The following is a 43,849-nucleotide window of genomic DNA, read 5'->3' on the forward strand; positions in this document are numbered from 1 at the left end:
TCGTCCTGAGCCAAGATCAAACTCTCCATAAAAGTTAGTTTGAATATGATTGACACCAATCAATCATATAATTGTCTTAGCTTTAATAATTGAAACAGGGTTTAAAAGTTTAACTTTTAACCTGTTTTCTTGACATACTGGTTGTTTTGTTCAGTTTTCAAGGAGCAAAATGGGCCTGAGTGGACTCGAACCACCGACCTCACGCTTATCAGGCGTGCGCTCTAACCAACTGAGCTACAGGCCCATAAGAAAAAATGGAGCGGGTGATGGGAATCGAACCCACGATATCAGCTTGGAAGGCTGAAGTTTTACCACTAAACTACACCCGCATATAAAATCTGTTTAAAATTCTTGTAATCTTTCGATGGTCGGGAAGACAGGATTCGAACCTGCGACCCCGTGGTCCCAAACCACGTGCTCTACCAAGCTGAGCTACTTCCCGTTAAAATGGTGCGCCCGAGAGGAGTCGAACCCCTAGCCTCTTGATCCGTAGTCAAACGCTCTATCCAATTGAGCTACGGGCGCTTCAAAGCGAGAAACTTAAATATACCATATACAGTATATAATATCAAGAAGTTTTTTTAATGCGGTCGAGAGGACTTGAACCTCCACGGGGTCGCCCCCACTAGGCCCTCAACCTAGCGCGTCTGCCATTCCGCCACGACCGCCTAATCATCATTAGTAAAAGTTGGCAAATGGGAAATAACTTATCTAAAGCACAATATAAAGTACCGGGATAATCACAGCAAAGTGAATCTTGAGTGCGGGTGGAGGGACTTGAACCCCCACGTCGTAAAACACTAGATCCTAAATCTAGCGCGTCTGCCAATTCCGCCACACCCGCAAAAAGTGGTGAGCCATGGAGGATTCGAACCTCCGACCCTCTGATTAAAAGTCAGATGCTCTGCCAGCTGAGCTAATGGCTCATAATATGAGTGTTTTTTAATTATAGTGAGCGTTCATTAAACTCCTCGTTTTGAAGGATTGTTCTGCGACGCTACACTTTCTTAATCCATAAAAAAATGGCTGGGCTACCAGGATTCGAACCTGGGAATCACGGGATCAAAACCCGATGCCTTACCGCTTGGCTATAGCCCAACAGTGGCGGTCCGGACGGGACTCGAACCCGCGACCTCCTGCGTGACAGGCAGGCATTCTAACCAACTGAACTACCGGACCCAACCGATTTATTTATTAAAGTATAAGATGACCCGTACGGGATTCGAACCCGTGTTACCGCCGTGAAAGGGCGGTGTCTTAACCACTTGACCAACGGGCCATAAAAAATGGCGGAGAAGGAGGGATTTGAACCCTCGCGCCGCTCACGCGACCTACACCCTTAGCAGGGGCGCCCCTTCAGCCACTTGGGTACTTCTCCTGATGGCTCCACAGGTAGGAATCGAACCTACGACCGATCGGTTAACAGCCGATTGCTCTACCGCTGAGCTACTGTGGAATAATTTAAAGTATTTATATTTGCTCGTCTTGTTGAAAGGTTATTCGATGAGCAAGCGCTCCTCGCAGACCTGCACATGATACCTTATTCAGTGATGCATGCGGTCAGCTACTGCGGAAAAATTTAAAGTATTTATCAATGTAATTCATAATTTGAAATGTAATTCCAAATAATTGCGACGAAAAATACTATACAATATCTTGCGTTTAATGTCAACAAGTTTCAATAGAATAAATAATCAAGTCGACACGTTTTTTTAAGCCTTATTTAATTTAACACGTAGGGCATTTTTCGTCAATCTATTCTATGAAAATTTTATCTGTACCTTATTATATCAAACAAGCTGAAGTTTTTTAATTTCAATCTGTTAAACCTTAACTGGTTCTTTTCATTACTAATTTACCTCTGCATTTTCCGCATCTGTATTTATTAACATCTATCCGTCGAGTGCGTTTGTATACGCGAGAACAGTTATTACATATATAGATATGTTTATTTTGTTTTAGAGTGGAAGGAAGTGGCTGACAATGCCGTGGTGAGCCTGTAACTTTCAATAAATTCTTGAAGTCTCTATCACCATGCTTATACCCCTTTCCTTCTATATGAAGATGGTAATGGCAGAGTTCGTGTTTTATGATACCTATTACTTCCTTTTCCCCCATTTCCATAGAGTACTTCGGATTTAACTCAATTACTCTTTTAGAAGGTACATACCTCCCGCCTGTAGTTCTAAGCCGGTTATTATATCTGATTCTATCTTTAAACGATTTATGAAAATGTTTTAATGATAATTCATTTACCAATTCGTATAGTCCTTTTTCACTTAATAACTTCATATAATCATCCCTAACGTATTAAAACAACACTATTTTATCATAGATTTAGAACTTTTAATATCCGAGGCTTAATTAAAATAATTGTAATTAAACATTGATTTTTGATAGTATTATATTATAATTGAATATGAGATTAATATTGTAAAAGGAGAGGTGTTCAGTAAGTGAGTAATGAAAAGAAAAGAATGACAACAGCTTCTGGTGCTCCAGTTGGGGATAACCAGAATTCAATTACTGCAGGTAATCGAGGTCCAACATTAATTCAGGATGTTCACCTTTTAGAAAAACTAGCACACTTTAATAGAGAACGTGTACCTGAGCGTGTAGTACATGCAAAAGGCGCTGGGGCACATGGTTATTTTGAAGTAACAAACGATCTTTCAAAATACACTAAAGCAGCATTCTTAAGTGAAGTCGGGAAACGTACACCAATGTTTATTCGTTTTTCAACAGTTGCAGGTGAACTTGGCTCAGCAGATACAGTACGTGATCCACGTGGCTTCGCAGTTAAGTTTTACACAGAAGAAGGTAACTATGATTTAGTTGGTAACAACACACCAATCTTCTTCATTCGGGATGCTATTAAGTTCCCTGACTTTATTCACACACAAAAACGTAACCCTAAGACACACTTGAAAGACAAAAATGCTGTTTGGGATTTCTGGTCATTATCACCAGAATCACTGCATCAAATCACATACTTACATGGTGATCGTGGTATTCCGGCAACATTCCGTCACATGAATGGATATGGAAGCCACACTTTCAAATGGGTAAATGACAAAGGTGAAGCATTCTGGGTAAAATACCACTTCATTAGTGAACAAGGTGTAAAAGGTTTAGATGAAGATGTAGCAGGCCAAATTGCTGGAGAAAACCCAGACTACCATGTGGAAGACCTATACAACTCCATTGATAAAGGTGACTTCCCAGCATGGAAACTATATGTACAAATTATGCCGTATGAAGACGCAAAAACATATAGATTTGACCCATTCGATGTTACCAAGGTATGGTCTCAAAAAGACTATCCACGCATCGAAGTAGGTCGTATGGTCCTTGACCGTAATCCTGAAAATTATTTTGCTGAAGTAGAGCAAGCTGCATTCTCACCAGGTAACTTTGTACCAGGAATTGAAGCTTCTCCGGACAAAATGCTGCAAGGAAGACTGTTTGGTTACTCTGATGCTCACCGTTACCGTATTGGTGCCAACCATCAGGAATTACCAATCAACCGTCCGGTTAACGAAGTAAATAACAACCAATACGATGGACAAATGCGCTATAGTAATGGCAGTGGTTCGGTTAATTATGAACCCAACAGTTATGATACTGAGCCAAAGGAAGACCCAGCTTCAAAAATTAGTCCGTTTGAAGTTTATGGAGAGGCTGACAGTGTGTCATATGACAGTGATGACCATTATACTCAAGCAGGAGATTTATATCGATTAATGAGTGCAGATGAAAAAGACCGTCTCATTGATGCTTTTGTAGGTCATATGAAGCCTGTAGACAAAGATGAAATCAAATTACGTCAAATTGAACACTTCTATAAAGCAGATCCTGAATGGGGCGAAAGAATCGCAAGTGGTTTAGGATTATCTGTTCCAGAAGGCGTTAAATAGGTACAGTTAACCAAAAAACAGCTGATTATCTTTTTTGATAATCAGCTGTTTTTATTTACCCTTTATTTTCAATCATTGATAGTGCGATACGACCTTTGTCAACATCAATCTGCTCAACCCATACCGTTACGACATCACCTACTGATGCGATATCCATCGGGTGTTTAACAAATTTGTTTGCCATTTTTGAGATATGAACAAGTCCATCCTGCTTTACTCCAATATCTACAAAAACTCCAAAGTCTACTACGTTTCTTACTGTGCCTTGCATTTCCATCCCGGGTTTTAGATCTTCCATACTCAATACATTCTGTTTCAGTAATGGTTTAGGCAGATCATCACGAGGGTCACGTTCCGGACGACCTAATGCATTCATAATATCCATTAATGTAGGTTCGCCAATCTCCAATTGTTCAGCTATCTCTTTTTTATCCAATTCATTAAATCTATCTCGCAGTGTATTTGAGCCGATATCTTCAAGCTCGCAACCAATTATTTTTAAAAGTTTCTTTGTGTGTGCATAACTTTCAGGGTGTATCGGAGTCCTGTCCAGTGGATTTTCACCATCCAGAATCCGTAAAAAGCCTATCCCCTGTTCATAGGTTTTAGCACCTAAGCGAGGAATCTTTTTTAATTGCTTACGATTAACGAATTTCCCTTCCTCATTACGTTGGTTCACAATATTATTTGCTACTGTCTTACTTAGACCTGCAACATATTGTAAGAGTGAAGTGGAAGCAGTATTAACATTAACACCTACTTGGTTAACCGCTGTTTCTACGACAAATGTCAGCGATTCATTAAGCGACTTTTGGCTCACATCATGTTGATATTGTCCAACTCCAATTGATTTTGGATCAATTTTCACAAGTTCAGCTAGTGGATCTTGGACCCGTCGCGCTATAGACGCTGCACTACGCTCTTCAACCTTCAAATCAGGAAATTCTTCACGTGCCAGTTTCGAAGCAGAATACACACTTGCTCCTGCTTCATTGACTATGATATAAGGTATATCCAAGGTGTGCTTTCCAATCACATCTGCAATAAATTGTTCCGTCTCCCTTGAAGCAGTACCATTTCCTATTGCAATCAGTTCGATACCAAACTTATTGATAAACTCCATCACAATCTTTTCAGCACCCGCTGTATCATGTTTAGGTGCAGTTGGATAGATTACACTTACTTCATGAACCTTTCCTGTTTCATCCACCACAGAAAGTTTACAGCCTGTTCGATAAGCTGGATCAACCCCAAGAACAGTCTTCCCCTTTAATGGTGGTTGCAGTAACAGGTTTTTTAGATTTTTGGCAAAAACAGATATTGCCTGTTCTTCAGCTTTTTCAGTTAAGCTATTACGAATTTCACGTTCTATCGATGGCTGGATCAATCGTTTATAACTATCCTCAATAGTATTTTGCAAAATCTGCGCAGATTCCGAGTTGCCTTTATCTGATATTACTTTTTTCTGGAGATACTCGAGCACCCGCTCAGTTGGGGGCTGAACTGCCACCTTTAGCACATCTTCTTTTTCCCCGCGATTTAATGCTAAAATACGATGTGACACCATTGAGCGAATGGCTTCATCATAATCATAGTACATTTCGTAGACGCCTTTTTCGTCCTTCTCCGTTTTTTTTGCTTCTGCATGTATGGTACCGCGTTTAAAGGTTTCCTCACGAATAAAATCACGGTACTCTGGATCATCTGATATCCACTCAGCAATTATATCGTTAACACCTGTTAATACATCTTCTACTGTATTTAGTTCATGCTCCTCTGAAAAATAGGACTTAGCTTCTGCAGAAATGTTGGTTAATTCTTGCTTCCAGACAATTTCAGCTATCGGTTCAAGTCCTTTTTCTTTAGCAATTGTTGCCTTTGTTCGGCGTTTTTGTTTATATGGTCGGTATAAATCCTCCACGCGTTGTAATTGTGTGGCTTGTGTAATATCACGTTCGAGTTCTTCTGTTAGTTTCCCCTGTTCATCAATTAGTCGAATTACTTCTTGTTTACGTTCAGCTAGATTAACAGCATATTGATATTTGTCATGAATCAATTTGATCTGGACTTCATCAAGACCACCTGTTACTTCTTTTCGATAACGTGCAATAAATGGTACGGTGTTACCTTCATCCATTAATGCGATTACTTTTTTTACGGTAGCATTATTTACTTCAGTTTCCTTTGCCACCCATTGTTCTAATTCAATTGACACAATCGGCTCCTCCTTTATGTACGAACTCATTTTATCAAAAAAAGACCTAAAAGTACAAAAGCGCAAGCGCCTGTTCAGCACCGCATGGACTGTGCTCAGCGCTGCGGGTAGGTCGACGTTGCCACAGGATGTGGTGGTTTTAGTCGAACATCCTTTATTTCTTATCGTAGACACGGGGAGGGAAGTCCACTAGGCGCTAGGCGCTGGCCGGTGAGAACGCCACGTCCTGTGGCGTCACCGGCACTAGTACGTCCTGTACGTCGGAGCTGGACGTCGCTGATTCGGAAGTCCAGTTATCCAGAGCACTTAAATTTTATAATTTCCTAAACAATGAAAAAGACCGGCATTTTTAAAGCCGGCCTAATCCTCATAACGCATTGCGATTAAAGTTGTATCATCGCTTCTAGCTGTTCCATCAATGTGTTTTGCATAAGCATTCGTAACTTGGTTTACATCCTTACTCAATAAGAACCGTTGCGATAGCTCAGCATCTGATACACCATCTGAGAACATTATTAGATTCGTTTTTGGTTCCAGTCTGCCTGTCACAACTTTGAAAGGTCTGTGATAACCAGCAAGAAAACCTGAATTAGGTATATTCCTCTTTGTGTTGCCATTCTCAGTAATGGTTATCATCCCAATATTTCCTATAGATGAATACGAGTAGCTACGCGTGTGAAAATCGATTTTGATAATTCCTATTACGGCCCCTCGCTTACCAGATAATTGCTGATTACTCCTCTTTATCAACTGTTCGACAGTTGTATCAATGTTACTTTTAATAATATCAATTACGATTTGAGAAGATTCTTTGGCTAATTCACCACTACCTAATCCATCTGCTAAAGCACATACAAATTCATTTTCTGTTTCTGTATAGAAATAGCTATCACCACAATAATACTGACCTTTTTTTGCTTTTTGGTAAATAGCTACTTCTACATTATTCTCTTTCGTACTCAATCAAAAACCTCCGCACTCTCTGTCTTTAATGCCTCACGTAGTTTTCTTAAAGAACGGCGCTGGAGTCGTGAAACGTGCATCTGTGAAATACCAAGTAATTCTCCGGTTTCTTTTTGACTCAGGTTATCAAAATAGGTACATCGTAATATTTGTTGTTCTCGCTCAGATAAAACTGGTAAAATTTTCTCAAGTAACATTCGCTGATCTACATTTTCGTAGCCATTTTCATCATTACCAACTAAATCAAGAATGGCTACTGTACTTCCATCAGAGTCAGCTTCAATTTTCCGGTCAACGGAAAGCGCCTTATAGCTTTTGCCCATTTCCATCGTTTCCAAAATGTCTTCTTCAGAAACTTCTAAATAAGCAGCTATCTGCTTAACTGATGGTGAATCCTGATTTTCAGTAGTTAGCTCATCAACAGCTTTCTTAATCTTGGGTCCTAGTTCCTTGATACGGCGTGGTACATGAACACTCCAGGTCTTATCACGGATAAAACGTTTTATTTCTCCGATGATAGTTGGAATTGCGAAGGATTCAAATGATTTACCAAAAGAAGCATCATACCTTCTGATAGCAGCAAGTAATCCAATCATGCCGACCTGCGCAAGGTCTTCGTGTATATTGCTGTTTTTCGAATACTTTCTGGCAATTGATTCCACAAGATCGGTATATGCGAGCACAACTTTTTCCTGTGTTTCTTTATCATCCGGGTCCTGTTGAAGGTGCTCAATCCATTGGTATACCTCACCTTTACCCTTATTGTCTTGTTGAGATCTGGTCGTCATCTAGACCCACCTCAGCTTCATTAAGGTACTTTGTCATTAACACAATCACACCATAGTTATTATTAATTTCAACTTTGTCCATTAATGCATCAATTAAGAAAAGCCCAAAGCCGCCTTCACGTAAATTCTCAACAGGCTCTGAGTTCTTGTATGGGCCGATTCCTCCTTTAATTTGATTTAAATTAAAGCTGCCACCATGATCGGCTACCATAACTTCAAGACGGTTTTCATACACGCCAAATCCAACAGTTATTTCCCCATTGTCTTCTTCAGAATAAGCGTGATCAACAGCATTTGTAATTGCTTCCGAAATAGCCACTTTTAAATCTTCTATATCTTCGTAGGTAAAACCCATTCTGTTAGCTATTCCTGATATACTTAGTCGGACAACGCCAACATACTCTGCTTTAGCAGGAACCTTCATTTCAATAAAATCAAATTTGTCCATTTTGATTCCCACCTCTAATTGCAGTAGTTATGTCTATAATTTCGTCCAAACCAGTAATTTTGAATAAACGTAAAACACGATTCTGCAGATTCACCAATTTTAAATGACTATTATTTTCTTTTGTTGATTTTAAAGCACTTATAAAAACACCAAGACCAGTACTATCCATATAATTAACGTCTTCAAGGTCCACTTCTACTAGTTGATTATCAATTCTGGTAAGTGGTAATAAAGACTCTTTTAACTGCGGTGCTGTATAAGCATCAATTTCGCCTATTAAGCTAACAATAGACTTTTCATTTTCTTCTGCAACATCAACCTTTAAGTTCATCTCCATCCTCCTTGAATTAACATATCTATTTATATATAAAATTCTTTTTTAGTAACAAAGTACTATACCCAAAACAGAAAAAGATTAAACTTCTTTTCGTAAAACAATTAAAGTAAAGTCATCGCGTAATTGAAAGTTCTGCAAACGTTCGAAGTGCTTATACACACCATTAACAAGTTCCTGAGCCGTTAAATGGGCATATTGTTTAATAACATCCAGCACTTCTTCACTTTCAATAAAGCTATCGCCTTGCCTGCACTCTGTAACTCCATCAGTTAACAGAATAATCATGTCACCTTTATTAATGATACGCTCATACTGCTTGTAATTAGTATCTGCGGAAACACCGAGTACAAGCCCCTTCGTTTCTATCTCTTCAAAAGTATTACTTTCTGCATCATAATAAAACCCGGGTTCATGTCCTGCTGAGGAGTACCGGAGTTTACTCTCAGCTGGGAGATATTGTGCATAGAACATCGTAATGAACATACTTGGATCAACATTTCGTTCAACAACACGGTTTAAATTTTTTAAAATCGATTTTGGGCTCATTGTTGCTTCCGGAAAACTGTCCATCGAGTATTTAATCATGGACATACATAATGCAGCTGGTATACCTTTACCAATAACATCCGCAACAGCTATCCCAAGTGAACCATCCTTGCCTTTAATAAAATGATGGTAATCACCATTCATTTGATGTGCCGGAACACTTATGACACCCACATCCAAATCATCAATAACAGGTTTAGTAGTAGCAAGCAACGTATCCTGCATACCTGCAGCGACAGAAATTTCCGATTTCAGTTCGGATTGCTGTTCCCTTAATGTCTGATACTCCTGATGTGCCACCCCATAAGAAATCATCGTTTCCAATAAGAAATCCATGGAATGTCGAATGTGGTCTGGAATTTCATCGTAAAGTTCTGTTAGTGCCTGGATATGAAAATTTACTATTTCTTCTGGGGGGATGTTATTTTTAATGAATGTCTTACTAATTTGTTCAGCCCCATAAAGTGATTGTTCATCTTGTGTATTAATGTAATGCCTTAATAGTTCTTTATAGTTAACTGCATCCAATTTTAGGGCATCCATACATTCGTTCCTCCCTGTAATATACTTTCTACAATGTTAAAAGGAGAGATTTTATTTATATTCTCCCCCTTTTTTTAAGCAGTTAAGAAAGTATGAATTCTTTCTTATTGCATATGTGCAACTAATGCTATCGCCACAAAGTTTGACGATTAACCAAGTTATCTATCTATTTATTATTATCTTACCCATTTAATAGCTCTGATTTCTGTTCCCTTTTCATCTTCTGATCTTATATCAAACTCGTCCACTAGTCTTTTAACTCCGGGAAGTCCAGCGCCAAGTCCTCCAGATGTTGAATAACCATCCTCCATTACTTGGCTGATATCCTTAATTCCTGGGCCGCTATCTACGGAAATAATGCCCATTCCCTTGTGGTCAATATTATCAATCACTTCAAAGCAAATCTTTCCATTATCAGTATATAAATATATATTTCGAGCTAACTCAGATATCGCTGTCGCAATACGTGCCTGGTCAACTGTACCAAATCCGATTTTCCTTGCTATGTCGCGACCAAGCTGACGCGCAGCTACAATATCCCACTCTTTTTGAATAGTAACACAGGATTGGAGATCCATACTCATTCCCCCAATTCCTGATGCAGTTTTACCAAGCCCTGCTCCAGATCTAATGCAGTTGGGACATTTCTTAAATGAATTCCCAAATCAATTAATGTCATAGCAACTGCAGGCTGGATTCCTGTCAATACTACTTTTGCCCCCATAAGATCTGACATTGTAACGACATCACCTAATACCTTGGCAATAAATGAGTCAATTACTTCTACAGATGTTAGGTCAATTACTACTCCCGATGAACCACTTTTGTGAATTTTGTCCAACAAATCTTCCTGGAACTGTATTGCTGTATTATCATCAATCTCTGTTTGAATTGAGATTAATAAATAGTTGTGTAATTTTAAAATAGGTATCCGCACACTATCACTCCTTACCAATGGATTCAATCATGTCTTCAATTTTCTGATCTTCGATATTCATATCGACTACTTTTCTGTTTGTAATTTCAAGTGCTGTTGTAAATCCTTTTTTCAGCGAGCTTTTGGTAGGGAATTTACCTAGATCAATTCCAAGATTTACAATAGTTTGTGCAATCTCAGGACGAATACCTACAAGAATGCATGTTGATCCTATTAATCGTACCGCTTCTGCTGCCTGAATAATGTGATGGGCAACCATCGTATCAACAACAGGGACGCCTGTAATATCCATTAGAACAACCTCTGAATTATGTTTCATTACACCCTCAAGTAAGTTTTCCATGATTAACTTCGCACGTTCAGTGTCGATCGTTCCAATCAAAGGCATAACCGTAATATTATCCATAACGGGAATTAATGGTGCAGACAATTCCTGAAGTGCAACACGCTGCAGCGAAACAATATGTTCCCAGCTACCTGAATACTCATTTACCAATTGTCGAATTATCGGTTCAGTCCAGGCATCTACACTCTTCAAGACCTGCGAGATATAATTTGAATCGACCTGTTCAGACTGACTGAGAATGAAGTCAACTGTTACTCGTCTAAAAACTTGTAAGCCATCTGTTATATAACTTAACGGCCAACCTAAATTTATCAGCTTTTCAGAAAAGTCCTCCAGATGTTTGGTAGAACCTTGATCTTTAATACTTTTAAAAATAACATTCACAAATTCTCTATTGGTACTCTCAAATAATTCATCTGATACATTCGAAGTATAATTTCCATTTTTTAAAGAATCAATTTCACCTATCCACATATTAACTATTGAATCACTGTTTTCTAAAGCAATTTTTTTAAACTTTTGGTCCATTAGTTTACCTCCTGCTACCACATAAATCAATTTTGTTGAGTTAATTTTTATAAAATTCTATATATATTAATAATACCATTTAAGTTAGGTTTTATCATGGGGATTTATTTTTTTCAAGAAAGATGTATTTTATTGCTGTATATTGTAACATAAAATCGAAAAATAAATGTTTATTCTACTCCATATACTCTACAACAAAAAATACCCCTGCTTCACTCATCGGGAAGGGGGTATCATGATTGATCATACATTTCCTTAAGTCCTAGACTTATTTCCAATGCTTTATCAATTTTTTCCATCATTTTATTATCTAATTTTGTTATTTTATCCGTTAAGCGTTGTTTATCTAACGTTCTAATTTGTTCTAGCAATATGACCGAATTACGATCAAACCCATACCGTTTTGCGTTTATCTCCACATGTGTAGGAAGCTTGGCCTTTTGAATCTGCGCAGTAATCGCAGCCACAATAACCGTTGGGCTAAATCTGTTTCCGATATCATTTTGCAGGATCAATACCGGGCGTATGCCTCCCTGTTCTGATCCAACCACAGGGGATAAGTCAGCGAAATATACTTCGCCTCTTTGAACGATCAAATGCTTACACCCCGATCACAGAGCGCTCTAGGGTGTTTTTTTCAGCCTCCTCTTCAGCTTGAAAAGCTTCGGAAGCAATTGTTAGATTAATTCTGGCCATTTCTTCGTATCCTTGCTGCATAGATTCGCGAAATTGTTGAATATGCTCATCTTTCTTATGTTCCAGATAGTTTCTTGTAGCTTGACATATGAAATCACTGAAATCACTATTTTCATATTTCATTAATCCATCCACCTCATTTAATAGGTTTTTTGGTAATCGTACTAAGATCTCTTGTAAGCTCTCTGACAAAACCATACACCTCCGCCAACTGTTGAACGACCACTATTTAACTCTTTTTTAATAATATCATTGTAGCCCAAGGTTTGCAAAGGTATATAAAAAAATTTTAAATAAAAAATAAAGATTTTTGTTTAAAAGTTCAGAAAGCATAATTACTTACTGCATTATTCCTGCTAATACTTTCTCCTCTAACCGTGTCGAAAGGTCAAGTTCCATGAAAATTATTTCTTTGTGGTATATATATTTTATTTTGAGATAATTATATTATGCCAATTCTTGCCCCAAAAAAATAAAAGTGTTGTCTCATTTTTCTTTATGGCATCTTGGTACACGATTGGTTATCATGCAAGGTATCTCATAATTTATCGTTTCCAAATGTGCTGCAATTTCATCTATTTCGATTTCTTCATTCTCCTGCTTCCCTATTAGCGTTACCTTTGTACCTACCGGATATTCACCATCCATCTTTATCATGGTCTGATCCATACATATTCTTCCTACAATAGGCATTCGCTTTCCGTCTATTAATACGTCAATTCCTTGTAGTTTACGGATCCATCCATCGGCATAACCAATGGGTATTGTTCCAATCCACTCATCTTTTGATGCTATATGTGTTGCGCCATAACTAATCGATTCTCCACTCGCAATTTTCTTAGCATGAATTAATCGGCTATTTAAGGAGAAAGCAGGCTTCAAGTCAATATTACGTTCTCTTTTCACTATTTCTGATGGATATAGACCATACATAGCGATACCAAATCTAATATAGTGATACATATTTTCAGGGAAACGGATAGAAGCTGCGCTATTACCGACATGGATTATTATAGATTCTTTCCAAATAGTGTTGAATACATGTAATAGTTGTTCAAAACGCGCTTGTTGCACTTCAAAGTAGGATAAATCAGGTTCATCAGCTGTAGCAAAATGTGTATATATTCCTGTCAGATTTATACGCTGTTCGCCCTGTAATTCGTCGACTATCTCCTTTAGCTCATCCGTTGTACGTATGCCGACTCTGCCCATACCTGTATCCCATTTCATATGCAGCTTCAATGGATGACTTAATGGGAAATCTTTCACTTCACGAAGCCAATCTTTCTGAAAAAAGGTCAGCGTAATATCGTGCTCAGCTGCTAATGGAGTATCTTTTGGAGAAACTCTTCCAAAGACTAAAATCGGTGCTTTAATATTAGCATTGCGTAATACCAGGGCTTCCTCCAGCAATGCGACCGCTAGCATACTAGCACCTGCTTCTAATGCTTTTCTAGCAACTTCTACACCACCATGACCGTATGCATCAGCCTTCACTACTGCCATCACGTTGCTATGTTGAGGTAGCTTCTGCTTAATTTGTTCAACATTATAAGCGATTGCATCCAGATTTATCTCAGCCCATGTATCTCGATATATTGCGTCTGCCACGGCAGAAATCCCCCTCTTCTATGTATTATCTATATCTTATCTTATTATTTTAAAAATAAAAAGCAGACCCCCTCTCCTTATGAGCCTGCTTGCTACTATTCATTTACTTCACTTCTTTGCCTTGAACGGATTTTGCTACTTCAATTAACTCTTCTTTATTTAACTCATCACTGGCCAAGATGAAGTTCATCCCGTTATTGCTCCACTCTATTGTATTTCCGGAAAGTGCACCAATTGAGTGTCCAAGATTCACTATCTCACCATCTACTACTTGCGGAGAAGACATAGTTGGTAATACTTCCATTTTTTCTTCAATCAGCGTGAAGTTCTTTTCACCAGAAAATGTCATGATTACACGTTGACCATTTTCAAGTTCTACTTCTTTTTGTGCAACTAATTCAGAACCGGCCATATTCAGCGGAAATACCACTGTAAACGCATCCGCTTCTCCATCACCAGAAACAGGTGCATCTGTTAGTCCGCTTGTCATATTCTTTTCCATTGAAAAATCGTCATCATTAAAGGTTGGATCTGTACTAAATTCAGAAAAGTTTACTTCAACTAAAGCCTTTTTGTCTTTATCCAATACCTTCACCATAACTGGTGTATATGATTTTTTATCAAAATAGATTTCTTGATATGGAAGATTATTGTTACTTTGATAATTTGTCTTAGTTTCGAAAATATAATAATTATCGCTTACCTTAAAAGAAGCTTCCTTATCTTTCATAACATCATTCACAAGTGATTGATAAAGATACGGCTGACTTCCGTTCTCAGGCCATTCTTTTTGAAATTTGAAGCTTTTGTTTAACGCAGGGGACAGAACAAATACCCCGTCTTCATTTTTCAGGATAATTTGGCTGCCTTTTTTATCCTGATCATTCGTTAATTCGACACGATAGAAATCTTTTTTCTTATGCCAGATGTTTATATTGTACTTCTGATCTTCCTGTCCAGTATTCATTTTCATTTCGGCCTTTGCTTTATATCCATTCATTGCCTCTAGCTTGGATTCTAATTTCTCAACAACATCCTCCTGGGATTTTTCACCACAGGCTGCAAGTACAAGGATTAAGCCGAAGACAATTACCATCCAAATCCCAAACATTTTTTTCATGGACATATCTCCCTTGTCTCATTTCACTCTTTGAACGAGCTACGGACTTGACAGGAGGAAAAGCTATTGTCACAAATCAAACTTCAAGTGTACGATATACCTCAGCGATACCATCAATTACATCGGAAGCCATTAAATCATATACAGAGTTCTCTTCTGCCACTAGTATATCAGCAGATTTACCATGGACAAAGCATGCATTGCAAAGTGCTTCAAATATACTTTGTTTTTGCATTACCATTGCCAGAATGATCCCAGATAGCACATCACCACTTCCACCCTTGGCTAAACCCGCATTTCCAGTTCTATTTACAGATTGTTTTCCTGACGGCGTCGTAACAATAGTAAATTTCCCTTTTAATACGACATAAACATGGTATTTTTCTGCAAATACCTTTGAATATGCGAAAGGCTTGACCAAAAGCTCAGGTACGGAAATATCCAAAAGCATGGCCATTTCACCCGGATGCGGCGTTATGATAGTTGGGCCTTTTCTATTACTGACCAAATCAAAGAGCGGCTTTAAATGGTATAAACCATCTGCATCCACAATAAGCGGACATGTTGCTTCTTCCACCATTTGTCTGACTAGATTACCAGTAACTTGTTGCCGGCCCATTCCCATACCAAGTGCTACGGCATCAAAGCTCTTAAATGGTATAGAGATCTCATCATTCAAACTACCGTTCGTCTCGCCTAGCTTCAGGTAAGTAGCCTCCATACAGTGTGATGCAGCTACAGGAATGACTTTTTCAGTTGTACCTGCTGTAATTAACCCAGCGCCAGCACGTAATGCTGCTCTAACAGTCATTGCAATCGACCCTGGCATTTCCGCATTGCCGCCAACTACCAGTCCTCTTCCATGATTCCCTTTATGGGCATCTGTTTCTCGCTTAGGCATGCTTTGTCTGAACAGCTCCTCCGTCCAGCTAATCCGTTTGATGTTATTTTGCAAAGCGTCTAACGGCAACCCAATTGAGACAGTATCCCACTTTCCGTAGAAAGATGCAGTATGTTGCAGAAATGCACTTGCTTTAGCTGCTTCTACAATCACAGTATAGTCGGCTTGTACCGATTGAAAATCACGTAACCCCTCATCGGCCGGAAGCCCTGATGGTATGTCAACAGAAATTACAAGGTTAGATGTGTCATTTATAATGGATACTATTTCAGCAATTGGATTACGGAGCATTCCACTCGTACCTATCCCTAAAATCGCATCAACAATTACATCTGAGTCCCGGATCAGCTCATATACTTCTGAAGGTTGTTGGCTAACAATTACAGTTCCTCCAAACGATAGAAGTAAGTTTTTGTGGAAAAGTGCATCCCCTGTGATTTTTTGATTTGGCACCACCTGTACAACGGATATGTGATAGCCTTTGTTTAACAATGTCCTCGCTACAACAAATCCATCACCACCATTATTCCCACTGCCTGTTAGAATGCAAATGTGATCTGGCTTCTCAATAATAGATTCTATTTTTCCTGAAATAGCCCTTCCTGCATTCTCCATTAATAACTTTCCATCCATCCCGATTTCGTTCATGGTATATCGATCGATATCGTACATTTCATTCGCGGTGACAATAAACACTTTGTTCCCTCCTACCCGCACTAAAATATATGAGACAACCCTAACAATTATGCAGAATCCCCTATTAGTTGTTTTCAATTACTACATGTGCGACCGCATAATCTCTACTATGCGTAATAGAAATAAAAATAGTACTGTCCTGAAATTGCCTTACTTTTATTCCTGGAGCACCATTATCATCTGCAACTACTTCTATATCCTGAAAGCTTAATTCACCAAAACCTTTACCGGTTGCTTTTGCGAAGGCTTCTTTGGCAGCAAATCTTCCGGCAAGATATTCGACTTTTCTTCTCTTATTCGTTAATTGGTCAAAAAATGTCTTCTCATTTTGTGTTAGTATCCTTTCTTCAAGACGCCCACTTCTTTCCATACTTTTTTGAATTCTATCCAATTCAATTATGTCAATTCCAATACCTTTTATCATAATTATTTCTAACCCTTCTACATGTATAATGCATATCGATATATTTATTTAAGGACTTTTAGTAAAATTATAATGGTCATATGAAGTACTAAAGTTCACTAAAATAATTACATAAACATCTTTTTAATTTCCAGACAAAAAATTCTTGTAAGGAGGTAAGCCATTGTTCATCCGCACAGAAAGAAGTATTAAAGAATTTATTCAGTCTTATCCGATAGTCGCAGGACTTATAATCATCCACCTTGTCCTATGGCTGATTACAGATTTCTTACCTTTCCCTATTGGTGATCAATTAGATAGTTGGGGTAAAGGTAACAACTTTTATATCAGTCAAGGTGAATACTGGCGTTTACTCACATCAATCTTCCTTCATGCTGGTCTTATGCATGCTGTCTTTAATTCATTTGCACTTGTCCTATTTGGACCAGCGCTGGAACAGATGCTTGGTAAATACAAATTTATATTCGCATACATCGGAGCAGGTCTGGCAGGGAATCTTGCAACATACTTTCTGACACCTACTGTATATTATGAGTATGTTGGAGCCTCCGGTGCAGTCTATGGATTATTTGGAATCTATATTTACATGGTAGCATTCAGAAAGCATTTAATCGACCAGGCAAACTCACAAATCATCATGACTATTTTTATCATTGGGTTAGTTATGACATTTATCCAGCCAGGAATAAATATTTACGCACATATTTTCGGGTTTATCGGTGGCTTTGCATTAGCACCACTGGTGTTATCAAAAGCCCAACCATTCTCTCCATGGCGAAACAGACGATATCGGGACGATGATTCAATACAGTTTAACCCAAACCGCTGGAAAAAAAGACGTATACCCAAGAAAGTATATGCCAAAATTCTTTGGGGCTTTCTTGGAATTTTGATTATACTTGGCCTGATAGGCAGAATATTTTAGGAAAAATTAAGAATACGTGGCTGGGACAAAAGTATTTAGTCAAAGTAAAATCCGAACTATATTCAAAATTCTTGAAACAGAATTCGAATTAGTTCGGATTTTTGCAGTTAAGAATGTATAACTACTTTCTTACTGCATAAGTACAACTAGGCATTCACCAAAAGGGTTGGTGAATGCCTAGTTTTCTAATATTGCAGATAAGATATAAACTGCGACATCTGTTCAAGCTGAAGCTTTCACAGTGTCTTCCCTGGCCGTGGGCTCACCACGAGCCTCCGACGCATAGCACTCAAGTATTTGCCCACATTTCGTCTCATTATAATATATATTCATTTCCGATAAGAATACCAATCAGTTAATTGGTCTGTATGGGACTCGTCCATTTCTTTGATTATAAAATGTTTGCCCATACCCATCTTTCCTATTATTGAGAGCCTCATCGTGGCTAAATCCTGTTTAGCCTGTACCAAGTATTGCTTCTTCTCAAAAGCTTGTAAACGTTTATGATACATAGTTACTGTGTTTTTACTAAAAGTTCGATATCGAATAGTTAAGCGTTGGCCATCTTGATAAAACCCACCATCTTTATGACGCAAAACACCCATATATAGGCTTCCTATCAGCAGAAGAATCGGTACCCAAACAAATTGTGTTAAGAAATATCCAATTCCCGCCCCAATTATGATTACCGGTAAAGAAGAACGCAGCAGATAAAATTTACGAGAACGCTTGGGTAGTGGTATCATGTCCTGATTCTCTGCTGCATATTCCGGCAAAAACGTATTGAAAAAATCGCCAACTTCATCAGCCTTCATGATTGGAAATAATATCGATGAAAAATCCTCACCTTTGTCCATTGACCCACCAGCTATTTCTGCAAAAATCGTAACATAACCGAGTGGCTGCCTTATAATGCTTTCCTGAATACCTACTGCCTGTATTCTTTTTAATGGAATAGTCACCTGTTTTTTCTCCAGTAGTCCACGAGTAATAAATAATTCATTGTCATTTTTAGTAATTGTGAAATTCCCATATTTTATCATTGTACCAGCAATTCCTAATAGCCAAAGGAAGATTAATACAATAATAACAAGCACCACTATAAAGATAACACTTAACCCGATTGCCCACTCCACTGTACTATCATAATAATGATCAGGTATGAATTGTTCCAGTTCAGAGAAACCAAACGCCATTAGAGCAAAGAGGACACCTATGCTTCCAGAAGTTGATCCTGCTAAAAACAACCGTTTAAAGGTAATCCTTAATGATGGACTTGTAAGCTCTACATGTTCATCATGTACCTCTGCGCGTCTAGTGCTGGCCGTTTTTAATTCCTGACGCAGTGCTTCTCCTTCTGATCGTTTGACTGCTTTAAGCGAAGCTTCTGCACCATTACCGCTTCCTGCAGTTTCAATTTGAACCTTTGTTAATTTAAATATTCGATGGATAACTCCTGAAGTCAGATCAATAGACTGAATACGATTTTTGGAAATATAACGCTTTTTCCGAATAAATATACCATATTCAATTCGAAGTTCCTCATCTTCAATTCGGTATGTATAGCGATACCACGACAGAATACTAAATGTCAGCATTAAAATAAAAATACCTGACGCAATTAGAATGAAATAAAATAGTGAATCATCCTTAAATGTGATAAACCCTAGAACAAGTGCAAAAAGCGATTCGCGCAGCACCTTAATAAAATTGAAAAATATAGCTGCCGGGTGCAGCCTTTTCTGATTAAACATCATCTTCGTCCACCCTTGCGAGTGCTGAAATACGATCTCTTAGCTCCGAAGCATCTTCATCCAGTAATGCGGGTATTTCATGTGTTGTAGCTGCAGTTGAAATAGTCACACTTGCCAGTTGGTACTTTTTTAAAATTGGCCCTTGCTGTGTATCAACATGCTGTACGCGTATCATTGGAACTAGTGTCCGTGACACAATTAGTATCCCATGCTGAATATATATTTCCTGATCAAACACTTCGTAACGCCATCTTTTCCAGCGCAGCTTTGGAAATAGAAAAACAAATAAGTACGTGCTTAGTCCACTAATAACTAAAGCTACTACTGTAAACCAGTTTGAAAACTCAAAAAAATACGTTAAAACAGCCAGGCCAACAGTTACTAGCCAAAGAATCCCAACATAAATCCATGCCGTTATTTTCCATGCTTTTATTGCATCGGTTGCAATTGTATTTACTGGTGGCTTCCTCATATAGTTATACCTCAACTTCCATTAGTATTGTGATATATAATATAATACGCACTAAAAAAGCCCCTTTACGCAAGGAGCCTCTACTTAGTTGTTATTATTATTTCTGCGCTTCTGGAAATTTCCTTTGCGATTGCGCCCGCCTTGATTACGGCCACCTTGATTACGTTTACCGTAGAACTTTTTATTATTGTTTCTGCGGTTGTTGTCTTTACCTCTTGGTGCCTTTTTCACACTGATTGGCTGTGCTGACGATATTCGTACTGGTGTATCACGACGCTCTTTTGTCAACATCTTAAGTGCTGCAGCAATTACTGTTATCGAGTCATGATTCTGCAGTAATTCATTTGCTGTTTCATGATAAGATTTTAAATCCTTTTGTTCGATAGTTTGCAATAGCTTGTCCACAGTAACTTGTTGCTGACCACGCTCTGCTTCCTGATTGGTTGGAGGCATAATTCGCTTCATTTTACTTTTAGTCATTTTTTCAATTGATTGCAGATGAGCTATCTCTCTTGGTGTTATAAAGGATATTGCTTCTCCTGCGCGACCTGCTCTTCCTGTACGGCCAATTCGGTGTACATAGCTCTCAGGATCTTGTGGAATATCGAAATTGTATACATGGGTTACCCCGGAGATATCAAGTCCACGAGCAGCAACATCGGTTGCAACTAATACTTCCACACGGCTATTCTTAAATTTATTTAGAACAGACATTCGTTTCCCTTGTGTTAAATCTCCATGAATACCTTCAGCACGAAATCCCCTTGCTTGAAGTCCTTCTGCTATTTCATCAACTCGCTTTTTCGTACGGCTGAATACAATTGCTAGTGCGGGTGCATTAATATCCAAATGGTTTGTTAATGTATCAAATTTATATTTTTCCGGCACTTCAATAAAAAACTGTTCAATATTTGTTACTGTCATTTCCTTGCTTTTTACTTTTACTTCTTTTGGACTGTTCATCAAGTTTGTTGCAATATCGCGAATTTCCTTAGGCATTGTTGCTGAAAAAAGCAATGTTTGTCTTCCATCAGGAATGTTTTTTAAGATATCGCGTATATCATCGATGAATCCCATGTTCAGCATTTCATCAGCTTCGTCCAATACTGCGACTTTCACATTATTCGTGCGTATTGTCTTCCTGCGCATATGATCAAGAAGTCTTCCTGGTGTTGCAACGACAATATGCGGACCATCTTTTAACGCTCTAATTTGTCGCTCCATGTGCTGACCACCATACACCGGCATTGTGCGTACACCTTTGTTTTTGCCTAAACGATTAATTTCTTCTGCAACCTGGTTTGCCAGCTCTCTCGTAGGTGCTACTACTAATCCTTGGATTATCTTTTGACTAGGATCAATTTTCTCAATCATTGGAATACCAAATGCTGCAGTTTTCCCTGTACCCGTTTGTGCTTGTCCAATTACATCGTTCCCTTGCATAGCAAGTGGTATTGTTTCAGCTTGAATCGGTGTTGCTTCCTCAAATCCCATTTTTTCCAGTGCTGTCATAATGGGCTGTGATATACTTAATTCATTAAATGTTGTCACCTTGTTACTCTACTCCTTTTTTCTTACATATTTATTTGGGCGGATTAGAGAGTATTAATACTTCCTAATCTGCATAACTGCCACTTAAGGCTTTCGCCATTAGAACCCTGAAAAACTCAAGTTTTCTAATGTATAATTTTTAGAAAAACCGAGTTTGGCGAGAACTCAGTTTATTTTAGACTTCCAATCGACAATAAATTCCGGACAGGCTCTGAAAGTGTAAAAAGAGGCTACTCCAGTTTATGGAAAAGGGCCTCATTCATGAAATATCATACAGAAAATAACAGTTCTTTCATCATAACACATACATTATGATGATATCCACTACTTCTTATTATGATTTTTCATCAATAGCATGATAAAATAATATTCAGATTAACTAACCTTTACGAATTTAAAGGAGGACTTATATGCGTCTACCTCCGTTTAATCCATATATTGCGGTTGTGATTGGTGTTATAGCTGTGTCAACATCAGCAATATTAGTGAAACTGGCTAATCAAGCTCCTGCTGCAATTATTGCAAATTATCGTCTATTGTTTGCAGTAATTATTATGGCACCATATGTACTTTTCAAACATCGAAATGAATTTAGCCTTATCCAAAAGAAGGATTGGATTCTCTCAGCCCTTGCAGGTATTTTTTTGGCTTTTCATTTTATTCTCTGGTTTGAATCATTAAACTATACGTCAGTTGCAAGCTCAGTCGTATTAGTTACATTACAGCCTATTTTTGCATTTCTGGGCACTTACTTCTTTTTCAAAGAGCGATTCTCGCCTGGGGCCGTTATTAGTATGATAATAGCCCTATTAGGCAGCGTTATTATCAGCTGGGGTGATTTTCAGATAAGTGGTGTCGCACTATTTGGTGATATTCTTGCGTTACTTGGAGCGATAACTGTTACAGCCTATTTTTTAATGGGGCAACAAGTAAGGAAACGCTTATCATTAATGACTTATACATTTGTTGTGTACGGAATAAGTTCAGCAACATTAATTTTATATAATATTGCTGTTCAAAACCCTTTCTTTGGATACCCCGCTAATCACTGGTTAGTTTTTATTGCCTTGGCGATTATCCCAACATTTTTCGGACACACATTATTTAATTGGGCTTTGAAATGGTTAAGTACTTCCACTATTTCAATGGGAATCGTGTTTGAACCAATAGGGGCTTCAATACTCGCCTACTTTATTCTAGGTGAAAAACTAACATGGTCACAATGGCTTGGAGGAACGATCGTATTATTCGGGCTATTTTTATTCATAATGAGCACTGCCCGAAAATCAAAAGTTACAATATCGCAAAAGAAATGACAAATGTACATACCAACTACTGTTTAAAACTGGTATAATTAAATCAATAATTAATGAATTGGGTGATGTCATGAATATTCAGTTAATGACAGACGGAGGAGCAGACATACCAAAGCGTTTACATGACGCATTGGATATTGTTGTAGTACCTCTTTATTTACATTTTAAAGATGAACAATACAAGACAGGTGTAACGATTGATTTAGAAACATTTAACAAAAAAATGAATGAGGCAGAGGAATTACCTCGTTCAGCTGCTCCAAGTCCTAATGACTTTTATGAAGCATACAAGGAAATAGACCCAAGCACTCCTATTATCATGTTAAGTCTTACAAAAGGACTAAGTGTTACGTATGAAAATGCAGTCCTAGCTAAAAATATGCTTCTTGAGGAAGAACCAAATCGCAGAATCGAGGTAATAAATACAAAAACAGCTTCATGCGGCATAGCATTATTACTCCATGAAGCAAAAGTAAAGATAGAAGAGAGCTATTCGTACGAGCAGCTTGTTGACCATCTGAACAGTCAAATTGAACAAACAACTACATTATTTGTTTTAAAAACATTAGAAAATTTAGTCCGTGGCGGACGATTAGATAAAGTAAAAGGCACTATTGCTAAAACACTTAATATAAAGCTATTAATGAAGGCTAGCGATGATGAAGGAAGCATAGAAGTAGTTGAAAAGGTTCGTGGTGATAAAAAATCAATCAGACGTTTTATTGATCAGATTGGTGAGTATACGAAGGACTTTGAAGATAAGGTCATTTCGATGACGCACTACAATGCCGAGGAACGAGCAAGTAAAGTTCTTGCGGAAATCAGACAGAAATATCCATTTAAAGACGCCTATTTAACTGAAATGGGTCCGTTGATTTCCACATATGCAGGTGAAGGTGGTCTGGTTATTTCATTCTTCAAGGACAAGCAATAACAAAGTCCTTTTAGTTATATAAAGGACAAATTTAGGGAGAAGGCTTAGTTATTTTAAGTCTTCTCCCTGTTATTCTTTGGACTTTTCTTTTGATAAAAATTCATAAATCATTATATTAAGAGCATCTTTGTCATTGCCTAAACAAATAAGATGTCTTGATCGCTCAAAAAACACAACTTCTTTTTCCTTCGATGTAATTTCCTTATCCAAATAGTAAACGGTTTTATAGGGAACCATCCCGTCTTGCTGTCCCTGGGCAATCAATACAGGCGATTCAACCTTTTTTAGATAGCGTCTTGTAAACCTTAATAACTTTAGAAATTCGATATTAGCTTTAAAAGGAACAGCTCCCAGTTTCCTCTTGTAATGCAGGTATAATTTGTTTTGATTGAGCTTTCCATTGAATCCATCTACAGTGACATCTTTGATATCCTTGGTTATCTGTTTAAATGATAGATACTTCCCAGCTGGAGCCAACAGCACCAATTTATCAATTTTATACTTTGCAGCTAGATAAGCAGCAATCATCCCACCCATCGAGAATCCGATAATATATATTTCATCGAACTTCTCACTTAATTGCTTTAAAGAATCTTCTGCTGCGTTTATCCACCTTTTGTGAGAAATATTGTCCAATGCTAACTTCCTGCCATGTCCTGGTAAAGTTGGTACTTCAATATGCCAGTTGGTATGCTCCTTGAGATAAGCAGCTAATGGCTCAACTTCATACGGACCTCCAGTATACCCGTGTATTATCAGACACCCAATCATAATAAATTCTCCTCATGTTCAGTTAATGTAACCTAGACCTTCTACTTATTATGGCACAATACAACGAAATAACTTTTTAATGTTTTACCATCATTGTTGTTATTTTACAAAGCAGAAATAAGCTGATGAAATGCAAATATTGCTTCATCAGCTTTCTATGCTATCGAAATTGTTTCATCATTGACCCTACTTGTTTCACGACTGGGGACACTTGTTGAAACGTATTTGCTATTTGACCAGCTGTTGATAACATTTTGTCAAGATCCATTTCACCTTTATTATCCTGAAAATAATAGAGAAGATTATTTTTAGGTGGTGCATTAAAAGAACCACCTATAGACTGAGCAAATGGATGCCAATCCATTGGTTGTTTGGGTTTTGAATAAATCTCAAAAGGGGTTTGAAAGTTTTTGTTGTAGCTTTGGTACATCTGAGCATAATTTTGCTGCTGGGTATTTTGATCATAGAAATACGGATTACCATGATGAGTTGGCGTATAATTATAAGGTCTCTCAAACATGATACACACCTCTTTTACATGTTCTTGTGTTACTACTATATGCAAACATACAGAAAGTGTGTAGAAACGTTTATCCAATTATTCAATTACAATAACTACTGTAACGATCATAAAATGAACTAAAATAAGACTGATGATTATTTGACATGCCTAATAAATACTTAATTTTATTGATTTGAGAACCACAAATCACGTGATCATCCACCAAGGTTGTTGGAGTACCAAATACATCACGTTCGTGAAGCTGCTTAATGTATTCTTGGTTCTCTGTTACATTTCTCGTTGTATATTTAATCTTCCATTGTTTCAATTGGCTTAACAGTTTTTCGCAATTCAAACAATCATTACTGATATATACAATTACTTCCTTATCGTTCATGTTAAGCTCCTCCTTGAAGTTGGAAACTTCATTCTTACATTTTATTTTATATCAGTATTTACCCATGAATGTAACAAATTAAACACAAACATTACAAATTTATTACACAAAAATATTCTACACTGTGTCGTGCCACAATGCAGAATATCTTTAAAGATCATTAATGATTAGATATTAAAAGTTAATAAGCTAGCACTTCCGACAACTCTGTGTTTCCTTCGACAAGCTCAAAGATTTTATTTTCTGCTCTTGGGACAGTCAGCAAATAGACAAGAACTGCTGCAACATCCTCACGAGGTATATTTCCTATATCTGATAATTTTTCCTGCAGATTCACTTTACCTGTACCAGGGTCATCTGTTAATCTCCCTGGTCTAACTATCGTATAATTTAAGCCTGCTTTTTTAAGATATTCATCTGCGCGGTGCTTAGCATAAAGATAATGCTTCATTTGACCTGTTTGCTTAGGACGATCTGCTCCAAATGAACTTAACATTATAAATCTTTTTATTCCATATTTCTTCGCTAAATCAGCAGATTCAATTGCACCTTCCTGATCAATAACGATTGTTTTATCAGCGCCAGTGTGTGGCCCTGATCCAGCAGCAAATATAACTGCATCTATATTATGAAATGCCTTCTCAAAATCTTCTTCCAAGTCCGCTAAAACTGTCTGGGCACCTAATTCTTCAAATTTGGGAATTTGGTCTGTATTTCTTACCATTGCAACAGGTTCATGGTCGGATTCCAATAACTTCTCAACCACCTGCTTACCAATACCACCGTTTGCTCCAATTACTAAAACACGCATTGTTTTCCTCCTATTACTTTTGGCAGTTTTCTAAAAGACGGGCTCCGACAGTTGTGTCGGAGTATGATTAAACAGCAGCAAAACTTATGAAAAAAGCCTAACTTATATACTCCATAACTTTAATATTACCTTTAAATAGAAAAACAAAACACCTATCTTTATAAAGATAGGTGTTTCACTTCATATTGAGGACTAAGTCTCAATGTTAGTTTACATGCTTGCCGACAAGCATGCACTATATAAAAGAGTAGAGGACATCCCGTTATCCCACTTTGAGCATATCGCGTTTCAACCAGCTATGCTATGATATATATCACTATTTTGGATTTTTTATAAAATCAGGTTGGTTCTGACTGATAATATGATGCTCGTTTTTTATGTCTACGATAAAACCAATAAACTGCCCCAGTTATAATTAAAAGCAGAAGTATATATAGTTGGAAATCCTCCATAAATTTTTTTACCGATTTCAGATTACCCACACTGCCAAGCCATAGCATTCCAATCGTCCACGGAAGAATTCCTAACAACGTCAAGCTTTGAAATTTCCATACACCTACTTTACTAATACCAGCGATATATGAGATGTAATTACCTATACCAAGTGGTCTCGCGAATGCTATTGTCCATACACCAAACTCCTTGAACCATCTTTGCGCCTTTTCTACCTTTTTCTTATTCATCTTTTGTTTTAATTTATCTTCCAGTTTGTAACCTACACCATAAGGGATTAAGCTGAATAATGAATAAACTGCACCTCCAAGAAAGCCATATAATAGTACTTCAAGAAAAGTTAAATTAAGAATATAACCAAACGTCAGCGTGACCAAGCCACCAGGAAAAGGAACTGATGAAGCCTCAACAGCCAAACTTATGAACAGACCCCAAAGTCCTAATTCATTAATCATATCTAAAATGTATTGTAACATTTAAGTAGGTTCTCCTTTTTAAACACATTGACTTTCCTATACCCTAAAACTGCCAAAACCATAAAGCATTACAGTAATATTCTTACAGTTTTCCTATCATTTGAATATGACGTGGCAAAACCTCAATATTAGCTGGTGTAACTCCATCTATTTCACCATCCATATCAACAGCTTTCTGCTGATTCGTGCTAATCGCTAAAGTTGATGCTTGAAAATAGGTAAGTTCTGTTAATTCCTCTGTGTTTGTAGTAGGTCGATTCATTGATAATAGCTCCCGTAGAGTGGCCAATGTTGAATTTTTGATAACTAACACATCAAATTTACCGTCATTGATATTTATTGTAGGTATCGGAAATTCCCTTGTACCAATGAATTTCCCATTTAACACAAGGATCATAACCGACTCCCCTTCATAAACTTTATCATCGGCAACTATTTTATAAGTAAAAGGTTCAGCCTGATTAACTGTCCTGAGTGTACTCATGAAATAGCTTAATACTCCAAAATTTTTCTTTTGTTCTTCATCTATATTTAGCGATGTTTCTGAAACCAGTCCAACACCCCAAAAATTCAGGAAGTATTTATCCGATGTTTTACCAATGTCTATTTTGACCGCTTCACCAGAAACAATTGCCTCTGCTGCCTGATATAAATTTTGAGGAATACTAAGTATTCTGCTGAAATCATTACAGGTCCCCCCTGGCAAGACAGCGATTATTGGTCTTCTTTTTAAAGGAGCAAGACTATTTATACATTCGTATAACGTGCCATCTCCACCAAGAATAATTATAATATCAACTTGATCAGCAAAGTTTTTACAGGAATTCTTCGCTTCTTCAATCGATTCCGTCTGAATTACAGTTAATTTCTTTATAGCCTTCGAAATAACAGGTAACGTTTGGGAAAGTTTTTGTTCCATATTATCACTTCCTGCATTACCATTATATAAAAACAAACCTCTCTCATAACCCAAATTATCCTCCCCTTATTTCGTGTCACTTTCTATATTTATTTCCTAAATATTCATTATAGAAACATTTGATGTAAGATAACACATTTCACGAAATATGTTACACCAATTTGCTAAAAGTTTATTAATCTAGTGTAAAATTTTCAATTTAGTCTAGTAATTTTTGTCTAAATGTTATTTAATAAAGAGGAAGGAATTATAATTTTCACAATACACAGGAGGGTCAAAATGAAAAAACTTTTTAGTCTATTGCTTGTGTTGGGTATAGTCCTAGTATTGGCAGCGTGCGGTAGTTCAGAAGATGCAGATGGCAGCAGTGGTGAAGGTGAAGAAAGTATTACTCCAGAAACAATTGTAATGGGGTTCGTGCCGTCACAGGATTCTGATACGATTGCTGATACGATTAAACCATTAGCAGACCAGTTAGGAGAAGAACTGGGTAAAGAGGTTGAAGGTAAAGTAATGACTAGCTACAATGCATTAGTTGAAGCAATGGGTGCTAACCAAGTACACATTGGATTTATCCCAGCATTTGGCTATGTTTTAGCTAACGAGCAATACGGGGCTGAAGTAATCCTGAAGTCAGAGCGTTACGGGTCAGGTACATACAAAGCACAATACGTCGTAAAAGCTGATTCAGGCATTGAAGAACTAGCGGATTTAGAAGGGAAAATTTGGGCTTATCCAGATAAAGGATCTACTTCTGGCTATTTATTCCCAGCAAATCAATTAATGATGGAATTTGACTATGAGTCTGCACCACAGTTGGAAACTGAATTCTTCTCAGGGACAACTGCTGCAGGTGGACATGACACAGCTGCTCTAGCGGTTTATGAAGGAGATGCTGATGTTGCCACAACGTTCGATGATGTGCGCACAGAACTTGAAGGAGAATATCCTGATGTAATGGAAAAATTAAATGTTATTGGTTATACACAAGATATTCCTAATGACACAATCTCTGTGACTAAAGAATTAGATGACGAATTAGTACAGGAGATCAAGGATGTATTCCTATCATTTAATGAAAATGAGGAAATGATCAAGATTATGAATGAAGTATACAATTGGGATGCCATTATTGAAGCATCTGATGAGGAATATAAAGTAGTTAAAGATACCTACAAGAAATTCAAAGATAACATAGAACTGTAATATCAACTTAAAAAGGGGGAGGTAATTATCTCCTCCTTTTTCTAACGTTTATGTTAGCCATTTTCTCAAACAAATGTAACGGGGGAAATACATATTATGATTGAATTTAAAGATGTAAGCCTAGTCTACCCAAATGGAACAGAAGGCTTAAAAAATATAAATGTAACAATAAATGACGGTGAATTTGTAGTTATTGTAGGTCTTTCCGGAGCGGGAAAGTCTACTTTTATTCGTAGTGTGAATCGTCTGGTCACACCCACTTCCGGTTTCCTTTTAATTGATGACGAAGATATACTTAAGTATCGTGGTTCCGACCTGCGTAAGCTTCGCACAAAGATTGGTATGATATTCCAAAGTTATAACCTGGTAAATCGTTCTAATGTATTGAAGAATGTTATTGCCGGCCGTTTAGGTCATACGGGTACACTACGCTCCATTCTTAATCTTTACAAAAAAGAAGATATCGGACTAGCCTACGAAAGCCTGCAACGTGTAAATATTGATGATAAAATTCATAGTCGTGCTGATGAACTTAGTGGCGGTCAGCAGCAGCGTGTCAGTATTGCCCGTGTTTTAACACAAAAGCCTAACTATATACTTGCTGATGAACCCGTGGCATCACTTGACCCGCCAACATCACATCAAGTAATGACTTATTTAAAAAAGATAAATAAAGAAGATAACATAACAACTATCGTAAATCTGCACTTTATTGATATGGCTATGGAGTATGCTGATCGAATTATTGGTATGCGTGCTGGTGAGGTTGTGTTTGATGGACCAGTATCAGAGGTTTCCGAGAAAACATTTGAAGAAATTTATGGCCGTACTATACGTGAGGATGACTTACGTGGGGGGGCACAGGAATCGTGACTAATCAAACTAATTCCACATCCTCTCAAATGACACCGCCGCTTTATCCTGCAAAAACAAAAGCCCAAGTTACACTTATATTTTTCATCGTAATTGGCTTTTACCTGTTTAGCATGATATGGACACAGCGTCAGATGGTGGGAGGATTTGCGGATGCACTAGGCAATATGGGAGTGGTGATCAATAAATTTTTCCCTCCTAATTTAAGTGTTATCCCTGCAGTTTGGGACCCAATGGCACAAACAATTCAAATGGCTATTATCGCGACAACTGTCGCAGCTATATTGACAGTCCCACTTGCATTATTGTCAGCACAAAACATTGCAACCTTTAAACCAATATATATTATGACAAGAACTTTTCTGAATATCCTCCGAACAATTCCGGACTTAGTTTTAGCTGTTGTCTTCGTTGGTTTATTTGGTATCGGACTGTTTCCAGGTATTATCGCACTTATTATATTCTCACTGGGGATTTTGGCAAAATTGATTAGCGAAACAATTGAATCTGTTGATATGAATCCACTTGAGGCAATGCGTGCTTCTGGGGGCAATGTGTTTCAGGTAATCTACTATGGTCTTGTACCACAGGTCCTGCCACAGTTTGCATCATTTGTTCTGTATGTATTTGAAATAAACATTCGTGCTTCTGTTGTACTTGGATTAGTTGGTGCAGGTGGTATTGGACTTGTACTTGATCAGCAGCTGGGTTTTTATAATTATCCAAACGTTATGGCAATTATCATCTTAATATTTATCGTAGTACTTATTATTGAGTATATAAGTAACAAGTTAAGGGAGGCATTGATATAATGGCAACATACTCTCTCCCGCCGAAACCGAAACGTTCTCTTTTCAAAAAAACAAAAAGGATAATGATTTTTCTCGCAATAGTTGCCGTTTACGTTTGGACTTTTCTAGGTATCGACGTGGATTGGGCACGCGCAGCTGAACGGGCGGTAAACAATTTCCATCGCGTCATTCCTAAATTATTCCACCCAGATTGGGAAGCAACCGGAGAAGTAGCTGGGAAAATGTTTGAGACGATCACTATTGCGTTTGCCGGTTCTTTCATGGCCGCTATTCTAGCGATTCCATTAGGATTCTTAGCAGCTCAAAATATGTCCAGAAGCAGATTATTAACAGCATCTGGAAAATGGATTCTATCCGCTATTCGCGCCTTTCCAGATATTATTTTGGCCATTCTTTTTGTTGTTGCAGTTGGACCAAATGCATTTGCTGGTGTGCTTGCAATTGCAATTGGCTCGACAGGAATGCTTGGAAAACTCTATTCTGAGGTAGTCGAATCAATTGATATGAGAGTTGTCGAAGCAATGGAAGCCAATGGCGCTAATAAAGTTCAAATGCTATTCTATGGTGTTATGCCACAGATTATTCCTGAATTCTTATCATACGCCATCTACCGTTTTGAAATCGATATTCGTGCATCATCCATTCTAGGTATCGTTGGTGCAGGTGGTATTGGTACTATGATTATCTTTGCAGCAAACAACCGTAACTGGAATGAAATGGGATTAATCTTGCTTGCTATCATAATTGTGGTGACAGTAATTGACTCTATTTCTGCAAGAATCAGACGGAAAATTGTATAATAAGTTATAATAGAAACGAAATCTAGGAGCATACCCTGGTTTCGTTTCTTTCATTAGGATCCTAAGACCTTTTATAGTTCTGTTGACTTTTAATCTTCGCAGTTGATATAAAATGCGAAGTAACTAAGGGAGTCCTATTGGAAGCATTTCGTGAGGCTCCCTAACGACGCAGCTGGAATATACTCGCTTTCCGTGGGCTCACCACGAGCCTCCGACGCATAGGACGTGCTAGTGCAGACGTTGCCACAGAACGTGGCGTACTTAGTCTGCCTCGCTCGCAAAGAACGCTCCCTGTGGGGTCTCTTAGGCTCGCTGTCCCACAGGAGTCTCGCATATTCCAACTGCTGGTTTAGATGGTCTAAAATCTTGTTAATATCATCATTTATTTTTTGAATAATTGAGCAAACCAGCGGAGGAAATACACGTAGACTCCTGCGGGAGGAAAGGCATCGGCGAGACCCCGCAGTGCGCAGCACGAGGAGGCTCGACAGCCGCCCGCGGAAAGCGAAGTGTATTTCCGGAGCGGTGTCATAATTTTTCCATGGTACTTCGTAGTTTATACCAACTGCGAACTAAAACAAACTTTTAGAAACCAATCTAAAAACAAAGTGCAATCATCTGTTATAGCAGTTTTCTTAGAAAGGATGTAACGTAGTGCATAACAACACAGCAACTATCAAGCTAGTATATACGAGTGATGTTCATGGCAATGTCTTACCCGTTTTATATGGAACAAATGAACATGCCGACTTAGGTCTAGCTAAATACGCTACAGCTGTTCAAAAAGTAAGACAGGAAAATAAGCATGTAATTGTATTAGATAATGGCGATTTAATTCAGGGAACACCGTTAATGACCCATTATGTAAAAGAACATGCTGATAAAGAAAACCCTATGATTGGAATCATGAATCAAATAGAAATCGAAGCAAGTGTCATTGGCAATCATGAGTTTAATTTTGGGAAAAAAATCTTAACTGATGCTGTTAAGTGGTCTGATTTCCCTTGGATTTCAGCAAACAGTATCGATATCAATGATGGCGAACCCTATTTTGGGCCACCCTATATTATAAAGACATTGAACAATGGAATTAAAGTAGCAATTGTTGGTGTAACGACTCATTATATCCCTAACTGGGAATCACCTGAGCATATTCAAGGAATACATTTTGCTGACGCACTTTCTACACTTCAAAAATGGGTTAAACAAATCAATGAAGACGAAGAACCTGATGTCCTAGTAGCCTCGTACCATGGGGGTTTTGAACGTGATATTGAGACAGGCGAAGATACAGAAGCACCCACCGGCGAGAACCAGGGCTATGCGATGTGTAAACAAATAGAAGGAATTGACATATTATTAACCGGCCATCAGCACCGTAACTTAACCGGCACAGTAAATGACGTTCTAGTCGTTCAACCCGGTAACAACGGCAAAATGTATGGTGAAATTGATATCACAATGGAGCAGACTGATAATGGCTGGAAATTAATTGATAAGTATGCGTCAGTTAACACATTGGAGGGCGTGCAACCTGATGAAGATGTTCTTTCTTATATTAAAGATCTTGAAACCTCAACTCAAAAATGGCTCGACCAGCCAATTGGATACGTTGATGGCGATATGACAATCAATGATCCGTTAGAGGCACGAATTAGGAAGCATCCATTTATAGAATTTATCCAGCAAGTACAAATGGAGGCAAGTGGCATAGATATTTCTGTTACTTCTCTGTTAAATAACGACTCCAAAGGATTTGACTCCACCGTTACAATGCGTGATATTGTTTCAAACTATATGTATCCAAATACCTTAGTGGTACTTGAATTAACTGGACAAGATATAATAGACGCCCTTGAGAAAAGTGCTGGGTATTTTATTTTAAAAAATGGAAAGATAGCAGTTAACCCTGCCTACACTGATCCAAAACCACAACATTACAACTATGATATGTGGGAAGGAATAGAATACACGATAAATATGCAACAGCCTTTAGGTTCCCGGGTTGAGAACGTTAAGTACCATGGTATTCCTCTTGATAAACATGGAAAATACCATGTCGTATTAAATAATTATCGTGCTAACGGTGGTGGTGATTACAATATGTTTAAGGGTAAACCAATTGTAAAAGAAATTCAGAAAGATGCTGTTGAACTAATCCGTTCCTACTTTGAAAAGTACAAACTTGTACAAGCAAAAAAAACGAATAATTTCACAGTCAAAACATGAGAAAAGCTACCGGATTACCTGCTAATCTGGTAGCTTTCAAGTTTGCAATTAGTCATCGTCGTCCTTATCGTCGTCATCATCGCCGTCATTATCATCGTCATCGCTATCGTCACTATCATCGTCGTTATCGTTAGAGTCGTTGGTATCATCATCGTTATCTTTACTTTCGATATCCAATACCAAAACTTCTCCCGTATAGGCATCTATTTCAATTTCTGCTTCTCTTTTATTAGTATCCATTTCCAATTCATAAAGCAGACGTCCATCATCCTCATCCAACTCTATACTTACAATAGTTCCTGAAAATGCATTAAGTGCGATTTCCCTTGCCTTACCAATGTCGATTACAGCTTTGACAACCTTAGAATTATCGTCATCCGTTTTAGTTTCCTGATTCTTATCGTCTTTCGTGGAATCGTCTTTTTCCTTGATGGCTAGTTCTTTGTTGTTGTCATCACTGTTATCATCTTTTTCAGCCTTTTTATTATCGTTACTAGCGTTAGCAGGCTTATTAGTGTCATCATCTGAATTATCATTACTTTTTACTTCATTCGATTGTTTACCATTATTCGCAATCATTTTCTCTTCTAATTTCAGTACTTCACCGGTATTTCCGTCCATTTTAATTTCATATTCTTTTTGGCCATCATTAATTTCTATTTCATAAACAGCCCGATTTTGGCTTTTTTCAAGTTCCATCTCCGTAATTTCTCCTGGATATTGGTCCTTTACCAATTGTTTAATTTCCCCTGTTGATAATTTGGGTTCAGCCTGTGCTGCATCTGAATGATAAATACCGAGTCCCATCGCAGTTGCACCAATAAAAACTGCTAACGCAATACCAATTTTCTTCTTCAATTTATTCTCCTCCTCTTTGTTCTTAATTACATGATATCCCCTTCAAGTGAAAGGACACTGTGCAAAAGATTAGAATTTGATGAGAATAACATTAACTTTCCTTAACAATCGGAAATTCAATCGTAAAGGTGGAGCCTTCTCCTGCTTTACTCGTTACCCGTAAACTTCCATCATGAGCTGCAACAATTGTTTTTGCAATGGACAATCCAAGTCCAGTACCACCTAAATCCCTGTTTCTTGATTTTTCCATTCGGTAAAACCGGTCAAATATTTTTTCCTGCTCTTCGTTTGGAATCCCTTGACCAGAATCCTGGACATTAACGATAACATTGGTATTTTCTCTCCGAATAGTTAACTTAACTATCCCATCACTGTATTTTAAGGCATTATCAATTAATATATAAATAACCTGTTGTAATTGGTCTTGACTTCCATTCACATAAAGCACATCTTTTTCTGTTTCTATAATGATTTCACGGTTATATGCACCTTTAAATTTAGCTACTGTTTCCCTGCAAATATCAACTATGTTTATTTGTTCATGCGCGTCTTTTTCCTGATTTCTTGCAAGCAACAGCATTTGTTCTACCAGCTTTTGCATACGATCTGCTTCAGATTCAATAGCCTGGATTGACTCATTGAAAAGCTCCGGGTTACCCTGTCCACGTCTTTCCAATAACTCTGCATAACTCTTTACTATTGATATCGGTGTTTTCAACTCATGAGAAGCATCTGATACAAACGTCTCCTGTTTTTCAAAATTATCCTTTAAATACTCAATCATCGTATTAAACGTATTTTCCATTTCATAAAGTTCATCACGTGATCTGTTTTCCACATATATTTTTTTCCATTTCGTATTGGTTATATTTTCTTTCATCGCAGCAGTTAATGCCTTTATTGGATTTAAAATGAACCTGCTTAAAAATACGCCAGCTATTATCGTTGGAATAAGCATAATGGCTGACGCTACAATTAAAACATAAAATAAGGTTTGCATTGTTTCGGTATGTGCAACGAGCTGTTTATATACCTGCAGAGTTACAATTTCTCCATTCTCCCATATAATTGGTTTAGAAATGGTTACAAAATTGGCTTGATTATCTAAATGGATAATTGAATTGGACTCGGTTTTTACAAACGATGCAGGCAATTCAGTAAAGCTATCTTTTTTGGTTAACGTCAGCAGAAGACGATCATTTTCTTCTTCAACCACACGAATCATGCCATCTGTTGGCAAGTATGCTCTTAATAAGTCACTTCTGGCAATCTCCGGATTTGAGTTGAGCGTCTTTACAATTTCGTTCGTTTGGCTGGTCATTTCATCTACTTCACTATTAATCGATATATTTTTAAACAAAAAGTAAATTGATGTGTTAACAAGCAATATTAGTACAAGCATAAATAGACTTGAAAACAAGCGAATCTTCGCGGATAGTTTCATTGCACATGTTCCTTTATCGTATATCCAACACCACGGACCGTATTAATATAGGTGTTCTCAAATCCTTTGTCGATTTTTTGGCGCAAATATCGAATATAAACATCAACAACGTTTGTATCCCCAAAATAATCATATCCCCATACATGCTCGATTAATTGGTCTCTTGTGAGCACAATATTTTTGTTTTTCATCAGGTAAATAAGCAAATCAAATTCTCTGGGTGTAAGTTCAATTTGCTGTGATTCCCGCTTAACTTCACGTGTGTTTATATCTACTTGCAAGTCACCGACAGTCAAATAATCACCGTTATTCACCGCAGTTGTTTGCTTACGTAAATGTACGCGAATACGTGCAAGCAATTCTTCAATCTGAAACGGTTTTGTTACATAATCATTTGCTCCAAGGTCTAGTCCACTTACTTTATCATGTACCTGGTCTCTGGCAGTCAGCAGGATAATTGGAGTACTAGTATCATTACGTCTGAACCGTCTTAAAACTTCCATCCCACTTAATTCCGGAAGCATGATATCAAGCAGCACCAAGTCCCATTTTTTACTTTCCAATAATTCAAGTGCTTGTTTCCCATTATTGGCAACCTCAGTCGTATAATTTTCATAATTAAGCTCAAGCTGCAAAACCCTGCTCAGCTTCTGTTCATCTTCAACAATTAATACGTTTGGATTTCCCATAATTACACCCACTTTATATGTGCCTTTTTAAGTACTATACCAAAATTTATATGAAAAGTATTGATGTTGAACTGATGTTCACACAGATCTTCATTTTTTATAGTTTCAAATTCAGCAAATTAGTTATTTTACTTTTGCAAAGATACAGGTGTCCCTAAGTCCATCCCCATCAGCTGCAACATCATCATTCTGCAAAATACCTTCCAGTTTAAATCCAAGCCGTTCGGGTATTGCTTTACTTCTGCTATTTTCCCGATCACACCGGATTTCGACCCTATTAGCTAAGAGTTCTCTAAAAGCGTAATCTGTTATTCCTTGGACAGCTTCCGTAATATAGCCATATCCGCTTTTGCGCGAATCAATCCAATAGCCTATCTCAAACTTTGGTATTTCCCAATCGATTCTGTGTAATCCTGTACAGCCAACAAGATTTCCCGTTTCTCGGTTGAAAATATGCATTCTCATATCTTCTCTTTTCAGAAACTTAATATATGACTCCCTTACGTTTGCCTCCACATCCTCCTTACTTTGGTTCTTTTGTGCAAATGGAAGCCATTTTTTCAGCTCTTCCTTGCTTGCTTCAATAGCAAAATAAACTGACTCGCCGTCTCCCGGTTTAGGCAGGCGTATATAAAGCCTCTCGGTATGGAATTCATTTGGAAAATCCTTGAGTATCGGTTTTTGCATCTTGTATTCCCCTTCCCCGTATAAATTTCTTTTCATTATAGCGCTTTAGCATTAAGATTGCGATAACAAATTAATTTAGGGAGGCGACAGAATGCTAGCGATTGACCACATTGTTATTGTATCCGACAACCCTGCAGAAGCCGCGGAGAAATTTGGAAAAGAGCATAATGTAACTGTTATACAAGGGGGGAAACACTCCAATTGGGGAACATATAATTATTTGGCTTATTTCAGCAATGACAGTTATATCGAATGGATTGGTATTTTTGATAAAAAAATAGCGGTCCAATCAGAGAATCCTCTTATTAAACAAGTTGTCAATGCACTCGATGATAATATGGAAGGTCCTATCCAGTATGCGTTACGGACAGATAAAATGGATAAATATATTGATCATTTTTATAAGTCTACTATTCCATTTACCGGTCCCGTCCCTGGAAGCAGAAGAAAACCAAGTGGTTCAATATTAGAATGGCGAATGCTTTTTCCAGAAGACGTATCAGAACAGCTCCCTTTTTTAATTGAGTGGGGTAATGTTAAGAATGTTCCAGAGGATGACCGCTTAATAAACGAACAGCAGATTCACACCATTTATGCAGATATTAATAATCTCACGAAGTTTAAGGATATTTATCATATAGACCTGCAACTAGCTAATGCCAGATTAAGCGTTTCAGATAAATTAGCGTTTTCCATTAAATAATGACTATGCCCATTGACATTCAAACATCTATTTGACTATACTATAATCAAATACTCATTTGAATGAGGTGCAGTAAATGCCAAAAGATATATGTGAAGTAACTTGTATACATGAAGACAAAGTTGAACGTGTAAAACAGCAAATAGACCAGCAGCCATTCGAAAAGGTAACAACGATCTACAAGCTGCTTGCAGATAAAAACAGGTTACAAATAGCGTATGCATTGTTAATTGAAGAAGAATTATGTGTCTGTGATATTGCCAATATTATTGGTGCAACAACTGCAACAACATCACACCACGTACGTCAGCTCAACAAGGCTGGTATCGCTTCTTTCCGAAAAGATGGAAAGCTTGTTTATTATTCGTTATATGACAGTCATATCAAACAATTAATCTCACAAGCCTTCAGCCACATGAAGGAGGATTCGTATCATGCCGTCTAGCCAACAAACATATCGAGTAGAAGGGGTGTCATGCGCTAATTGTGCCAAGACATTCGAAAATAATGTCAAACGAATTAAGGGTGTCGACAATGCAGAGGTTAATTTTGCCACATTGAAAGTTGACATAGATGGCAAGGCTTCTATATCAGACATTGAAAAAGCAGGATCGTTCGACAACATAAAGGTTGTAACGGAGGATGATAATGCCAATCAAGCTAAGGAGCCATTCTGGATCCGTTACGATAGAATTATATTCTCAGCCTTGTTAGTCGTGCTGGGTTTTGCAGCAACATTCACTTTTGGAAGTTCACATTACCTGACCACCATCCTCTTTGGATTAGCAGCTCTCGTCGGGGGATTAACGCTTTTTAAAGCTGGACTAATAAACCTGACAAGACTTCGCTTTGATATGAAGACACTTATGACTATTGCCGTAATCGGTGCAATCCTAATTGGTGAATGGCGGGAAGCAGCAATCGTAGTTATTTTATTTGCTATCAGTGAAGCACTTGAATCCTATTCAATGGATAAAGCACGTGCTTCCATTCGTTCACTGATGAAGATTTCCCCTAAAAAAGCACTGATCAGACGAAATGGAACTGATCAAACAATAGCGATTGAAGATATCGTAATTGGCGATCTTATGCTCGTTAAACCTGGAGAACGAATAGCCATGGATGGAAGAGTAATTGACGGATTTTCTGCAATTAATCAGGCATCAATTACCGGTGAATCTATTCCAGTTGAAAAAGCCAAGAATGACGAGGTATTTGCTGGTACTATTAATCAGGATGGTTATTTGGAAATTGAAGTCACGAAAAAAGCAGAAGATACAACAATTGCAAAGATTGTTCATCTGGTAGAAGAAGCACAAGGTGAACGGGCCCCGTCACAAGCATTTGTTGATCGGTTCGCCGCATATTATACGCCTGTAATTATTGCGATTGCCATTCTGGTAGCAGTTATCCCTCCTCTTTTTGGTGGTGCCTGGAGCGTGTGGGTCTATCAAGGTCTTGCTGTATTAGTTGTTGGCTGCCCGTGTGCATTGGTTATCTCCACTCCGGTCGCAATCGTAACGGCAATCGGAAACGCTGCACGAAATGGAGTTCTTATTAAAGGTGGAATCTACCTTGAACAAATGGGAAGAATTAAATCAATTGCCTTTGATAAAACAGGTACTTTAACAAACGGAACCCCAAAAGTTACCGATGTTCACTATTTTACGGATGACCGTGAAAAAGCAATTAACTACCTGAATGCATTGGAAACCAAATCGAACCATCCATTAGCAAAGGCAATTGTGGACTATATCAGTGACGAAAAAGTTAACACTTTAAAAGTTGACGTACAGCATTTCACAACAATTAAAGGTAAAGGAATACAAGGAGAAATCAATGGTGAAATGATTTATGCAGGGTCACCAAACCTGTTCGATCAATTACCAAATGAAGAAGTGAATAACTTCCAGGAATCTGGAAAAACCGTAATGTTATGTGGAACTAATGAGGAAATACTACTAGCGATTGCGCTTCGTGATGAACCTAGGAAAGAAAGTAAACAAATTATTAAACAGTTACACAAACTAGGAATCAACCATACGTACATGCTGACTGGCGATCATGCTCAAACAGCTGTTGCATTAAAAGAAGACCTTGAAATCACCGATGTAAAAGCAGGTTTATTACCCAAAGATAAATTGGATTTTATAAAAAAACATCAGAAAAACAACGGTGATATTGCGATGATAGGTGATGGAATTAATGATACACCAGCACTTGCTGCATCAACTGTTGGAATTGCAATGGGTTCTGCTGGAACAGATAGTGCATTGGAAACAGCTGACGTTGCCTTAATGGGCGATGACCTGGAAAAACTCCCATTCACAGTAAAATTAAGCCGGAGAACATTGTCAATTATTAAACAAAATGTTTCCTTTGCTATCGGTATCAAAGTGCTTGCTTTACTACTCGTCATCCCTGGATGGCTGACACTTTGGATTGCAATTTTTGCCGATATGGGGGCAACCCTGCTTGTAACACTAAATGCATTGCGTTTACTGAAAATAAGATGATCATTCCAAAGCGAATGATCATCTTATTTAATTCCTAATGCACACACAGTGTCATTTGGCTTTGTTGGTTTGATATAAATTTCAATGAAAGTAAAACCCGATTGATCCAGCAATACCGATAACTGACCACCAATTAATTCGCTTGTTTCATCTGTTGCGCCCTTCTCGTGGGGCTGAATCGTTACGGCAATTTTACCACCATCATTCATTTGGCCGCGAATGTTTTTCAATGTATTTACTGGATCACGCCAAAATGTGATATTATTTATGACTAATACTTTATCAACCTTTTGAGACAGTACAGGCAGTTCCTCGGCATACCCTTCAATTAGTCGAACCTCACTATTGATCAAACGTTTATTTAACTTTCTTAACGCTTGGTAGACCATAGCTTCAGACGGGTCAATCCCAGTAATTTCCACCAGATTTTTCTGCTCCAGTATATACTTCATAGCCTTACCTGAGCCAAAACCGATTTCCAGTATATGATCATTATTTTTGATGGACAAAAAATCAATTGTCCATTTATTAATCCCCCTGTTTTCCTTTGACATAAACCATCCAGCTAGCTGACCAAGACGTCCACGTGGCATAGCAAACTGTGAGAATAGTTTTTCCATTATCATCGGCTCCTTTGGAATTGTTATTCCCACATAAGGTCAAGAGATAACACTGTTTTTTACAAGATTGTTGCTTCTACTGGCAATAATCATATTAAAAAGTACGAGTGCTATAATGCCGCTCTGGAAATACACTTCGCTTTCCGTGGGCGGCTGATGAGCCTCCTTGCTCCTACGTCGCTGCGTAGTCTCACCTAGGCCTCAGCTCCCACAGGAGTCTACGTGTATTTCCTCCGCTGGGTTTTGCTCACCTTATCCTAAAAATTAACAAATGCATATTGTATGGATAAAAACAAGATTTTAAACAATTAAACCAGCAGTTTGAATATGCGAAACTCCTGTGGGACAGCAAGCCTAAGAGACACCACATCCTGTGGCAACGCTATGCGTCGGAGTCTCGTGGTGATCCACAGGTACGCGAGTATATTCCAACTGCGAGGTAAGAGAGCCAAAATTAATCATCAAATCAAAAAAATAACCACCCTCAAGAGGGTGATTATACTTAGGTTTGGTTTATACTAATTGCTGATGCAGAAATGAACTTACGGATTCGGGTGATTTCGTGTCAGCGCTATGCTGATGGGCTAATTTTTCACCATTTTGGAAGATTAACATGCTTGGAATTCCCATAACCTCGTATTTTTGTGCAATTCCCTCAACTTCATCACTATTGATTTGATACCATTCATGATTATTGAATTCTTCCATAACGTCACCAATAAACATATCCATCCGTTTGCAGTCTGGACACCAATCAGCGAAAAACTTTATAATAACTGGTTTATCTGATTGAATTATCTCATTGAATTTTTCCTCTGTATCTATATGTTTCATCATAAACACCCCTTTGTGATTTTCTCTATTTTTATTGTATCTATTTTGTAATAGCATGTCTCTTAATCTGTTTACGACTTGTATTCGACTCTTCCAAGAAGATAAGCTATAGCGAGACCTAATGCAAATGTAGCTACACTTAATAGAATGAGTGTATTATTTGCTGGCCATCCTGGAAAGACAACAAAAATCGAACCAATTACCATACCAATGATAATAGCAAATGTTCCTGTATAGTAATTATTTAGAAAGAAGTTAACAACCTTACTCATTACCACAATACCGATCACGATTCCTACACCAGTTACAGCAATAACATCAAGTTGGAAGTTGTTTATCCCTGTCAATATTGTCTGATACACACCAATGATCAGTAACATAAATGAACCACTTATGCCTGGGAGGACCATGGCACTGCTTGCAATAAAGCCAGAGAAAAATAATAACACATATGTTGACATAGTTTTATTTTCAATTACCGCACTTTCTCCAGCGTTCAAAAAAAGCATCGAACCAACGACAATAGCGCCGATAATAAGTAAAACCAGATGATTCGGTTTAAATTTATTTTTCGCATCTGCTTTCTGGAATAAATATGGGAGTACTCCCAAAATTAGTCCCAAAAAAAGAAATTGTGTTGGTGCCGGGTAATGTTCAAATAACCACTCAAGCAGACGGCTTAATAATAAAACGGCTGTCACTATTCCAATACCAAGTGGAACCAGAAAGCCTAATTGCTTTTTCCAATCCTTACTGATAAATCCGTTTATAGCAGCTATTAACCTGTCATAAATTCCAAGTAAAACGGCAATGGTCCCCCCACTTACACCCGGAATCACATCACTTGCTCCCATAATTATACCTCTATAAATATTTTTCCATTCCATATGTAACGATCTCCCTTTGTAACAGTTCCATTTCTAAAAGCATACCGTTATCATATCAAATTATGTTTGCAATTCACATAAAAATTTTAGTTATAGAAAAAACATTGTTAGAAAACTGCAGTGCCAATTCCTAGTTGCACTTATGCAATAGGAAAACGAAGCATTGCCACTCGGATCGGCCAAACAATCGAAGTGAATCCTCGTTCCGCTAAATAGCTGAAAAAGTGCTCTCGGAAGGGTGAGACGGATCCTCGTTCCGTTAAAAGCAGAAAATCAGCCTATTTTGATGCAGAAATGACAAATAGCTACTATGAACAAAACTGGCTCCTTAATCGTAAAGTCGTGGGTTAATTTGGTAGACTGTTTACTAAGAAAGAAAAACCCAAATCAGAGC

General features: G+C 37.8%; 44 protein-coding genes and 12 tRNA genes. 12 read left to right on the forward strand and 44 right to left on the reverse strand.

The window, feature by feature from the left end; genetic code table 11:
- Nucleotides 1-170: 170 nt before the first annotated feature.
- The 13 genes from J2Z82_RS17500 to J2Z82_RS17560 form a co-directional block, all read right to left on the reverse strand.
- A tRNA-Ile gene (locus tag J2Z82_RS17500) sits at nt 171-244 on the reverse strand.
- Between the two features lie 11 nt (nt 245-255).
- A tRNA-Gly gene (locus J2Z82_RS17505) sits at nt 256-329 on the reverse strand.
- Between the two features lie 36 nt (nt 330-365).
- Nucleotides 366-442: transfer RNA gene (locus J2Z82_RS17510), tRNA-Pro, on the reverse strand.
- Nucleotides 443-448: 6 nt separating this feature from the next.
- A tRNA-Arg gene (locus tag J2Z82_RS17515) sits at nt 449-525 on the reverse strand.
- Nucleotides 526-585: 60 nt separating this feature from the next.
- Nucleotides 586-668, reverse strand: a tRNA-Leu gene (locus J2Z82_RS17520).
- A gap of 94 nt (nt 669-762) precedes the next feature.
- Nucleotides 763-844: transfer RNA gene (locus tag J2Z82_RS17525), tRNA-Leu, on the reverse strand.
- Between the two features lie 6 nt (nt 845-850).
- Nucleotides 851-926: transfer RNA gene (locus tag J2Z82_RS17530), tRNA-Lys, on the reverse strand.
- 97 nt (nt 927-1,023) lie between these two features.
- A tRNA-Gln gene (locus J2Z82_RS17535) sits at nt 1,024-1,098 on the reverse strand.
- Between the two features lie 4 nt (nt 1,099-1,102).
- Nucleotides 1,103-1,179 (reverse strand) — tRNA-Asp (locus tag J2Z82_RS17540).
- A 28-nt stretch (nt 1,180-1,207) separates the two neighbouring features.
- A tRNA-Glu gene (locus J2Z82_RS17545) sits at nt 1,208-1,279 on the reverse strand.
- Nucleotides 1,280-1,287: 8 nt separating this feature from the next.
- Nucleotides 1,288-1,378 (reverse strand) — tRNA-Ser (locus J2Z82_RS17550).
- Nucleotides 1,379-1,381: 3 nt separating this feature from the next.
- Nucleotides 1,382-1,456 (reverse strand) — tRNA-Asn (locus J2Z82_RS17555).
- Between the two features lie 374 nt (nt 1,457-1,830).
- Nucleotides 1,831-2,292 carry a SprT family protein gene (locus J2Z82_RS17560; RefSeq protein WP_209482101.1) on the reverse strand — a complete coding sequence of 154 codons (462 nt, stop codon included), beginning with the start codon at nt 2,290-2,292 and terminating at the stop codon, nt 1,831-1,833.
- 185 nt (nt 2,293-2,477) lie between these two features.
- Here J2Z82_RS17560 and J2Z82_RS17565 point away from each other — a divergent pair, with 185 nt between their 5' ends.
- Entirely contained in the window at nt 2,478-3,917 is a 1,440-nt protein-coding gene (locus J2Z82_RS17565) for a catalase (protein ID WP_209482138.1), read from the forward strand.
- Nucleotides 3,918-3,972: 55 nt separating this feature from the next.
- Here the strand turns inward: J2Z82_RS17565 and J2Z82_RS17570 are convergent, their stop codons facing one another.
- The 15 genes from J2Z82_RS17570 to acpS form a co-directional block, all read right to left on the reverse strand.
- Complete coding sequence (locus tag J2Z82_RS17570; protein ID WP_209482102.1) at nt 3,973-6,162, reverse strand: Tex family protein; 2,190 nt, start codon at nt 6,160-6,162, stop codon at nt 3,973-3,975.
- Nucleotides 6,163-6,492: 330 nt separating this feature from the next.
- Complete coding sequence (locus tag J2Z82_RS17575) at nt 6,493-7,095, reverse strand: SpoIIE family protein phosphatase (RefSeq protein ID WP_209482103.1); 603 nt, start codon at nt 7,093-7,095, stop codon at nt 6,493-6,495.
- On the reverse strand, nt 7,092-7,883 hold the full coding sequence (gene sigB, locus J2Z82_RS17580) for an RNA polymerase sigma factor SigB (RefSeq protein ID WP_209482104.1): 792 nt from the start codon (nt 7,881-7,883) through the stop codon (nt 7,092-7,094). Before sigB ends, J2Z82_RS17575 begins: the two co-directional genes overlap by 4 nt.
- Nucleotides 7,855-8,331, reverse strand: a complete 477-nt coding sequence (gene rsbW / locus J2Z82_RS17585) for an anti-sigma B factor RsbW (protein ID WP_209482105.1) — start codon at nt 8,329-8,331, stop codon at nt 7,855-7,857. Before rsbW ends, sigB begins: the two co-directional genes overlap by 29 nt.
- Nucleotides 8,318-8,662, reverse strand: coding sequence for an STAS domain-containing protein (locus tag J2Z82_RS17590; protein ID WP_209482106.1), 345 nt, complete (start codon nt 8,660-8,662; stop codon nt 8,318-8,320). The genes rsbW and J2Z82_RS17590 overlap by 14 nt, the downstream gene beginning before the upstream one ends.
- 84 nt (nt 8,663-8,746) lie before the next feature.
- Nucleotides 8,747-9,757, reverse strand: coding sequence for a PP2C family protein-serine/threonine phosphatase (locus J2Z82_RS17595; RefSeq protein ID WP_209482107.1), 1,011 nt, complete (start codon nt 9,755-9,757; stop codon nt 8,747-8,749).
- 176 nt (nt 9,758-9,933) lie between these two features.
- Nucleotides 9,934-10,335 (reverse strand): anti-sigma regulatory factor, encoded by a 402-nt coding sequence (locus tag J2Z82_RS17600; RefSeq protein WP_209482108.1) that lies wholly within the window; start codon nt 10,333-10,335, stop codon nt 9,934-9,936.
- 2 nt (nt 10,336-10,337) lie between these two features.
- A complete protein-coding gene (locus J2Z82_RS17605; protein ID WP_092494230.1) occupies nt 10,338-10,694 on the reverse strand; it encodes an STAS domain-containing protein in 357 nt (118 codons plus the stop codon).
- Nucleotides 10,695-10,698: 4 nt separating this feature from the next.
- Nucleotides 10,699-11,568 carry an RsbT co-antagonist protein RsbRA gene (locus J2Z82_RS17610; RefSeq protein ID WP_209482109.1) on the reverse strand — a complete coding sequence of 290 codons (870 nt, stop codon included), beginning with the start codon at nt 11,566-11,568 and terminating at the stop codon, nt 10,699-10,701.
- A 233-nt stretch (nt 11,569-11,801) separates the two neighbouring features.
- On the reverse strand, nt 11,802-12,164 hold the full coding sequence (locus J2Z82_RS17615) for a type II toxin-antitoxin system PemK/MazF family toxin (RefSeq protein WP_092494228.1): 363 nt from the start codon (nt 12,162-12,164) through the stop codon (nt 11,802-11,804).
- 4 nt (nt 12,165-12,168) lie between these two features.
- On the reverse strand, nt 12,169-12,456 hold the full coding sequence (locus J2Z82_RS17620) for a CopG family ribbon-helix-helix protein (protein ID WP_092494227.1): 288 nt from the start codon (nt 12,454-12,456) through the stop codon (nt 12,169-12,171).
- A 294-nt stretch (nt 12,457-12,750) separates the two neighbouring features.
- Nucleotides 12,751-13,875, reverse strand: coding sequence for an alanine racemase (gene alr, locus J2Z82_RS17625; RefSeq protein WP_209482110.1), 1,125 nt, complete (start codon nt 13,873-13,875; stop codon nt 12,751-12,753).
- 103 nt (nt 13,876-13,978) lie between these two features.
- Complete coding sequence (locus J2Z82_RS17630; protein WP_209482111.1) at nt 13,979-14,995, reverse strand: LolA family protein; 1,017 nt, start codon at nt 14,993-14,995, stop codon at nt 13,979-13,981.
- Nucleotides 14,996-15,071: 76 nt separating this feature from the next.
- Nucleotides 15,072-16,592 (reverse strand): NAD(P)H-hydrate dehydratase, encoded by a 1,521-nt coding sequence (locus tag J2Z82_RS17635; RefSeq protein WP_209482112.1) that lies wholly within the window; start codon nt 16,590-16,592, stop codon nt 15,072-15,074.
- Nucleotides 16,593-16,656: 64 nt separating this feature from the next.
- Complete coding sequence (gene acpS, locus J2Z82_RS17640; RefSeq protein ID WP_209482113.1) at nt 16,657-17,016, reverse strand: holo-ACP synthase; 360 nt, start codon at nt 17,014-17,016, stop codon at nt 16,657-16,659.
- A 163-nt stretch (nt 17,017-17,179) separates the two neighbouring features.
- Here acpS and J2Z82_RS17645 point away from each other — a divergent pair, with 163 nt between their 5' ends.
- Nucleotides 17,180-17,941 (forward strand): rhomboid family intramembrane serine protease, encoded by a 762-nt coding sequence (locus J2Z82_RS17645; RefSeq protein WP_209482114.1) that lies wholly within the window; start codon nt 17,180-17,182, stop codon nt 17,939-17,941.
- Nucleotides 17,942-18,270: 329 nt separating this feature from the next.
- Here the strand turns inward: J2Z82_RS17645 and J2Z82_RS17650 are convergent, their stop codons facing one another.
- The 3 genes from J2Z82_RS17650 to cshA all read right to left on the reverse strand — a co-directional run bounded on the left by J2Z82_RS17650 (nt 18,271) and on the right by cshA (nt 21,718).
- The gene (locus J2Z82_RS17650; RefSeq protein WP_245251784.1) at nt 18,271-19,698 is read right to left on the reverse strand and encodes a PH domain-containing protein; all 1,428 of its coding nucleotides are present in this window, start codon (nt 19,696-19,698) and stop codon (nt 18,271-18,273) included.
- On the reverse strand, nt 19,688-20,167 hold the full coding sequence (locus J2Z82_RS17655) for a PH domain-containing protein (RefSeq protein WP_209482115.1): 480 nt from the start codon (nt 20,165-20,167) through the stop codon (nt 19,688-19,690). Before J2Z82_RS17655 ends, J2Z82_RS17650 begins: the two co-directional genes overlap by 11 nt.
- An 84-nt stretch (nt 20,168-20,251) precedes the next feature.
- Nucleotides 20,252-21,718, reverse strand: a complete 1,467-nt coding sequence (gene cshA / locus J2Z82_RS17660) for a degradosome RNA helicase CshA (RefSeq protein WP_342453666.1) — start codon at nt 21,716-21,718, stop codon at nt 20,252-20,254.
- Between the two features lie 410 nt (nt 21,719-22,128).
- Here cshA and J2Z82_RS17665 point away from each other — a divergent pair, with 410 nt between their 5' ends.
- Together J2Z82_RS17665 and J2Z82_RS17670 are read left to right on the forward strand one after the other, a co-directional pair.
- Nucleotides 22,129-23,034 (forward strand): DMT family transporter, encoded by a 906-nt coding sequence (locus tag J2Z82_RS17665; protein ID WP_209482116.1) that lies wholly within the window; start codon nt 22,129-22,131, stop codon nt 23,032-23,034.
- 70 nt (nt 23,035-23,104) lie between these two features.
- Entirely contained in the window at nt 23,105-23,968 is an 864-nt protein-coding gene (locus tag J2Z82_RS17670) for a DegV family protein (protein ID WP_209482117.1), read from the forward strand.
- Between the two features lie 69 nt (nt 23,969-24,037).
- Here the strand turns inward: J2Z82_RS17670 and J2Z82_RS17675 are convergent, their stop codons facing one another.
- The 6 genes from J2Z82_RS17675 to J2Z82_RS17700 form a co-directional block, all read right to left on the reverse strand.
- Entirely contained in the window at nt 24,038-24,739 is a 702-nt protein-coding gene (locus J2Z82_RS17675) for an alpha/beta hydrolase (protein WP_209482118.1), read from the reverse strand.
- 160 nt (nt 24,740-24,899) lie between these two features.
- The gene (locus J2Z82_RS17680; protein ID WP_209482119.1) at nt 24,900-25,259 is read right to left on the reverse strand and encodes a YppG family protein; all 360 of its coding nucleotides are present in this window, start codon (nt 25,257-25,259) and stop codon (nt 24,900-24,902) included.
- An 82-nt stretch (nt 25,260-25,341) separates the two neighbouring features.
- Nucleotides 25,342-25,638 (reverse strand): glutaredoxin family protein, encoded by a 297-nt coding sequence (locus J2Z82_RS17685; RefSeq protein WP_209482120.1) that lies wholly within the window; start codon nt 25,636-25,638, stop codon nt 25,342-25,344.
- Nucleotides 25,639-25,819: 181 nt separating this feature from the next.
- Nucleotides 25,820-26,449: an SDR family oxidoreductase gene (locus J2Z82_RS17690; RefSeq protein WP_209482121.1), complete on the reverse strand. Its 630-nt coding sequence runs from the start codon at nt 26,447-26,449 to the stop codon at nt 25,820-25,822.
- Nucleotides 26,450-26,787: 338 nt separating this feature from the next.
- Nucleotides 26,788-27,378, reverse strand: coding sequence for a DedA family protein (locus tag J2Z82_RS17695; protein ID WP_209482122.1), 591 nt, complete (start codon nt 27,376-27,378; stop codon nt 26,788-26,790).
- Nucleotides 27,379-27,460: 82 nt separating this feature from the next.
- On the reverse strand, nt 27,461-28,351 hold the full coding sequence (locus tag J2Z82_RS17700; protein WP_209482123.1) for a YegS/Rv2252/BmrU family lipid kinase: 891 nt from the start codon (nt 28,349-28,351) through the stop codon (nt 27,461-27,463).
- A gap of 225 nt (nt 28,352-28,576) precedes the next feature.
- Between J2Z82_RS17700 and J2Z82_RS17705 the strand changes: the two genes are divergently transcribed.
- From J2Z82_RS17705 to J2Z82_RS17725, 5 genes are all read left to right on the forward strand, one after another.
- A complete protein-coding gene (locus J2Z82_RS17705) occupies nt 28,577-29,503 on the forward strand; it encodes a phosphate/phosphite/phosphonate ABC transporter substrate-binding protein (RefSeq protein ID WP_209482124.1) in 927 nt (308 codons plus the stop codon).
- Between the two features lie 96 nt (nt 29,504-29,599).
- Nucleotides 29,600-30,376, forward strand: coding sequence for a phosphonate ABC transporter ATP-binding protein (gene phnC / locus J2Z82_RS17710; protein ID WP_209482125.1), 777 nt, complete (start codon nt 29,600-29,602; stop codon nt 30,374-30,376).
- Nucleotides 30,377-30,405: 29 nt separating this feature from the next.
- Nucleotides 30,406-31,188, forward strand: coding sequence for a phosphonate ABC transporter, permease protein PhnE (phnE, locus tag J2Z82_RS17715; RefSeq protein WP_209482141.1), 783 nt, complete (start codon nt 30,406-30,408; stop codon nt 31,186-31,188).
- Nucleotides 31,188-31,988 (forward strand): phosphonate ABC transporter, permease protein PhnE, encoded by an 801-nt coding sequence (gene phnE, locus J2Z82_RS17720; RefSeq protein WP_209482126.1) that lies wholly within the window; start codon nt 31,188-31,190, stop codon nt 31,986-31,988. The genes phnE (J2Z82_RS17715) and phnE (J2Z82_RS17720) overlap by 1 nt, the downstream gene beginning before the upstream one ends.
- Before the next feature lie 654 nt (nt 31,989-32,642).
- A complete protein-coding gene (locus J2Z82_RS17725) occupies nt 32,643-34,217 on the forward strand; it encodes a bifunctional metallophosphatase/5'-nucleotidase (RefSeq protein ID WP_209482127.1) in 1,575 nt (524 codons plus the stop codon).
- Between the two features lie 48 nt (nt 34,218-34,265).
- Here the strand turns inward: J2Z82_RS17725 and J2Z82_RS17730 are convergent, their stop codons facing one another.
- The 4 genes from J2Z82_RS17730 to J2Z82_RS17745 form a co-directional block, all read right to left on the reverse strand.
- A complete protein-coding gene (locus tag J2Z82_RS17730; RefSeq protein ID WP_209482128.1) occupies nt 34,266-35,075 on the reverse strand; it encodes a PepSY domain-containing protein in 810 nt (269 codons plus the stop codon).
- A gap of 91 nt (nt 35,076-35,166) precedes the next feature.
- Nucleotides 35,167-36,519 carry a HAMP domain-containing sensor histidine kinase gene (locus tag J2Z82_RS17735; RefSeq protein WP_209482129.1) on the reverse strand — a complete coding sequence of 451 codons (1,353 nt, stop codon included), beginning with the start codon at nt 36,517-36,519 and terminating at the stop codon, nt 35,167-35,169.
- Nucleotides 36,516-37,208, reverse strand: coding sequence for a response regulator transcription factor (locus J2Z82_RS17740; RefSeq protein WP_209482130.1), 693 nt, complete (start codon nt 37,206-37,208; stop codon nt 36,516-36,518). The genes J2Z82_RS17735 and J2Z82_RS17740 overlap by 4 nt, the downstream gene beginning before the upstream one ends.
- A gap of 123 nt (nt 37,209-37,331) precedes the next feature.
- A complete protein-coding gene (locus J2Z82_RS17745) occupies nt 37,332-37,895 on the reverse strand; it encodes a GNAT family N-acetyltransferase (RefSeq protein WP_209482131.1) in 564 nt (187 codons plus the stop codon).
- 91 nt (nt 37,896-37,986) lie between these two features.
- Here J2Z82_RS17745 and J2Z82_RS17750 point away from each other — a divergent pair, with 91 nt between their 5' ends.
- The 3 genes from J2Z82_RS17750 to J2Z82_RS17760 all read left to right on the forward strand — a co-directional run bounded on the left by J2Z82_RS17750 (nt 37,987) and on the right by J2Z82_RS17760 (nt 41,114).
- Complete coding sequence (locus J2Z82_RS17750; protein ID WP_209482132.1) at nt 37,987-38,598, forward strand: VOC family protein; 612 nt, start codon at nt 37,987-37,989, stop codon at nt 38,596-38,598.
- 76 nt (nt 38,599-38,674) lie between these two features.
- A complete protein-coding gene (locus J2Z82_RS17755) occupies nt 38,675-39,043 on the forward strand; it encodes an ArsR/SmtB family transcription factor (RefSeq protein WP_209482133.1) in 369 nt (122 codons plus the stop codon).
- Nucleotides 39,033-41,114, forward strand: a complete 2,082-nt coding sequence (locus J2Z82_RS17760; RefSeq protein WP_209482134.1) for a heavy metal translocating P-type ATPase — start codon at nt 39,033-39,035, stop codon at nt 41,112-41,114. The genes J2Z82_RS17755 and J2Z82_RS17760 overlap by 11 nt, the downstream gene beginning before the upstream one ends.
- 23 nt (nt 41,115-41,137) lie before the next feature.
- Here the strand turns inward: J2Z82_RS17760 and J2Z82_RS17765 are convergent, their stop codons facing one another.
- The 3 genes from J2Z82_RS17765 to J2Z82_RS17775 form a co-directional block, all read right to left on the reverse strand.
- A complete protein-coding gene (locus J2Z82_RS17765; protein ID WP_209482135.1) occupies nt 41,138-41,734 on the reverse strand; it encodes a class I SAM-dependent methyltransferase in 597 nt (198 codons plus the stop codon).
- 513 nt (nt 41,735-42,247) lie between these two features.
- Entirely contained in the window at nt 42,248-42,568 is a 321-nt protein-coding gene (locus tag J2Z82_RS17770; RefSeq protein WP_209482136.1) for a thioredoxin family protein, read from the reverse strand.
- Nucleotides 42,569-42,639: 71 nt separating this feature from the next.
- Nucleotides 42,640-43,455, reverse strand: a complete 816-nt coding sequence (locus tag J2Z82_RS17775) for a DUF368 domain-containing protein (protein ID WP_209482137.1) — start codon at nt 43,453-43,455, stop codon at nt 42,640-42,642.
- Nucleotides 43,456-43,849 lie beyond the last annotated feature (394 nt).

It is taken from the genome of Virgibacillus litoralis (assembly GCF_017873675.1).
GTDB classification, from domain to species: domain Bacteria; phylum Bacillota; class Bacilli; order Bacillales; family Amphibacillaceae; genus Lentibacillus; species Lentibacillus litoralis.

What these genes read in the sequence shown, in the direction of transcription:
- J2Z82_RS17560 (WP_209482101.1), bottom strand. Translation starts at nt 2,292, where the DNA reads ATGAAGTTATTAAGTGAAAAAGGACTATACGAATTGGTAAATGAATTA.
- J2Z82_RS17565 (WP_209482138.1), top strand. Translation starts at nt 2,478, where the DNA reads ATGACAACAGCTTCTGGTGCTCCAGTTGGGGATAACCAGAATTCAATT.
- J2Z82_RS17570 (WP_209482102.1), bottom strand. Translation starts at nt 6,162, where the DNA reads ATGAGTTCGTACATAAAGGAGGAGCCGATTGTGTCAATTGAATTAGAA.
- sigB (WP_209482104.1), bottom strand. Translation starts at nt 7,883, where the DNA reads ATGACGACCAGATCTCAACAAGACAATAAGGGTAAAGGTGAGGTATAC.
- rsbW (WP_209482105.1), bottom strand. Translation starts at nt 8,331, where the DNA reads ATGGACAAATTTGATTTTATTGAAATGAAGGTTCCTGCTAAAGCAGAG.
- J2Z82_RS17590 (WP_209482106.1), bottom strand. Translation starts at nt 8,662, where the DNA reads ATGAACTTAAAGGTTGATGTTGCAGAAGAAAATGAAAAGTCTATTGTT.
- J2Z82_RS17595 (WP_209482107.1), bottom strand. Translation starts at nt 9,757, where the DNA reads ATGGATGCCCTAAAATTGGATGCAGTTAACTATAAAGAACTATTAAGG.
- J2Z82_RS17600 (WP_209482108.1), bottom strand. Translation starts at nt 10,335, where the DNA reads ATGGATCTCCAATCCTGTGTTACTATTCAAAAAGAGTGGGATATTGTA.
- J2Z82_RS17610 (WP_209482109.1), bottom strand. Translation starts at nt 11,568, where the DNA reads ATGGACCAAAAGTTTAAAAAAATTGCTTTAGAAAACAGTGATTCAATA.
- J2Z82_RS17630 (WP_209482111.1), bottom strand. Translation starts at nt 14,995, where the DNA reads ATGAAAAAAATGTTTGGGATTTGGATGGTAATTGTCTTCGGCTTAATC.
- acpS (WP_209482113.1), bottom strand. Translation starts at nt 17,016, where the DNA reads ATGATAAAAGGTATTGGAATTGACATAATTGAATTGGATAGAATTCAA.
- J2Z82_RS17650 (WP_245251784.1), bottom strand. Translation starts at nt 19,698, where the DNA reads ATGATGTTTAATCAGAAAAGGCTGCACCCGGCAGCTATATTTTTCAAT.
- J2Z82_RS17655 (WP_209482115.1), bottom strand. Translation starts at nt 20,167, where the DNA reads ATGAGGAAGCCACCAGTAAATACAATTGCAACCGATGCAATAAAAGCA.
- J2Z82_RS17665 (WP_209482116.1), top strand. Translation starts at nt 22,129, where the DNA reads ATGCGTCTACCTCCGTTTAATCCATATATTGCGGTTGTGATTGGTGTT.
- J2Z82_RS17670 (WP_209482117.1), top strand. Translation starts at nt 23,105, where the DNA reads ATGAATATTCAGTTAATGACAGACGGAGGAGCAGACATACCAAAGCGT.
- J2Z82_RS17675 (WP_209482118.1), bottom strand. Translation starts at nt 24,739, where the DNA reads ATGATTGGGTGTCTGATAATACACGGGTATACTGGAGGTCCGTATGAA.
- J2Z82_RS17680 (WP_209482119.1), bottom strand. Translation starts at nt 25,259, where the DNA reads ATGTTTGAGAGACCTTATAATTATACGCCAACTCATCATGGTAATCCG.
- J2Z82_RS17685 (WP_209482120.1), bottom strand. Translation starts at nt 25,638, where the DNA reads ATGAACGATAAGGAAGTAATTGTATATATCAGTAATGATTGTTTGAAT.
- J2Z82_RS17690 (WP_209482121.1), bottom strand. Translation starts at nt 26,449, where the DNA reads ATGCGTGTTTTAGTAATTGGAGCAAACGGTGGTATTGGTAAGCAGGTG.
- J2Z82_RS17695 (WP_209482122.1), bottom strand. Translation starts at nt 27,378, where the DNA reads ATGTTACAATACATTTTAGATATGATTAATGAATTAGGACTTTGGGGT.
- J2Z82_RS17705 (WP_209482124.1), top strand. Translation starts at nt 28,577, where the DNA reads ATGAAAAAACTTTTTAGTCTATTGCTTGTGTTGGGTATAGTCCTAGTA.
- phnC (WP_209482125.1), top strand. Translation starts at nt 29,600, where the DNA reads ATGATTGAATTTAAAGATGTAAGCCTAGTCTACCCAAATGGAACAGAA.
- phnE (WP_209482141.1), top strand. Translation starts at nt 30,406, where the DNA reads ATGACACCGCCGCTTTATCCTGCAAAAACAAAAGCCCAAGTTACACTT.
- phnE (WP_209482126.1), top strand. Translation starts at nt 31,188, where the DNA reads ATGGCAACATACTCTCTCCCGCCGAAACCGAAACGTTCTCTTTTCAAA.
- J2Z82_RS17735 (WP_209482129.1), bottom strand. Translation starts at nt 36,519, where the DNA reads ATGAAACTATCCGCGAAGATTCGCTTGTTTTCAAGTCTATTTATGCTT.
- J2Z82_RS17740 (WP_209482130.1), bottom strand. Translation starts at nt 37,208, where the DNA reads ATGGGAAATCCAAACGTATTAATTGTTGAAGATGAACAGAAGCTGAGC.
- J2Z82_RS17745 (WP_209482131.1), bottom strand. Translation starts at nt 37,895, where the DNA reads ATGCAAAAACCGATACTCAAGGATTTTCCAAATGAATTCCATACCGAG.
- J2Z82_RS17750 (WP_209482132.1), top strand. Translation starts at nt 37,987, where the DNA reads ATGCTAGCGATTGACCACATTGTTATTGTATCCGACAACCCTGCAGAA.
- J2Z82_RS17755 (WP_209482133.1), top strand. Translation starts at nt 38,675, where the DNA reads ATGCCAAAAGATATATGTGAAGTAACTTGTATACATGAAGACAAAGTT.
- J2Z82_RS17760 (WP_209482134.1), top strand. Translation starts at nt 39,033, where the DNA reads ATGCCGTCTAGCCAACAAACATATCGAGTAGAAGGGGTGTCATGCGCT.
- J2Z82_RS17765 (WP_209482135.1), bottom strand. Translation starts at nt 41,734, where the DNA reads ATGGAAAAACTATTCTCACAGTTTGCTATGCCACGTGGACGTCTTGGT.
- J2Z82_RS17770 (WP_209482136.1), bottom strand. Translation starts at nt 42,568, where the DNA reads ATGAAACATATAGATACAGAGGAAAAATTCAATGAGATAATTCAATCA.
- J2Z82_RS17775 (WP_209482137.1), bottom strand. Translation starts at nt 43,455, where the DNA reads ATGGAATGGAAAAATATTTATAGAGGTATAATTATGGGAGCAAGTGAT.